The organism is Lacticaseibacillus zeae DSM 20178 = KCTC 3804 (assembly GCF_000260435.1).
Taxonomy (GTDB): domain Bacteria; phylum Bacillota; class Bacilli; order Lactobacillales; family Lactobacillaceae; genus Lacticaseibacillus; species Lacticaseibacillus zeae.
In genome coordinates this window covers 57672-115342 of the sequence record NZ_BACQ01000036.1, presented here as the reverse complement: position 1 = coordinate 115342, position 57671 = coordinate 57672, and the positions used below count along the sequence as shown (strand labels likewise).

Below are 57671 nucleotides of genomic sequence, written 5' to 3'. Positions count from 1 at the left end.
TTGAGTCGCTTGACCGGCTTCACGACTTCCTGATCAATTGACCAGATTGTCATGCGGGCAGAGTTACTACCAAGGTCAATTACTGCGAAGTGATGCGTCATGCATCATCATCCTCCTTTGGTGCCGTCATGGGAATAAACGTGTGGGTCGCGTGCAAATCCTCTGGTGCCTGATCGATTTCTTCACGGCGCAACGCTTCACCCATGGCGACTGCGTGTTTAATGAAATAAGCCTGTGCATTGAGCTTGGTCACGCCGCGCAATTGCACGCGGGTCCAGGTACTATCTGGCTGGAGAACGCGGGTTTTAACATTATCATCCCACATAATCCCGAAGATTTTGATGATGCGTTCGCGAATATCGTCTTGCAGAATCGGGAAAAGCAGCTCCACGCGGCGACTTAGATTGCGATTCATCAAATCTGCCGAGGAGAGATAGACGTTTTCCTGACCATCAGCATAAAAGTAATAAATTCGGCTGTGTTCCAGCAACTGGCCAACAATCGAATGAACCGTGATGTTATCCGAAACGCCGGGTATCCCGACCTTCAAGTTGCAAATCCCGCGAACCAGCAGATGAATCTCGACGCCAGCATGTGAGGCTTCATACAGCTTCTCGATCATGGCAGTGTCGGATAGCGAATTCATTTTCATCTGAATTAAGGCTTTGCGACCGGCCTTGGCAGCGGTAATTTCCTCATCGATCCGATCCATCAAATAGTCGCGAATGCCCAGTGGCGCGATCACCAGCTTGTGGAAATACGGTGGCTCCGAAAAGCCGGACAGCATGTTGAAAATGTTCGAAGCATCTTCACCGATTTCGTTGTTGCAGGTGAACAATCCCATATCGGTGTAAAGTCGGGCGGTGACATCATTATAATTCCCGGTCGCCATGTGCATGTAACGTTTGATGCCTTCTTCTTCACGCCGCACAACCAAGGCCAATTTACAGTGGGTCTTGAGGCCAACCAAACCATAAATGACGTGGCAGCCGGCGTGTTCGAGTTCTTGCGCCCAGTGCACGTTATTTTCTTCATCAAACCTGGCCTTCAATTCGACCAAGACGGTGACTTGCTTACCATTTTCGGCAGCTTGCTTGAGGTAACGAATAATCGGCGATTTGCTCGACACGCGATACAAGGTCATTTTCACCGCTAAGACTTGCGGATCCTGGGCAGCTTCGCGGATAAAATCAATGACTGGCTGGAAGCTGTCATAAGGATGCTGCATGAACACATCGCGTTCCTTGATGACGTCAAAAATTGATTCGCGCTCAAATGCCGGATCCATATACGGCGTGAATGGCTTGAACAAAAGCTCTTTATGGCCGTGAACCTGCTTCACAAGCTTGCTGAGAAAATTCAGATCGATCGGCCCATGAATTTCGTAAATGTCTTCGTCTTTGACATTCATTGCCTTGGTCAGCCGCTTCCGCAAATGCTTGCCCATGCCTGCCTCAATTTCCAGGCGCATTACCTTGCCGCGCTGACGCTTTTTAAGTTGTGACTGAATCTCTTTCATCAAGTCGGAAGCATCTTCTTCAGCCACATCCATATCCATATCGCGGGTCACGCGGAACGTCGCGGTTTCCTTGATATCGGCGCCGACGAACAACTCACCGACGAACATTCGGATAACTTCCTCTAGCAGAATAAACACGTTGTCGCCGCCGGGCAGCCGCAAAACGCGCGGGAACACATCCGGCACCTGAACCATGGCAAACGAACGTGACTTATCATCTTCGCTATCTTCTGGCCGAACCAGGCGAATCGCCAAGTTCAGGCTGTTGTTACCCAAGAACGGGAACGGCCGAGTCGGATCGACTCCCATCGGCGTTAGAACCGGATAAAGTTCATAGTGAAAATAATCCGACACAAAATCCCGCTGCTTCTGATTCAAATCACTAGGATGCAGTAACTGAATATCTACTGCCGCTAATTTTGGGGTCAACGATCGCACCAACGTATTGTATTGCTTTTCAACCATCGCGTGCGCCGTTTTGGAAATCGCATCGAGTTGTTCCTGCGGCTTCATGCCGGCTGCGTCAGGTTTATCATAATTGACTGTCACCATTTTCTTTAATGAAGCAACCCGAATGTTGAAGAACTCGTCCAGATTACTTTGGGTGATGCCCAGAAAGCGGACGCGTTCCAGAAGCGGATTATTTTTATCCCGAGCTTCTTCTAACACTCGATCGTTAAACGCAAGCCAACTTAGCTCGCGGTTATTAAAATAGCGTGGTTTGGAAAAATCGAGCTTTTTCATAGCGTGTTTCGTCCTTTCAACTCAAGCCCTACTCCGAAAACTTCTGAGAAAAATTTGCCTTTTCGTGCCAATGTCCAGCGTTCCAACTCAATGTCATCGTTTACTTTAGCCGACAACAAGACTTTGTTTGGCTTCACTGAGACGCGCAGTTGTTGAATTTTCTGCTGGCGGGAGGCATCGAGGCTGTCGGCCACGCGTAAAATGGCGGATAGCTTGGCGACAACTAAGCGGTTTTCGGTTGACATCATCGGAAAATTCTTTAAGTCTGACTGTGGCGTCACCGAGCTGTGGAAGCGGGTAATCGTTGCCACCATCGTCACTTCTAACTCGTTTAAGCCCATAATTTCCGAAGCCATAATAATATAGTTCGAGTGGGCATAATGCTTGTGGGTTTCAATGTAACTGCCAATATCGCTCACGGTCGCCGCTACTTCCAGCAACAGGCGTTCGCGTTTGCCCATCCCATGCAGTTTCTTGAGCCGATCAAAAAGCTGCAACGCAAACGTGCGCGTTGCCTCCATGTGTTTATCATCGACCTGATAGCGTTTGGCTAAATTATTTGCGCTGATCACAATTTCTTCGTCAGGATCGAAGCCGAGTTTTTTAAACCCGCCAGCATGCGCCGCGTGAACTTCGAGCCCATCAATCGCTTTGAGATCCGAAATCCAGATTGATTGGCTATTCAGTGTTTCGATCAGACGATACACAAGCAAAACCGTTGGCAACACCAATGATGTTTGATTTGAGGTCAGATCATAAGTATCGGCTAGGTACTGGTCGGACGCTTTCGTCACTTCATCGTAAAGCATGTCAAAGCCTGGACGATCAGTTTCGACCTGCCGTTTGCCTTCTGGAATCAAATTTTGAAAAATCGACAAACTGCTGCCCATCAAAATCATGTTGGTATACTCAACCCCTTGCGGCAGCAACCGCATGAAATCAAGTAGCCGACTGTCGATATAATCACGCATGACTTCGACATAATTCGTCACTGAGCGTTGAACATCGCTCATAATCTCGTACACTCGTAACGGCCCTAGAGACAAGTTACGGGAAAAACCAAACGTCCCCTGGCAAAAGGCCGTCAGCTCCACCGAGCCGGAACTGATATCAATCAACACCGTTCCTTTTTGGGTGATCGAGGCAAACTGGGGAAATTTAACCATAATGGCCTGCGTACGGAAAAAAGCCTCTTCCGACAATGAAGTCGTCCGAATCAGCCAGCCGGTGCGCGTGTAAAGTTGGTCCCGGACGAATTCGGCATTATCCGCTTCAGCCCAGCTGGTACTGGCATAAACATTAACCGTCGTCACGCCATAGTCCTTGAAAATCTGATTAATAGCATCAAACGCCTGCACAATGGTATCAACGGTTTCAGGGAGAATTTCGTGTTCGGCATAAAAATCATCCCCGATGGCAACTGGATATTTACCACGTTCAATTGTTTTAAGTGTCCTTAAATTCGTGATGCTAAAAACGATGGATTGTGCACCGATCATCGCGAATCCCTGTATATTATTTGCCATGTCCGTTCCGTCCATTCTTTTTAAATTCACCAAAACCGAACCGTTCATCCTAATGCCATCATAGCACGGCATATTTTGGTTGCATGAGTTTTTAGTCAAGCCTTATTTATCTGCTCAGCCACTCCAATTTAAGTTTACCAAATATTTAGCCGATACTTCGCCGAATTTGGCGTAGATTCACAACTTCTTCCAATTATTTCGCTATCATATGGAAGCTAGGCCAATGCGACCCAGCATGACCACGGTTTATATAAAAATATGCGATTGCCGCCATCTTTTTGCGCAATCGCCAATATTTTTGTGATAATCTTAGACCATCATGAAACGACGCTGAAGGAAGTCTCACTTTTGACGCTGATCAACCTTCGCCACTCGGGAAAAGGCAATATCGGCCGTACTTTTTCCTTATAAAAAGGGACTGACTGCATCGTCCACATTTAACTTTACATAAAGGGAGTCTCTCATGAAGAATCACCTTGATGACATCACCAAACTTATGGCGCTTGGACCTACCGCTGATAGTTATGCCGTTCAACGTCGCCAAACTGCTCATCGCATTGCCATTGCCGACGCGTGGCAAGTTCAAGCCGGTGAAAATATTCTGGAAATCGGTTGCGGCCAAGGCGACTTGAGTGCGGTTTTGGCTGATCGTGTTGGTTCCAGCGGCCACGTTACCGGTGTCGATATTGCCTCCCGCGATTATGGGGCCCCGTTGACATTGGGACAGGCTTGGGATCACTTGTTGAATGGTCCGCTCGCCAGTCGGTTAACGGTGCATTTTAATACGGATCTTACGAACAGTCTCGGCACGCTGGCGGATCAGCATTTTGACCGGATCGTTATGGCTCATAGCCTTTGGTATTTTGAATCGGACAATGCTTTGGCGCTGCTGTTAAACAATTTGCGTGCGATTGGTGATTTTGTGGATGTTGCTGAATGGTCGCTTCAGCCCACGGTGCTCAATCAAATCGGTCACTTGCAGGCGGCGATGATTCAGGGATTGCTGTATGCGATCGCGCCCAGTGATGTCGCCAATATTCGCACGTTGATCACGCCGGACACCCTGACCCAAATAGCTCACGATCATACTTGGACGTACACCCCCGGGCAACTCATTGAGGATCCGGATTTGGATGATGCCCGCTGGGAAATTGCAACTACCAATGCCTTGCTGACAGAGCTGAAGTTGAGTACCAATTTGCGTGATCGCGTCAAGCCGCAGCTGGAGGCGATGCACCACAATGGGACCGCTACTCTGCCAACTTTTACCGGCCGCATCACGTTTTAACTGCCAAGAAAGTCGATGATGAACGATGATCGAATTTAAACCGGCAACTGCCACCGACTTGCCGAAAATAGTCGCCGTTTATAACGAAACCATTCCGACGCATCGTGCAACCGCGGATTTACAGCCACAAACCGTCGCCCAAAAATCCGCGTGGTTCGCCGCGCACAATGCCCATTTTCCGGCGTGGGTGATTCAAAACCACCATCAAACCGTCGGCTGGCTGACGCTCTCGGCCTATAGCGATCGTGCGGCGTATGACCAGACAGCTGAAATCAGCTTGTACCTTGACCAAGCCGCCCGCGGCCATCACGTCGGCACCGCCGCGTTGGCTTTCGTTGATCACGAAGCCCCTGCCCACGGCCTGACCACCGTTATTGCCCGCATCTTCGGCCACAACCAAGCAAGCCGCCACTTATTTCAAAAATTTGGCTACGACCACTGGGGCCACTTACCGGCGATCGCAACCTTGCCAGAAGGCCACGCGGATCTGGAAGTTTATGGTAAGCATTTTGGGATATAGGCCAGTAAATAGAAACAGACAAATGAGTTTCCGCCGCAGTATTTGCGAAACTCATTTGTCTGTTTTTTTGTAACCTTGAATAGCGGCAACTCACTCTTGCTCACCGGCAAGGGTATCTTCCTGTTGCCTAATACGCCGCATGGTGCGGACGTATGAGCTGACCAGCACTAACACGCTGCCGAACCAGGCCAGCGGATTGGCGGCGGACGCACCGGCAAAACCGAATGGGACGACTAGGAAAATTGCCGCAAACGCCCGCATGCCGAGTTCAAAGAATCCGGCAACGGTCGGTACCAGTGTCTGGCCTAATCCTTGCAGCAAATTGCGAATCGTGAACAGGATCGCCAACAACCAATACATGCTGGCATTGTAATGGAAATACGTCTGGGCCAAAGCCGTGACGGCTGGTTGATTTGGGCCTAGAAACAAGTTAACAAGCGGCTTGCTGAAGACAATAATCAAGGCACCTAGAACCAGTGACAAACCGACATTGACAATCAGCGTTTGATAAACGCCACGGCGGATGCGGCCATAGGCTTTTGCCCCCAGATTCTGGGCTGCAAACGTGGCCATGGCCACTCCGAAAGAAGCAGAAGGCAACGTCGCCAGCTGGTCAATCCGCCCGGCTGCCGTGTATGCCGCAACCGCGTTGGTTCCAAGCGTATTGAGCATGACCTGTAAGATCACCGCCCCGATAGCAATAATGGACATTTGAAAGCCCATTGGCAGGCCCACTTTTAGATGGCGCAAAATATCCTGCCAATCGATTCGCAAGTCCCGACGTCGGATCACCAGCAACGGGATCCGCATGCGGATATATACCCAGCACAGCAATGCCGCAATGACTTGAGCGCTGACAGTTGCGTAGCCGGCACCCGCGACCCCTGAATGAAAACCAAGGATGAACCAGAAATCCAACGCAATATTGATGATGGTCGCAATAATCAGGAAGATCAGCGGTGTGCGCGAATCACCTAATGCCCGTAACATATTACTCAGCAAATTAAACAGCATTGACGCAATAATGCCAAAGTAAATGACGCGCACGAAGGCAATCGAATCATCCATGATATCCGGCGGTGTCTGCATCACCGCAAGTAACGGCCGGGTCATAGTGACCGCGCCAACGGTCAGAATCAAGGAAATACCAAGCGTAATCCAGACACTCGTCCCAAAACTCCGCCGCACCCGCCGATAATCATGGGCGCCATAGGCTTGCGCCGTTAAGATCGACAATCCTGCCGTTGTTCCTTGGGCAAAGCCGATAATTAAAAAAACAATACTAGATGTTGCACCGACAGCTGCCAAAGCATCTTTGCCAATCGTCCGGCCAACAATCAGCGCATCCATAAAACTGTAGAGTTGTTGAAAAAGATTCCCGATTAACAGTGGGATCGTAAACAACACGATGAGTTTTAATGGTTTGCCAATTGTTAAATTGCGCATATCTAACCTCCAAAATTTGTAATGTTTGTGTGATTGCGGGTGGGGAAGGCAAAGCTTCTTTCTTACTCCTAAACGCGCCAGCTCACGCTCAACTTTCCATAACGCGCTCACCGGCGCAGAAGCCTGCACATAAGGACCTCGAGCCTAAATGGCCAAAGACCAGCCATTTAGGCTCGAGGCCGCTTATGCTCCGGCTTCTAACCGCGCCGGTTCGCGCTCAACAATTCCACCACCATAGCACAAAAAACCAGGCAGCTGAATAACTGTCTGGTAAATGAAACATATTTGCAATCAAACGTCGGCGCCACCGCCACCGGAGCTGCCGCCGCCCCAGCTTGAGCCGCCTCCGGATCCGCCGCCAAAGCCACCGCCGAAACCGCCTCCGCCGCCTCTTCGGCCTGCGGAAAGCAAGGCATCAATGATCAGCCATAGCCAGAAACCGCTATCGCCATCACGGCGGCGACCACCGCGGCCACCACCGCCACGGCCACCGAAGATGACTGCAACGACGACAACCGCCAGGAAAATTAAAATAATTTTTCCTAATAAGCTGCCACCTTGGCTGTGGCCTGTGCTGCGATACTGATTCATGGTTTCATCAGGCACCGTGTTCTGGTCCTTAGGAAACTTATATTTCTTATCAATCACGGTCGCAACGGCATTAAACACCTTGCGCAACGCTCGGTTTAAATCCGCCTTGTTGTGTGACTTAATCGATTTCAGATTGCTGTCTAGAATCTGTCCGGCCAAGGCATCCGGCAAATCGCCTTCAAGACCATAACCCACTTCGATTCGCAGATTTTGCTTACCATTATTGTCGGCATACAGAATCAGGACGCCATTATCGGTGCCTTTTTTACCAATGCCCCACTTTTGAAATAAGTCCGGGGCATAATCTGACAGCGGATCGCCATGGGTGGATTTCAAAGCAGCGACTGCAATTTGCGGCTGCTGCTTGGTTTCCTGATAGTAGCGATTCTTTTGGTCGACCAACTGCTTAGTCGCATTGTCAAGATACTGATCCTGATCCAGGTAGTAATGGTCAGTCGGTCGTGCCGGCAGATCCTCAGCCGCCGCCACCGGATGGGCTGCACCGGCAAACAGCAGCAAGCCCGTCAGCGCGGCGAATAACCACGCTAAATGCCTGCGCATGGCGCCACCTACTTCCCGGAGCTGGAGCTATTACTTGAAAAATCAACGCTTGGTACTGTCTGGGCTGACGGGGTGGCTTTAAAGGTATCCTTCTTGCCCAAGCCCATCATGCTGGCAAAAATGTTTTTCGGGAACGTCACAACGCTTTGATTGTAATCACGCACTTGGTCAATATAGCGCTTGCGTTCAACCGCAATCCGATTTTCGCTACCTTCAAGCTGCGTCATCAATGTGTTCACCTGATTGCTGCTTTGCAAACTCGGATAGTTTTCCTTGATGACGTTAATCAAGGTACCCACACTCTTATTCAACTGATCATCGGCTTTAGCCTTGCCAGTCGTTGTGTTCGCGTTCGCATAAGACTTGCGGGCTTCGGCAATTTCACCAAAAACCTTTTGTTCCTGACCCATCTGGCCTTTAACGGCATTGACCAAGTTAGGTACCAAATCAGCCCGGCGCTGCATGACGTTTTCAACTTGGCTCCATTGCGCTTCGACTGCCTGATTCTGCTTCGCTAATGAGTTATAGGTGCCAATGCCAAAAATCAGGCAGATCGCCACAATCACGCCGAGCACAATGCTTGTAACTGCAACTGGACTTAGTCGTTTCGTTTTCATCATCAATTCTCCTCTGGGACGCACCTCGGCAGCAAAAATCGTTGCTAGGCCAATTCGCGTCCGTAATCAAGTTTTTCACTTCTTTTTTATTTTACCATGCCGGTACCAATCAGCATCCGGCTAAAGACGGATCTGATTATTTGAAGTAGTTGAACCCGATGGCATCGCGAACTTCCTGCAGGGTTTGATTGGCGACCACATTGGCCTTGGCCGAACCCTGTTTGAGCATTTCCGCAACCGCCCCCATATCTTCCGCGTAATGGGCCCGCCGTGTGCGAATCGGTTCAAGCACAGCCTCCATAACATCGATCAGGTAGCGTTTGATTTTGACATCCCCTAAGCCGCCGTGTTGATACTGCTCCTTCAGCTTAGCCACCTGGGCTTTATCCGGGTCAAAAATATCCAGATAAGTAAACACGACATTCCCTTCAACCTTACCCGGATCTTCCACATGAATGTGGTTAGGGTCGGTATACATCGACATGATCTTCTTCTTAACGGTATCGGCATCATCCGCCAAATAAATGCCGTTGTTGAGGCTCTTACTCATTTTGGCATTGCCGTCAATGCCGGGAAGGCGCCCCAAACCTTTTGGCGGGAAATAGCCTTCTGGTTCGACTAACACATCTTTGTGATAAGTGCGGTTAAACATACGCACAATTTCACGGGTTTGTTCCAGCATCGGTTCCTGGTCATCCCCGACTGGCACGGTTGTCGCCTTGAACGCCGTGATATCGGCTGCCTGACTGACCGGATAAATGAAGAAGCCGGCCGGAACACTGTCACCAAACGCCTTTTGCTTAATTTCTGCTTTCACCGTCGGATTGCGTTCCAAGCGATTGACGGTCACCAAGTCAAGATAGTAAGCGGTCAACTCAAACAGTGCCGGAATCTGGCTCTGGACCAGAATCGTTGTTTTGTCAGGATCAATCCCGACCGCCAGATAATCCAACGCCACTTCCAGCAGTGAATTCCGGATCTTCTCTGGATCATTCGCGTTGTCGGTCAATGCCTGTGTATCCGCAATCATCACAAAAGTCTCGTAATCGCCTGAATTCTGCAATTCAACCCGATTCTTCAATGAGCCAATGTAATGACCAATATGCAACCGTCCTGTTGGCCGATCACCGGTTAAAATTATTTTTTTTGCCATGCTTATTTCCCTCCTAATTAAAAAAGCGCCCTATGTCATTGCAACATAGGACGCCTGTGCGCGGTACCACCTAATTTGTCCGACTTGCGGACCACTCTTGGCTTAAGGCGCACCCACCGAACATAACCCAAACGACCCAACTTCACCTATCCCGGCCACCGGCTTCACAGCACCACCGGCTCTCTTGCGACCACTTGGATAGACTACTCATCGCTTGGGTGAATATGAGTTTAGGTTAGCTAACTAACGAAGTGATGTCAACCTTCAGCGCGCAATCCAACTTGCTAACCTTCACTCAGTTTAAAACAAATACTGCAAATCACTCTGCGCACTCGGATACGCATAGATTTGATTAAGCTCAGCTGGCTTTTTACCTGCATCAATGGCCGCGGCAAAAGTATTGATCAGATCTTCGGCTAGGCTGGCAAGGACGACCGCACCGGCGAGCTGGCCGGTTGTTTTATCGACAATTGTCCACACTTGAGCGTCCGGATCCTGTAGGCGGTGATAGGTGTACCATTCGGTGGTATCGTTATGGACCACCTTGTAGCGATCAGGCGCAGCTTCTGCGTCTTCCAGTGCCACGCCGACTTTGGCAAGTTCGGTCGGTCCAAAGACAATCGTGGGAATCGCCGGATAATGAATCGGCTCCTGATCGCCCAGAATCTGACTGGCCACATAGCGCCCTTCAAATCCGGCAACCGGTGTTAGTTTCGGTTGCGGCTTCAAGTTCACGTCACCCAGCGCATAGATATTAGGAACGACCGTGCGCAAATGATCATCCACCGGAATCCCGCGGGTGTCCGCCTTAATCCCGGCATTAGCGAGACCGAGGTCGGCGACATTGGCAATGCGACCCATAGCCGTAATCGCCATATCGACATTTATGTCAAAATCATCTGCATGCAGATGCGTCATCGTACCGAGCGGACTGATTTTCGTGAGTTCAACATTAGGGTGAAAATGAATGCCAGACTTGATCAACAACTGCTTCAGTGCTTCGGTGGCGACTTTTGGGAAAGCCCGCAACAAGCGATCAGAGTGCCCAATAATATGCACTTCCGCACCGGCAGCAGCCGCAATATTGGCGAGCTCAACGCTGACATAACCGGCACCGATAAACGCAATACTGGTCGGCAGCTCATCTAAATCCAGAAAGTCACGACTCGTTTTCAACAAATTGGCGCCGGGGATATCCGGAAAGCGCGGTGTATGACCCGTCGCGATGACAATATGTTCACCTGTGACATTTTGCGAACCGACTTTAACCGCGTGTTCGCCGAGCAACTGTGCCCGGCCGTATAACGTTTTAATACCAGTGCGGGTTAAACCGTTCAAGGTCCCCGCCGGAATGCCGCTGGTGTAACCACGTTTAAATGCCATCAAGGACGGCCAATCGATTTTAGCCGTTCCGCTAATGCCAAAACCATTCATTCGCAAGGCGGCGTTTTTCACTTCGACACCGCGATACAGCATTTTTTTCGGATCACAGCCGTAGTTGGGACAGGTGCCGCCCCACAGATCGCCTTCAATGACCAATACCTTCTGTTGCGCCGCGAGACCATAAGCAGCAGCTAAGCCACCGGGGCCGCCACCGATCACAATCGTGTCATAATCATATGCCATCACGATCACTCCGTTTCTGTATTTTGATCAACAAATGCGCTTGCCAGATAAGCAACCACACTATGAGTATTAACCACAAACGTGCCATGGTCACTATTCACCTGCAACGTTTCATGTGCGTCTAACAGCGGCAATGCTTCCGCCAGCGTCAGGTTGCCGCCCACTGCATGCCGCGCTGACTCGGCAACCGCAAACGGGGCCAGCTGGCTTAAGGTCACCTGCAACCCTTGATTGGCCTGTGCGCCCTTGAAAAGATCGGCCACAAAATCATTCGCCGGCTGAGTCGCAATCGCTTCCGGTGTGTCGACCTGCAAAAGCTTCCCACTGTGCATCACGCCGATCCGATCGCCTAGCTTCATTGCCTCCGCCATGTCATGCGTGACAAAAATCACGGTTGTTTTCATAGCACGATGCAGTTGCAGCAACATATCCTGCAGTTGGGTTCGCGAAATCGGATCAAGGGCGGAAAAAGGCTCATCCATCAGCACGACTTTAGGCCGTGATGCCAACGCGCGTAAAATGCCGATCCGCTGCTGCTGGCCGCCAGAAAGTTCGCTGGGCATGCGATCACGGTATTCAGCCGGCGGCAAATCAACCATTGTCAACAGCTTATCAGTTGCCTGACGGATTTTTTGCCGCGACCAGCCTTTCATTTCCGGAATCACGGCAATGTTTTGGGCAACGGTCATGATTGGAAACAACGCGATTTGTTGCAAAACGTAGCCGAGATTCCACCGCAAATCACGAACTCGGTAACTGGTGAGCGGCTTACCGGCAAATTTAATTGTGCCACTAGTCGGTTCAACCAAGCGATTAATCATTTTCAGCGTCGTGGTTTTGCCGCTGCCGGAGGTTCCGACCAAAACAAACAATTCGCCTTGCTCCACATTCAGGCTCAAATCATCAACCACTGGCTTGCCATCATAGGCTTTGGTCACATTTTCCAAGCTAATCAGTGCCATCAGCGCGCCTCCTTTAGCAGACCATGCCGGACAAGGTAACGATGCGCCACCGTTGCGGCTTTTTCGCGGCGGACACTGACCGCATAGTTCATATCCTGCATCTGCTTTTCGGTGATGTGGTTCGCCAACTTATTTAACGCCGTGACCAAATGCGGATGGTGTTTGGCAAAACTGTTGCGCATGAGTGGCGCGCCGCGATAAATCGGGAACAAGCCTTTGTCATCCTTCAAAGCGACAAGGTGATACTGCCGCAGTTGCGCGTCTGTCGTATAGCCGTCAGTCAGGTTAATCTGTCCCCGATCCAATGCTTGATACCGCAGCGACGGATCCATTGAGTCGACCTTGAACTGCAAGCCATATTTCTGCTTGATGCCTTTATACCCATCCTGACGATCAATGAATTCCAAATCGAAACCGGCGCGAATCGACGGGGCAATTTTGGCCAAATCACTAATTGTCTTCAACTGGTAGCGCTTGGCGAAACTGGCTTTGACAACCAGCGCGTAAGTATTGTTGTACGCCATGGGTTTCAAATAACGCAGTCCTTGCTTCGCCAGTAGTTGCTGGGCCAGCGGATAGTTGTTTTTGCCTGCCGCCACTTGTTTCTGTTGGGCGGCAGTCGGTTTCGTCAAGCTTTCCAGCACGGTTCCGGAAAACTCAGGGTATATGTTGATCTTATCGGTTCGCAGCGCATTGTACAAGAAGCTCGTCTGGCCAAAATTCGGTTTCAGCGTCACCTTCACATCAGGGTCGGCTTTTTGGATTAATTCCTTATACATGCTAATTAAAATGTCCGGCTCACTGCCTAATTTGCCGGCAATCGTGATCGTTTCTTTAGGTGCGGTCGCCCAGTTGTAAACCTGGGTGCCAGCAAAGCCCAGTAATACAATACCAACCACGCTGACACTCAGCTTCCAATTGACTTTTTGCAGTAAATTCAACAGCCACGAAAAGACAATCGCCAACAACGCAGCCGCCAGCGCACCCATCAAGGTCAATGAAGCATCGTTGCGATCAATGCCTAGCAGGATAAACGTCCCCAGTCCGCCGGCGCCAATCAACGCTGCCAAAGTGGCGGTCCCGATAATCAAAACCATCGCGGTGCGCACACCGGATAAAATGACCGGCAACGCAATCGGCAATTCGACTTTGAACAATTTGCGCAGTCGGCTCATGCCAAATGCATCGGCGGCTTCTTCATACGACGGATCGATATCCTGCAGTCCGATATAAGTATTTTGAAAAATCGGCAGCAGTGCGTAAACAACCAACGCAATGATCGCCGGCACCGTGCCGATACCGACGAATGGAATCAACAACCCTAACAAGGCTAATGAAGGAATTGTTTGCAAAACGCCGGTTACCTGAAGTAAAACTGCCGCTACTTTGGGATGCGTCTGTACCCAAACAGCAAGCGGAATGGCAATGATGACTGCCAAAACAAGCGCAATCAGCGATATTTCGATATGTTGTCCTAAGGCATTGAGCAATTCAACGTGGCGCTCGGAAACCGTCCGCCATAAATCAGCCATGTCAAACCTCCATTTACTTTAATTATTCATAAGTGTACCACTTTGATTTCCGATGCAACAACAAGCGTTATGTCGCATTGCTTTACTTTTCAGGCCGCTGGGCTTAAGATTGTTGACACTATTTTAAACACGAGAGGAGCGCCGCTATTATGGAGAATGCAACTAAAGCAGAAGAACAAGCACGCGTCACGGCGGTTATCGAGAAGCTGAAGGCAAGGTTAGCGGCTATTCATGAGCAAATCGAAGCGGCGCACCGCGAAACCAGCCGCATTGAACGGGCTTACGGTGAAAACACGAAAGTCAACGTCACCGAAGTCGATGACCAAATGGAAACCAACGCCGCTGTTCAGCAGCAAAAAGTCATGGTCGCGCGGGCCGTTGAAAACGAAACGATCCTCAAACACGAAGGTGATCGCCTGACGCTACTGGCGGACAATCCTTATTTTGGCCGTATTGACATCGATGAAGATGGTGAGCCAGATACCCTTTATATCGGGACAGCGACGTTCATTGATGAGAACGGTGATTTTCTAGTGTATGACTGGCGCGCGCCGATTAGTTCCATCTACTACAATGGCACCCTCGGTGATGTCACCTATGAAACGCCTGCTGGAGAACAACACGCGGTTTTGAAAAACAAGCGCCAATTTCAAATTGAACATGGCCATATCAAAACCATGTTTGATACCAACGAAACTGTGGGCGATGAAATTCTGCAGTCGGTTCTTGGCGATCAATCCGACGAATACATGAAAAACATCGTCGCAACGATTCAGCGAGAACAAAATGACATTATCCGTGACACTTCCAGTGATTTGCTGGTGGTGCAAGGGGTCGCCGGTTCCGGTAAAACTAGCGCCGTGCTGCAACGTGTTGCTTACCTGCTGTACCACAGCCGCAGCGATCTAGACGCCGATCAGATGGTGCTCTTTTCGCCAAATAGACTTTTCGCCAATTACATTTCCCAAGTGTTGCCAAGTCTTGGTGAAAAGAACATGCGGCAGGCCACGTTATTTGAATTTTTAGCCAACCGCTTCACTGGCCTCCACGTAGAAACCCTGTTCGAACGCTATGAACACGACGCGGCGGGCTTGCCAAAAGCTGCCGAAACCATTCGCCGATTCAAAGAAGCCCCAAGTTACTTGGAAGCCATCTATGACTTTGCCAAAAACCCGGACCGCACGCCGCATTTTATTGATGTCGAGTTTAACGGTGAAACCTTCTTTCCCGCCGCTAATATTGCCAAGATTTACCAGTCGCAACCAGCGCTGATGCAGCCAGTCGACAAGTTTACGGCCACTAAAAACGCCTTGATCAAACGCTTGAATGCTCGCATTCATATGGAAGCCAAACAGGACTGGGCGCAATTGCAGGTTTCAGATTTATCGCAAAGTGAATTAGAAACCTTAACCGCCGATCATGAATTTGCTACCGGTGAAGACGAGCAGCAATTCGTCTCAGAGGCCATTGTCTCCAAGGCGTTTGCCCCGATTTACGACGCGCTTTACAATGATCACTTCTATGATGTGTTCCAAGATTACCAGCACTTCATGGCCCAGGTTGATGCACCGGTCAGTGAATCGATTTGGCAGACCATGATCACCGCCTTTTCCGATGGGATTGAATCGCATCACTTGCGTCTTGAGGATGCCGCGCCACTGCTATATCTACGCGACCTGAGCACGGGCAGCGGGCAAAACAGCCTGATTCAGTACGTCTTTGTCGATGAAATGCAGGATTTCAGCATGGCGCAATTGTTGTACCTGAAGCACGCGTTCCCTAAAGCCAAGTTAACCTTGCTCGGGGATGCCAAGCAGGACGTCTTTACCAGCAACTATCAGCCTAGTGACTTCATTCATGAAATCAAAGACGTCTTTGCGGGGTACAAAATTCGGCTCATTACGTTAAACAAGAGCTATCGTTCGACGCAGCCAATTACGAATTTTGCCAAAGCCCTGTTGCCTGAACACGACCATATCCAAGCCTTCAATCGCGCTGGCGACAAGCCGGAAGTTTTAACGGTTCCGCGCGCGGATGCGGCCGCGGCCCTGTCCAAGCTGGTCACACGGCTGTTGACGGCCGATGGCACGGTGGCGATTTTAACCAAAGACGCCCAGACTGCGGATCAGCTTTACGCGACGCTCAAGCTCGACACCCCGGTCACGTTATTGTCTGCGAACGATCACAGTCTCAAAAGCGGTTGTGTCATTCTGCCGGTTTACCTGGCCAAGGGACTTGAATTCGATGCGGTCGTGGGTTGGGATGTCTCTGCGTCAACCTATCAAAATGAAGCCGATCGCGATATTCTCTATACCCTGTGTTCCCGCGCATTGCACCATTTGAATCTGGTCGCACTGGACGAGCCTAGTCCGCTGATCACGGCGTTGCCGACTGATCTCTATCGGCACGCTGGCGATGCTTCGGAGGCAAGGGTTTAGTTGCTTCGACTGCAATTAGTCCCATGTCGCGCCAAACTCCGCAATCTCCGGCGGGGGCAAGGGCTGGCGACCGCGAAGCTAGAGTGGTGGGCACGACTTAGAGCCTCTGCAAAACCAGCAGAGTCTCTAAGCTCGGCCTTGTACTACGCCGGGAAGATCGCCCGGCTAGTACAATCTCACCACTGAGCCCGCCCCCGCCTCCGATTGCTCCGCTTTGGCACTAATATTTTGTCCCATCAATTCTGTAATATACTCACAAAAATCGGCACTAACGATGACTGATCCTGATCGTTAGCGCCGATTTGATTTTGCAACTAATATTATGTTAGCTTATCAATGAAAGCCTTTTAATCAACGTTCTAAATAAAAGACACCGGAGGCAACGTCTTGTTCAATCTGCTTCGAACCTTCATGGCGGTTTATGAAACCCGCAGCTTTTCCTTGGCCGCCGAGCAGCTGTTTTCCAGTCAGCCGACTGTTTCGCATCACATTCACCAACTGGAACATGAGCTGAATGTTTCCCTTTTTGAGCGGAACAAACGCAGTGCCACTATTCCAACAGCAGCGGCTGATATTCTCTATGAGTTTAGCACCAACATGCTTGCTGACTGGGATAAAACCAAACAGGCGATGCAAAACACCGCTGCAGCTGCATCGGTCGAATTGAATATCGGCATTTCGCAAAGTATTGCCGTTGTCCTATTCCCGAGTTTGGCACGCGGATTGAAGGCAGCCTTTCCTTTTCTGGAATTCAATGTTGCCGTTTTGAATTCGCTCCAGGTGGTGAAGCAGATGGAGGCGCGGCGGCTTGATCTAGGATTCATCGAACAACCGTTAACGCTAAAAGGTGCTGTTAGAACCACGCTTTGCGCCGATCAACTGGTGGTGGCAGGCTGGCCTACCGGTACCTGGCTCACGCGCGAGGAAGGCTCCGGCATGCGCTACTACACAACTGCCTATCTACAAGAAGCCGGCATCACACCCGATCATCTCATGACCGTTAACAACAACAGCATGCTCCGAGCGCTGGTGCAAAACAAGGTCGGTCAGGCGTTGCTTTCAGATCGAATCGTCCCCCAAGAAGTGCCACAGCAAACCATCGGCGCAAAGTTTCGTCGGCATTTTTACCTGTTGCAAAATCCCGATGTTCACTGGCCGCACAAGCAAGCCATGGTGGACACGATCCAGCATTTAGCCAACAAAGCCGACTAAATCATCAACATCATCATCAGCTAATTAATCAGCCGTATCACTCGGCGCTTGCTGGGTCTGCCAACTGGCGCGAACATTCAGATGCAAAAAGCGCAGGTAATGACCCGTGACGAATATCAACATCAACGTGGCAACCAACCATTCGCTCCACTGCACCACGCTTAACAGGTTATGGGCAACACCGGTTTTGGCAAAAATGCCGATAAAGCGCGTTAACGCCGTTGCGGAGATGACCAGCGGAAACGTAAACGCCGCAAAGCTTGGATAAAACGACAACCGCGTGTACTGGCGAATGCTGAAGAGCGTACCAAAATATAAGCCTTGGGCGAAGATCAACATGCCAAGTGCAAACCAGAAATTAGGCCGATTGAAGCTGGCGAGATAACCGGTTAAGCACAGCGAGGCCGGTGCTGCCATAATGGTTAACAGTGGCTGGGTAGCCTCTGGTAATGGTACCACCCGCACGCGATGCACGACCACGGGAAACAACGCGGCATACAAGACAAATGCGATCCAGAAAAGCGGCTGCCCCAAAGCAGGCACAAACTGGGCACTGGTCACTGGAATAACGCCTAATCCGACAAACGTGACGAACCAACTCGGGTAAATCATGTGCCAGGCTTTTTGCTGCGTGAGCAAGTGCCGGGACAGGAAGAATGCCATCAGACCAAAGTGAATGAGTACCGCCATCACCCACACAACAGTCGCCACTTGTCCCGGCATCCCCCAAGCCGTGAAGTAGGTGCACAAAATCATCAGCGTCATCGAAAATGTCGGCGACACCGACGCGATGATCGGATCCTGTAAACTTTTGGCAGCATGAAGTGGCGTCAGGCAAAGTTTCAGTAAAATCACCGCAAACAGCAAAAGCGCCACAATGCCGGTGACATCCCCCGCCAGTTGCCATCCGGCTAATTTATATAAGTTCCCTAACGATGCCAGACCCAGTGTCAAGCCGGCCATTGGTAACGGTACTTTTTTCAAAAATGTTGTCATGTCAGCCTCCTTCGCATGCCATTGAGTCTAACAAGAATGATTGGCAATAGCTAAATGAATGTATTGCATCGATAATATTCAGAAATTGAATGAGACTTAAAAAACATTGACAGTCAGCCGCAAAGCCGACCGTCAACGTTTTTCAGTCCGCACACGATTTAAACTAACAGGATCGTGGCATTGTTAAGCATGTGCAACCCAATCGAATAGCGCATGTCGCGGGTTCGCAGATAGGTCCAGGCCAAGACGCCACCAAGCGCGGCGTAAATGAAGAGGTTGTAGTCAATCCGTGACCCGACAACGTGGGCAAAGCCGAACGTAAAAGCACTGACTAAAATGCTGACCCACTGCCACTTGCGCTGTCGTAATGAGCCGAAACTGTTCATCAACAAGCCGCGAAAAAGGTACTCTTCAACAATCGGACCTCCGACCACGGCCAGTAACTTAATGCCCCAAGGATAAGTTTTCACCAGATGAAGTAAATTGCTCCGATTCGCTGCTTGCGGGGTATGTAACAAATGCATCAGTAACGAATTGGTTAACTGAATGACGAAAAGCAAGCCGATTCCCTGCCAAATAACGGCTGCCGGATGCTTCACCGTCAAGGGACCTTGCTGCCGATACAACCGGCGATAGACCAGCATTAACAGCCCGATCAATACCCCAAACGAAATGACAAACGCGCCAATCGCGCCATAAGCACCCCAAGCCACTTCCCCACGAACCAGTGCCAACTCAGCAAACGAGTATAAGATAAACCCAATGCCGACACCTAATACCTGTAAAAAAGAATGGAATATTTTCAAAGTTAACGTCCTTTCAAGGGAGAGTCGTTACTGTTTCATCATACCAATAATTTCTCGAGCACCAAAATCTTGGGCTTTCGTTGCTCACGCAGATCGTTATAAGGCTCGCTCGCGTTCCACCCGTTTAAATGCAGAAAAAAAGCCCAACAGATCAACTGACCTGTCAGGCAACGTCATTTGCAGCCGTCTATCGGGCTTGAACCGACGACCTCATCCTTACCATGGATGCGCTCTACCGACTGAGCTAAGACGGCAAATGTTTCGGTTGTTTAAAAACAACTGCCTAATTAATGTACACTAAATCTTCAGCACTCGCAAGCCTTTTTTGGAAAAAGTCGTCTGGATGTCGACTAAGAACGGGCTGATTGCACTAATGGATCCTGAAAGAAATATCAATGAGAATGGAAAGTCTGATACTAGTACCTAAAAGCAGGAAAGCGCTTTTGTTGCAGTCGGGAATCAGGTAATCTCCATATTGAAAATAAACAAACGGAGGTCCACCGATATGGAGAGAAAAATTGTTGCTGTGACGGCTTGCGCAGCGGGAATCGCCCATACTTATATGGCTGCGGAGTCGCTTGAACAAGCAGCTAGGAAAATGGGATATGAGATCAAGGTCGAGACGAATGGAGCGATTGGTGCCGAAAACGTCTTGACCACTAAGGATATTGAACAGGCCGATGTGGTCATTGTCGCATCGGATATCAAGATTGACCCAATCCGATTTACCGGCAAGTGGCTTCTGGTCACAAAGTCGAAACAGGCAATCGAGGATTCGGAAGGATTAATCAATCAGGCGTTTTCAGAGGCAAAGGTTTTTGGAAAGAAAGGTGCGAAAATTGGCCGGATCCAAGTAGGTAGCGATAAAGAGAAAGTCAATTTTTTTACCCACATTATGAGCGGCATTTCTTACATGGTACCCATGGTTATCGCCGCGGGGTTGATTTTGACAATTGCCAATTTATACGCCTTTCAAAAAGATGACTTAGGTCGAATCGTCAAGTGGGGTTTTGATAATAAAACTCAGATGGGCTTCCTAATGGAGAAGCTGTTCTACGTGGGTCAAGTTGGCTTTAAGTTGATGATCCCGTTGTTTGCGGGCTTTGTTGCGAACTCGATTGCAGACAAACCCGCGATTGCGCCGGCCATGATCGGAGCTTATCTCGTTAATGACCCCGAGTTTCTTAACACCAAAGCAGGTGGCGGTTTTATCGGTGCGATCATTGTCGCCTTTATCGTTGGTTACATGGTTAAGGGCTTGAAGAAAATCAAATGGCCAAAATTGCTTGTTCCAATTGTGCCAATCATGATCATTCCATTCATTGCAACGGCAGTGATTACATTGATTGTCCTTTACATCATTGGTAGTCCGATCGCCATTGGCATGGATGAGATGTATAAAGGCTTGACGAACCTGAATAACAACTATGCAGGCGCTCCGATTTTGATTGGTGCCATTTGCGGCGCAATGATCGGTTTTGATCTGGGTGGTCCGATCAATAAAACGGCCTTGGTTTTTGGTACCGCAATTTTTACAGACACATTAACCAAATACGGTATTGATGGTGCAAACTTTGTGCCCGGAACAGCGACTCAGGCCGCCATTTCCGTTGCGCCATTGGGAGTTTGGTTAGCAACCATCCTCTTCAAAAATAAATTCTCTAAAGATGAGAAAGTGGCTGCCAGTGCCGCTTTTGGCATGGGAATTGTCGGCGTTACGGAAGGTGCCATTCCATTCGTTGCGGCGGACCCGGTCAGAATGATTTTCTCTAACGTGGTCGGATCAGCTGTTGCTGGCGGTTTAGTAGCGGCAACCGGGTGCAAGTTTTACGGGGGAATCGGTTCGCCCTTAGGAACATTTATTGGTTATATTGAACAACCACTACCTTTTATTACATGGATTTTATGTGTCAGTGCGGGCATCTTGACCGCAGCGCTATTGATCGGTTTTACTCGCAAACAAACCGGACAAGTGATCGTTGTTGATCAGAACAAGCAAGACTAATCGGATGAGCTCATTAAACGAAAAGGCAGGTAGAGATTATGAATCGAGAAGTATTTAATCGCAGCCATATTTTATTTGACGAATCGGCAGCGACGCAAGAACAGGCTTTCAAAAGCCTTGCAAAGTTTGCCTATGCTTCAGGCTTTGTATCCGATGAGGCTGCCTATTTTGAATGCTTGAAAGCACGGGAGCAGGAAGCAACAACCGGGTTTAAGGACCATATCGCGATCCCCCATTGCAAAAGCAGCGTCAATAAGAAGCCCGGCTTATTTCTGATAAAGTTTAAGCAAGCAATTCCCTGGCAGGCATTGGATCAGAAACCAGTTAAAGTCGCGCTTGGTTTGACCATTCCGGAAGATGGGGCCACCGAACACTTGAAATTGTTGAGTTTGATTGCCAGAAAAATGATCGACCAAAACTTTAGAACAGGACTTTTACAACAAGACGATCCGGAACAGTTGACGGCGATCATTGATCAAATCGAATTTAGGGGTTAATTCAAAAAGTGAAAAGAAAAGTTCATGTCATCCATCATACACATTGGGATTTTGAATGGTATTTCACCACCAACGAATCCTTTGTTCAACTGGCTTATCATCTGGATGAAGTCATGCGGGCACTGGAGAATCGGCAAATTGATTACTATCTGCTAGATGGGCAGATGAGCATCTTGGACGATTATTTAACCAGTTTTCCAACCCAAAAAGCGCGTTTAATGGCATTAGTCAAAAGCGGAAAACTCGCGATTGGCCCTTGGTATACACAAACCGATGAATTGATCGTTCGCGGTGAATCAATTGTCAGAAACCTGAATCTAGGTATGACTTTAGCGGAATCGTTGGGAGGTTATATGAATATCGGCTATTTGCCTGATTCTTTTGGGCAAAGTAAGGATATGCCGAAAATTTATAACGGCGTTGGTATTCAGCAAGCAGTTTTCTGGCGTGGGGTGCCCAGCGATGTCACGACAAAACGTGAATTTCACTGGCAAGCGGAAGATGGCTCGTCTGTTTTAGCGGCAAATATCAAAGACGGTTATTTTGTTGGAGTTGGCTTAATTTACTCAGACGATGCACCTGCACTCATAGACACGATTGCTAATGGTGCCACTGGAGATGATCTGGTTTTGCCCGTGGGCGGTGATCAACGATATGTTGACTTTAATCTACGTGAACGAATTAGTTTATACCAGCAAGCACTTCCGGATACAGAACTGGAAGAAAGTCATTATGCAGCTTTTTTCGAGGCGATTAAAGACAATAAATTGCCAACGGTCTCAGGTGAATTTACCGCTAGCACGGTTTCTAAAATCCATCGCTCGATTTACTCTTCCCGTTATGATCATAAGTATTTGAATGACAAAGTGGAGCGTCGCATGATTTACCAAGCGGAACCCTTAATGGTGATGGCAGAAAAATGCGGGATCCCTTATAAAAAAGGCTTGCTAGATCGAATCTGGAAACTGTTGAATAAAAACCATGCCCACGATTCTGCTGGCGGATGCAATAGCGACAAAACGAATCAAATCATTACAGAACGCTTTAACGAGGCGGATCAGCTCTCCTATTCGTTAGTTGATTACCTGACTAGGAAGATTTCCGAATCGCGCTTGCAGGTAGTCGATGGTGAACTGGTAATTTTCAACACATTACCATGGAAAACCAAAAAAGTAATAAAATGCGCTATTTCGACACCGTTTGCGGCGATTTCGATTGAAAAAGACGGCGTCACAATTCCTTTTGAGCCCAGCCATACGCGAAAGGAATCCAATGATTCGATTCGCCGAGAAACAAAGACTGATAGTCCCGCCAGTGTTTATTTTGTCCATGAAGGCTTAGTCGAGGTGGAACTACCACCGCTGAGTTTCGCGACGTATCAGGTCGTTGAGCGACACCAAGCGTCATCAGTAGCATCGCCAACCGAAGCTGTCTGTGCTTCAATTGCGAACGACGACTATCAAGTGACACTTGAAGCCGGCGAGTTGACTTTGATGGATCGCAAGGAAAAAACAAGCTATAAGCACTTTCTGGCATTTGAAGACAGCGGAGATGAAGGCGACACCTACGATTATTCGCCGCCGTACGCAGATCATCGGTATCGTTTGAATTTATCCGATGCAACTTGTAAGACAACCAAGAATCAGTTAGTGGAAAAGTTCATTTTTACCGGTACATGGCAGGTTGCGAAAGATCCTCAGGAACGTGAAGCCCAAAAAAGAACCCAAAAGTTGCCATATCAATTAACGATTGAGCTACTGAAAGGAAGCCATCAAATCCAATTTCATTTGGAAGTCGATAATCGTGCCTGTGACCATCGCCTGAGGGTGCTAATCAAGACGCCAAATCAGAATGCGGTTTCTTATGCAGACACCCCTTTCGGTACGATCGAGCGTCCGGTGGAGGATCCCCATATCAATGATTGGCAAGCGCAAGGATGGCGGGAAGAGCCAACCGCGATCTTTCCGATGCTGACGTATGTTAACAGTCATGGTCCGGGCTCTAGCTGGACAGTATTCAGTAAAGGGATGAAAGAGTATCAATTGATCGGCAATAAGTTTCAAACGATTGCATTGACGTTATTTCGTTCGGTGGGTTATCTCGGACGCCCGGATTTGCTGAGACGCCCGGGCGTCGCCTCAGGGAATGAATTCAAAGCCATCCCCACGCCAGATAGCCAGTTACAGAAAAGAATGCATTTCAAATTTGCACTTCAGTTAGACCATGACTTTAAGCCGGCGCAGTTAGCCAAAGATTACCTCGATTATGCGATTAGCAACCCCTATTATCAGATCCAAGAAATGAATCGCTTTACGACTACACTTAAATACTTTGTGTCGAATCCTTTACCCCACAAAGTGACCGTCCCAGAAAGCGTTACCCTTGACAGTGATACTCTTGTTTTCAGTGCATTAGTCAAAAGCACGGATGAACCGGGTTTTGATATTCGAGTCTATAATCCGGACTGCCACCAAGAAGTTAATGGCGGAAATATTAAGGGTGTCTGTGGACTGCGTTATACCTTTGTTGATTTAAGAGGTCATCCTGTCTCCGTAACAAGGGAAAATGATACGATTCCTTTAGGAACCTTTAAACCGGGTGAAATAAAGACGATTCATATCGTTGATTGAGGGGAAAACGAATGCAAGAAGATATCTTTATTTTAATAGAGTCCTGTCGGTTGAATTTTACCTCTGTTGAGCAGGTGATAGCAGACTACCATTTAAGTAAGCAGCCGACGATGACTATTGATAAGTTATCTGAGCATCTAGCCGTATCAAAATCTTCGATCACAAGATTTTGCAAGAAAATCGGCCTGGCAAATTACAAAGAACTGGTTTTTCTATACAAGCTTTCTTTAAACAATGACAGCACTAATTTGTCGGTATCATCAAAGATAACGGCAGCTTACCATTCACTTGCAACCCGCAGTGATAGCAATTACTCGCAAGCGGTCATTGATGCTTTCTGTGAACGACTCCATCAGCATAAAATTATTCACTTTTTTGGCAAAGGCTTCAATTCTTATGCGGCTGCTGATTTTCAGTTTAAGTTTTCCCGAGTCGGCAAGTATGTCCGTGTGATCGCTGATGAGAACTCGATTCTGATGTCGGCAAACTTCGCCAACGAAGATGAATTAATTGTCGTTGCCAGCTTACGAGGTGATGACGAGGATTTGCTGGAAGCGATGAAGATTGCTAAACAAAAGAACATTCCGGTTTTACTGATCACGTCTAATCGATATTCGCATCTGATACCGCATTCAGATGTAACGTTGCTCGCTGCCAGCCTTACCAAAGAGGAAGCCTTAGGCAATATCTCACCCCAAATTCCGATCCTCATTCAGCTGGATATGGTTTACGAAAGATATATTCACTTATATGCTGATTCCCTTTCACAGTGGCTGGTATCGGAACAAATCTTGCACAAGTAAGCGGAGGAAACATGAAGAATTTTCCAGATAACTTTTTGTGGGGTGCTGCAATGTCGGCACCGCAAACAGAAGGTCAAAGTTCAAATTTCGGCAAAACTGCCACGATCTGGGACCACTGGTTTCAAACAGCACCGGAAAAATTTTACCACCATCAAGGGCCTGAAATTACATCTGATGTGTATGACCATTACTTAGAAGACTGTGAGAACATGCAAGCGATTGGCCTAAACTCACTTAGAACATCTATTTCCTGGGCGCGTCTATTGCCGGATGGGAAGACCGTCAATCCAGAAGCCGTGGCCTTTTATCGGCGATACTTTTCAGCGATGCGCGATCATGGGGTTGAACCAATCATCAATCTTTTCCATTTTGACACCCCAATGTGGTTGATGGCCCGCGGCGGATGGGAAAACCGAGAATCCATTGACGCCTTTGCGTTTTATGCACGGACGGCATTTGAATTGTTCGACGATCTTGTCAATAAATGGACAACATTCAATGAGCCGCTTGTCCATGTTGAGTGTGGATATCTTTATCAATATCATTATCCGGCTGTTGTTGATTTCAAGCGAGCCGTTCAAGTTGGTTATCATACTTTGCTAGCACATAAAGCTGCGGTCAAAGCGTTTAAAGAAGTGACCCAGACAGGTGAAATCGGGATTATTTTGAACATCTCGCCCACGTATTCTAAAAGCGACACGGAAGCAGACGTATTGGCTGCTCAGCGCTCGGATCTATTAAATACTCGCAGCTTTTTAGATCCTGCTGTCTTAGGCACCATTCCTGATGAGTTGCTGATACTATTAAAAGAAAACGAACTCATGCCGGCGACAAAGTCTGAAGACCACGCGCTGATTAAGGGCAATATTGTGGACTTCATCGGCTTAAATTATTACCAACCGCGTCGAGTTCAAGCTCAGGAAAAGCCCAAAACGCCTGCGCAAATGCCGGACGATTTCTATCAGCCATATGATTGGCCCGATAAAAGGATCAATCCTCACCGCGGTTGGGAAATCTATCCAGAAGCTCTTTATGATGTCGCGATGATGATGAAAAACGACTACCACAACAAACCTTGGTATGTCAGTGAAAATGGAATGGGCGTGGCAGCGGAAGAAACTTTCATGAATGCCAATGGCGAGATCGAAGACGATTATCGCATCGCTTTTATGAAAGAACATCTGAGTTATCTACATCAGGGTATCCGCGAAGGCAGCAATTGTTTTGGCTATCATGCTTGGACGTTTGTTGACTGCTGGTCGTGGTTGAATGGTTACAAAAATCGTTATGGTTTTTATCGACTGGACTTGGCAACACGTAAACGGTCAGTAAAGAAGAGTGGCCGATGGATGAAGCAGGTCAGTGAAAACAATGGATTTTAGGTGATGAAAAATGAGTCTTGCCGTATTTGATATTGGCGGAACAACCGTAAAGTATGGCACTTGGGAGCAACAACAGTTAAGCGCGGTTGCCGCTTTTCCAACACCAACCACATTTGACGAATTATTAGATAATATGGCGACTATCATGGATGATGCCAAGCGCGAGTTCACAGGAATTGCCATCAGTGCACCGGGAGCAGTTGACCAAGACCGGCGCAAGATACTCGGCATCAGTGCCGTACCGTACATCCATCAACGACCGATCTTTGACGAAATCGAACAACACTTTAACTTGCCCGTGACGATCGAAAACGACGCTAACTGTGCCGGGATTGCTGAAGTAGAACTAGGCGTTGGCAAAGCAGCGCAAAATATTGCCTTCGTGGTCTTAGGCACAGGCGTAGGCGGTGCCCTCTTTGTTAATCGTGAATTATACAAAGGAAGCCATCTATTTGGCGGCGAACTCGGTCTGTTGAAAAGTCAAAGCGCACAAATCTTCAGTCAAAAAGGTACCTTAGTCAAAACCGCAAATGCTTATTCCAAGCAAACCAATGATTGTATTGACGGGAAAGCACTTTACGCGTTAGCAGCAAATGGTGATAAACTCGCAACCGTGCTGCTAGACGAAATGTATCAGATCATGGCAAAGAATCTATACAATGTTCAAGTCATGTTTGATCCGGAATTGATCGTTTTAGGCGGTGGCATTTCCCAGCGTCCAGCGTTAGCAAATGAGCTTTCAAAACGATTATTTGAGCAATTAAAAAAAGAAGGCGTTGAAGAGATCATGCCTTCTGTCAAATGTTGCTATTTTCATAATGATGCCAACCTAATTGGAGCTGCATTGAATTTCCAGAAAAGTCGTCATGTTCAGTTCGAAGCTGAGCAGGCTAGGGAGATCTAATTGCCCTAAGTCATCCGAACTACATTGAGGCCATCGGGACACATCCCTGTGGCCTCTTTTCGGCCTCTCGCTTCCACACAGAATATTAACGAAGCATCAATGAACCAACACTCTAAATCATCTGCCAAGGCCACTGAATTCCAACGTGTTTCTAAGTGTAGCCATCGACTCGTGCTCACCACAATGGGCAACAGACAGACCTCAATTTTCGCCCCGACAAAATCGCCTCAAACCGTGATCACGCGGTCAAGTTGATCTTTAATTTCACGACGCAGATTATGAGTCACCATAATCAATGTTGTTTTCGGCAGTGATACCAGCAGCTTTTCAATGGAAAGCCCAGCTTTGGCGTCCAGTGCTGCGGTGCCTTCATCGCTGATGATGAGCCGGCTTTGTCTGATCAGTCCCCGTGCCAAGGCAATGCGCTGTTTCTGCCCACCTGACAAATCACCGCCATTGTGTTCCAGCACCGTATCTAACCCTTGCGCTTGGTGCTTCATAAATTCAGTCAATTGCGCACCTTTGATGGCCTGTTGTAACACGCTGTCATCCACTTGTCGTCCCAGGGTTAAATTAAACCGCAGCGTGTCGTTAAAAATGTACGGAGCCTGTTCGATGTAAGTAATCTGATCCCGTAAAGAACGCGGATCAAGCTGCCGGTAATTGTGACCATCCCAGGTGATCTCACCGCGATAATCGGCCAGCACATCGCTAATAAGTCGCAACAAGGTCGTTTTCCCCCGCCCGGATGGCCCGACAAGCGCCACTTTTTGATTAGCCTGCAGCGTCATGTTCAGATCATTAATGACCGGTTCTTTTTTATGCGGGTATGTAAAGGTCACATTTTGCAGCTTAATAGCTTCAGTCAGCGGAGTCACAGGCTTTTTCGCCTCTTGCTGAGCCGGAACCGCCTTGGCAAACTTATCGAAAATCAGGGCAACTGACTTGACAGTGGTCAGCGCGAAGCTCATTAGCGTCAAGCCGCTAAATGTCGTTCCTGCGACAGAATGAATCGTCACTACCGCGCCAACTGGAATGATGTGATTGTAAGCAAGTAACCCGGCCTGAATCAGTAAAAATAGCTGGCTCCCCAAGTTAACCAAATTGATCAAAAACTGAGTGGCCATATTGAACTGAATGTAACCGACCTGCGCATGGCCCGCGTCATCCGAAGCCTGCTGCACCCGCTCCACCATGACGTGACGCCGATTAGCCATGAAGAGCGTATTGAACCCTTCGAGGATGTCGGTCAATCGATTGGTTAACTTCTCGTTTTCCTGACTCCATGTTGCCGCGGCGGCGCTTAGCTTTTTGCGATAAATCATCGGTACCGTGATTAAGAGCACGGCGCAAACCAGTGTCGTGATAAACAGCGAAGCATCATACGTCAACAAAACGAAAATACTGAGAACCACCTGCCAACTTGCCTGAATAAGACACGCGACATTGCGTAGCCCCTGGGTATTAATGGTGTTGACATCATTGGTCATCCACGAAGTATAAACCGCATCTGACCGGGAATGGTACTGTTCAAACGGCATCTTCGCAATGCTCTTGGTGATCTCCGTGCGAATATCATTGTTCAACCGGCGTTGGAGCGAGATCTGATAAATGTTGACCAACGTCTGCACGATCAATTGCAAAATCGTCGCTACGACCATCACGATTGCCGCAGTCACGAACGCATTAACCTTAAATTGCGTCAATGCCGTGATCATGTTCCCGGTAAAAACCGATACCGCAGTCAGTGCAGCAATCATGACGCCATACATTAAAATAAACAAACCAAACCGCCATTTTAGTCGGAAAAGATACTGTCGAAAAGTCACTGAAAAGGCCTCTTTTCACAAGAAACACGATCCGTCTATGCCGGAAATGCAAACTGACACGCCGAGCAATGTCACAATCAACGCATTGGAATATTAGAATAAGCAAATAATAGCATCGAATTCTCATAATAACAATCGTTGCTCATTATTTTCGTGTGCTATTGTGTTTTTTGCGCATTTGCCTGACGTTGGGCGTTAGAACGATGGACCAATTTTAAAAGGTGTTGAGTTTTTAGGTGAATATCATGCTGCATCTGTTGTAGATTTGACGTGGACATAAACATTTCTTCGTATATTTTGGGTCGGCTCAACTATGCGCCGCGGTTCAGTTTGTGTTTGTTTTGATACTAAAGGATCCCAATGTATGGGGATTTTAGCGGATATTCAACTTTAACGTTTTAGTTTAGATGTAGAAATCCTGCCTTGACCTATACCTGCATGAGGTACATAATGCCATTATTGTCGGTAAGCAACGATCGTTATAAGGTATAAGGGCACTTTTATCAGTCACTAGCAATCAATTAGGTAACCTCATCACGGTTCTAAGTTTAAGTCTGCCCCCTTACATAAAATGAGTCCCATCTTATAAGACTAATCGTTGCAATTACCACGAAAACTGTGCCGTTTATTGTGACATTCAGATGCTGTTACCAAAGGAGGAATATTTGTTGATAAAATATCGAGTCACCGGCTTTATCATTTTAGTGATGACCATACTTTTTCTTGGATTGGATCTACTTAACAGCAGTAATAAGCTACTTGCTCTGTTATCTGCCCTTTTTTCTCTGCTAACCGTTGTCTGGTTCATTTATTACAACAAGAAAGTCAGAAAGTTCAGTAATAACTAGGTGTATTGCCATGTTTTCTCGTAAAAAGACCGTTCAATACTCGTTCGGAACGTTGAGTCTTTTGGCCGAAATGGGAAAGAAATAAGAACTGAAAAGCAAAGATATTCCTCCAAATATGATTTTTCATTATATCTTGGGGGAATTTTTATATGCTGTGGTCAGGAAGTAGGTCTTCTTAGTCCTCTGCCACGTTCTATTTCTTGCTAACCTACTATTTGGTTACTTGTTCACACTACATTCCTCTGCTCATCGCTCGCCACGCCACTCAGCCTTAAATTCCGCCAAAAAATCTTCCATCACCCGCTGCCGATGTTCAGCAAGTTGCTTGGCTGCCGGCGTATTCAGTTGATCTTTTAGCTTCAGCAATTTCTCATAGAAATGATTAATGACAGTGCTTTCTTTCGTGCGATAATTGCTTGGCGTTAACGCTGTTCGCGGTGCCAGTTCCGGATCATACATGCGACCACCATGTGCGCCACCGTACATAAAGGCGCGGCCGATGCCGATTGCCCCAATAGCGTCCAATCGGTCCGCGTCCTGCACCAGCTGGCCTTCCAGGGACAACGGCTGACGCTTCCCTAAATTGGCTTTAAAGGACATGTGGTCAATAATTGCAATAACTGCTTGAATCTGTTCGTCCGTCAAACCGGCTGCAGCCATCGCATGACGCGCCGCTGATTTTGCCGCAGCGACATCGTTAACCAATTTGTCGTCATAAGTGTCATGCATCGTGGCTGCTGCGACAACGACGGCCGAATCAACGCCTGGAGTTTCGGCGGCCAGCCGCTTGGCCATCGCGATCACCCGTTCAATATGGTCGAAGCCATGACCGCTGTGATCCTGTGCGGAGACGGAGCGCGCATAGGCTGTCAACGCTTGCCAATCAATCATGTAGCGCACCTTCCAATCTTTCAAATGTGATTACCTGAACTAATTAACCGATAAGCTACCCTATTTGTTGCATGGCTTAACCTCGAGAGTTCATACTTAAAGTATAAAGAGGTTATGTAAAAGGGGGAACTTTAAAATGAAAAAGCATTGTTTGTCGGCGAGTCAATCGGTTAACCAATTCCACCGACTTTTCTCACCAGTGTCATCTTCGGACATCCCATTGAATCAGCAAAATCTGCTATTCTGGATGGCCACGGACCTGACACCAAAAACGCCGACGAGTCTTGCCAAGGAGATGCATGTCACCAAAGCTGCCATCACCAAAGCCAGCGGGCCGTTGCTTGACCGCGGGTTGCTTGACAAGCAGCCTGACCCGGACGACTACCGCAGCTTCAAACTCGTCCTCAGCGAAGCGGGACAAGACGCTGTCGAGGATCTGGGGCCCGAATACATGGGGAACCTCGAGCGCCTGTACAACGAATTGGGTGAAAAGAAATACCTCAAACTCATCAAACTGCTCAGCCAGGCCACCGGTGTCGCAGTCGAAGAATAAGCCAATCGGTCACGTTTGGCAATCCCGCCTTACGCAGTGCTTGCGTGAGGCTTTTTAAATTGAAATTAGAGCTGGCAGATAAAGTGACAAAAAGCGATCCCCTGTTAAGAAGACCGCTAACAAGGAGCTTAGCACCCCATCAAAATTATTTGAATATGGGACTCCATTGACATGTGTCGCCAATTACAACAAAGTCATGATTGCCAAAATTAGGAATATTAAAAAAACAGAAATTCCTAAAATCGGTAATTTTAAAACTATCCAGGCCCAAACAATCGCGCCAAAAATGATCGCTAACGACTGGAGAGGCTTTTCCCTGATTTTTTTGATCTTCTTTTTCATCGCTATTTTCTCTCGTTGTGACAGAGTATCAACAAATAGGAATACGGGTGGCGCCGACACGGTTAACATACCTATTTAGCATTTTGTTTCGCAGATTTTCCTTCCACGTGAACCATTATTCCCTGTGAGACAGGTGTTTTTACACTGACGATTATATTCGGATATTCTTGGCGATTTCCATTCTTAAGCTCGGTTTCCTTTTCTCTCTCAGACTATGCAAATTTGCCCCTATCTGCCTCTGCGTTACAATAAACCCATAGTGACATATCACTCAACCTTAAACAGTTTACTAATTCCGGCAAAGGAGTCTGATCCGATGGTAATTCCAGATCATATCAGTGTTCGCGGTGCTTATGTCAACAACTTGAAACACCTTAACGTAGATATTCCTTTAAACAAACTCGTGGCGATTACCGGTCGTTCAGGCTCCGGTAAAAGTTCGCTGGCGATGGGCGTTTTGTACGCGGAAGGCATGCGGCGGTATATGAGCGCTTTGTCGACTTATACGCGCCGGCGATTAGGGCAGACAAGTCCGGCGGCGGCTGATTCGGTCAAGCATATTCCCAGTGCGATCGCCCTCAGACAGCGGCCGGTTGTGCCTGGCATTCGCTCAACCGTTGGCACCGCCACGGAAGCCTTAAATGTGATTCGCCTGATGTTTTCGCGTCTCGGCTCACCGGTTTGTCCAAATGGTCACCGCGTTCCGCCGACACTTGATATTGCCAAGGCCATGGATCTGCCAAATGATGGCGAAAGCGGGATGGGTATGATCACCTGTCCGACTTGCGGGGTTCACTTTATGGCCTTTGCGGCAGAGGATTTTGCCTTCAATTCGACTGGCGCATGCCCAACTTGTGGCGGCACGGGTCAAGCGCGGACGCTGGCGGCCAATCGCCTCATCCCCGACCAAACGCTGACCATTCGCCAAGGCGCCGTTGCCTCATGGCGGCTGCCCGGACGCAACTTCATGCCATACGTCGCCCAGGCAATCGGCATTGACATCGATACCCCTTTTCAGGATCTGCCTAAAGACCAACAGGAACAGGTTTGGCATGGTCAACGGAAAAAATACGCCATCAACATCCCCAGCAAAACAGGCAGAGTTTTCCATATGGATCACGCCCAATACGAAAATGCCTTCAATGCGGTCGAAGACTCTTTAGCCACCACCAAGAATGAACGCGCGATCCAGCGTCTGAATCGGTTCTATGAGTTCGGCGTTTGCCCGACCTGTCATGGCAGCCGGTTCGCACCAAAACTGTTGTCACAACTTTTGGTTGATCAAAACATCGCGCAAGTCAGCGACATGACCCTGACGCAGCTTTCTGCCTTTATCCCGAAAATCTACCAGTGGTTGCCGGAAAATATGCAGGCATTGGCGCACGACATCATTAAAGAATTGACGCAGCTGCTTAAGCCGATCATGGATTTGGGCCTGAGTTACCTGACGTTAAGCCGGGCTGCTGCATCGTTGTCCACCGGTGAATTGCAGCGCATCCAGCTCAGTCGAACACTACGCACCGAAACAACCGGCGTCCTGTACGTCCTCGACGAACCTTCTATCGGGTTACATGCCGCCAATGTTGCCGGTTTATTGGAAGTGATGCACGGCTTGGTTGATCAAGGCAACTCACTGGTGGTCGTGGATCACAACACGGCGATCATCAACGCAGCGGATCAAATTGTCGAAATCGGCCCGGGTGCCGGCGTTGACGGGGGTCGCATTCTCGATCAGGGGGATCCCGCCACCATTAGCCGTAATCCGCATTCGTTAATTGCCCCATTTTTAACCGGCAAAACCCAACTCATCGTCCGCCCGCAAGCTGGTGCCGAAGCAGTTGCCAAGGCCAAGCAATTGCAGCTAACCGTGACGGATCGCTTCAACCTGCACAATTTGCATGTCGCCTTCCCGATTAATTGCTTCTCCGTCGTATCCGGCTTCTCTGGCGCTGGCAAGTCGACGCTCATTTTCGATGCATTAGTCCCGGCACTGTCGGCAACGAAAGATCAACCCGGACCGACTTTTGTCCGTGACCTCAAAAGCGGTGGCATTCGGCACGTGGTCGCCATTGATGCCACGCCGGTTGGCAAAAATGTGCGTTCAACCGTTGCCACTTACACTGATATTCTAGATCACCTGCGCCATCTGTTCGCCGCTTTGCCAGACGCCAAAGCCAAGCACTATACCAGCAGTCACTTCTCCTATAACGTCAAGGCGGGTGCTTGCCCGACCTGTGGTGGTACTGGCGTCATTAATCTGGATATTCAGTATTTGCCGGATATGCAGCAAACCTGTCCCACCTGCCATGGTCGCCGCTACAATCCCGAAGTCTTAAAAATCAAATGGCACGACCGCAGCATTGCCGACCTGCTGGATCTCGACGTCGATACCGCACTCAAGGTGTTCAAAGAGGAACCGGCAATCGCCCATACCTTGCAGACACTCCACGACATGGGACTGGGTTATCTGCATTTAGGCGAAAGCACACCGACGCTATCCGGCGGCGAGGCCCAACGACTTAAGCTGGTCGCACACATGGGCCGTTCCCAAAAAGATACGCTATTCGTCTTCGATGAACCTTCCGTTGGGCTGCATCCCCTTGATGTTCAAACATTAGTCGCAGTTTTCCAGCGCCTTTTAAAAACCGGCGCAACCGTCATTGCCATTGAACACGATCTAGATGTTATTGCCAATGCCGATTACGTCTTGGACTTAGGACCAAAAGGCGGGGCTGAAGGCGGCCAAGTCATGGCAGCCGGCACGCCACAAGCCATCGCCCGTCAAGGCCAAGGCGAAACCGCCAAATACTTAGCGGCACATCTGGCGGCTTTTCACGTTAAATAAGAACAAACAAAATCGGCTCCGGAGATCATCTCTAGAGCCGATTTTTTATATCCAGCGCGAAACGATTGCGCCTTATGCGTTCAAAATATCATCAATTTGCTGAACCTCTTCGGCCGTGAACGTCAGATGTTCTGTCGCCTTGAGGTTATCTTCCAGATGCTCAACCGAGGTCGTACCAATAATTACACTCGTCACGACCGGATCACGCAAAAGCCATGCCAACGCCATCTGAGACAACTTCTGGCCACGTCCTTGGGCAATCTTGTTCAAGTCATTGAGCTTCTTAACCACGGCATCCTTACCTTTTGCAAAAGTGCCTTTGTTGGTACGGTGGATCTGGAAGCTATCCGGAATGCCGTTAAGATACCGATCAGACAATAATCCTTCTGATAATGGGCCATACGCAATCAACCCAGCGCCATTCGCCTTCAGGGCATCCGTCAGGCCGGAAGTTTCTGCCTCGCGATTGAACATGTTGTAACTAAACTGGTTCAAGACAAACGGGGTATGCAGGTCTTTAAACATCGCAATGGCCTCTTTGGTCTGCTCCGTATCATAATTGGAAATCCCGATATACAAAGCCTTGCCATCCCGCACGGTTTGATCAAGCGCATTGACGGTCTCTTCCAACGCCACCGTGTCATCGAAACGATGTGCATAATAAATGTCGACATAATCCAGACGCAACCGTTTGAGGGAGTCATTCAGCCCTTGAATGACGGCTTTGCGTGAAGTGCCGATGCCATATGGGCCTGGGTGGATTTCATAGCCGACCTTCGTGCTAATCACCAGTTCATCACGATAATCCTTCAAATCAGTTGCCAGAATCTGTCCCAACAGCGTTTCGCTCGAACCGTATCCCGGATCAACATCGCCGTTACCATAATGATTGGCAACATCAAAATGAAAAACACCATGATCAAACGCATCCAGAATCACCGAACGCCGCGAATCAAACGGATCCAGATTGCCATAATGCTGCCACAATCCTAAAGAAATTGCCGGCAACATCAACCCTGTCTTACCGGCATGACGAACCGGCATCTTCGCATAACGATCAGTCGCTGCATGATACATGAACAAAGCCCCCCTAGTTGTTAGTGAGCGTGCGCCGGCTCCTGCGCCGACGAACGCGTTAATGATAGACAGTTACAAAATAAAAACGTTTGCCACTATCTCTATCGTGGCAAACGTTCAACAAACAAGCAACTGGAAACCCTGTTTTCTCCATAAAAATTTATTTTTCAAAAAATTCCGTCAAAAAATGCGCCACGCCGTCATCGACATTGGTATCGGTCACATATCGGGCAACGCGCTTGACTTCGGGCACGGCATTGCCCATGGCCACACTCACCCCAGCGGCTTGCAACATCCCTAAATCATTAAGGCCGTCGCCAAAAGCAATCGTATGGTCCGGTGCAATGCCGGTCTTTTCCTGTAATTCGCGCACAGCATTGGCCTTATCGACATGCTTGGGAATTAGCTCCAGATTCGTATGTTCTGAGGCCGAGACATGCAAAACATCACGCGCCTCCAGGGCTGTTTTGCCAGCATCCAAAGCGCTCGTATTACCGGGGCCAAAAATAATGCCATTCGTAATCACCGCGGCGTGGGTCAATAGTTCCTTTATCGATGGCACACCGACCACCTTAATTTCAACCGATTTAGGCGCAAACTTGCGGGCGGCTGCTTCAATGGCGGGCGGCAGTGTTCCGGTGAAATAAACGGTATCATCGCTAAAGTACAAGGCGTTAAGATTCAAATCGGCACTGACTTCTTCAACTGCCGTCAATGCGTCTTCGCCAAGTGTGTGATGCACCCGTTCACCGGAAAAGTCATACACGGCGCCATTAGAAGCGATAATGCTGGCGTCGGGCTGAAACTGTTTGGCGACAACTTCCGCCAGCGCATGCATGCGCCCGGTCGCAACATAAAAAGCCGCGCCCGCCGCCACCGCATTTTCCAATGCCTGAGCTGTGTTTGCTGTGACATCATGATGATTGGCCGTTAACGTCCCGTCAATATCACTTACGATTAAGTATTTGGCCATGGGTACTTCCTCTCTTTTGGCTGAGCGTGAGCTGGCGCGCTTAGGAGCCGGAGTATAAGCGGCCTTGGGCGTGATGGCCCGGGTTTGGCCATTGCGACCAAGGTCCTTATACGCAGGCTCCTGCGCCAGCGAACGCGTTATAGTGAGCGTGAGCCGGCGCGGTTAGGGGTCGGAGTGTAAGCGGCCTTGGGCGTGATGGCCCGGGCTTAGGCCATTGCGACCAAGGTCCTTACACGCAGACCCCTGCGCCGACGAACGCGTTATCGTGAACGAACCTTTACATGAAATCGGCCATAGAAACATCACAAGTTTCTATGACCGATTCTCTTTAACACTCATCTATCAATCATTTCAAATACGTTTCCAATAAACGCTTAAACCAAACGCTTATCGCAATCATCGCTTAAAGTCCCTGCGGCAGCTTATCAATCTGCGCAGCATACCATTCTTGCCATGGTGTTTCCGGAGCGCCTTGTGCATTGTACTTAACCTTAACCTGCTTCAGAAGATCCAGCAGATTACCTGACCGATGCGTCAACAAGCCGCTCGTCAATTCCTCCCGCGTCAAAGTACGGTTGTCGAGGAGATAATGGTTAATATCGGCCAAATCACCTTGCTTATCAAGCTGGGAGAAAACGTCTAACCCCGCTCCAAAGAACCGGTTAAGGTAAAATTTTGCAAAAGTTTCCAGTGCGGTTTGTTGTGCCGCCTCATTCAGTTGATCGATCGTTGTGTTGCTAGCTGCCATGACTAATTTCGTCCTTTCTATTTTATTCCATTATAACCACTTTTAGGCCGTTTTTGAAAAGCCCTCTGCTGGCGGCGCGGTCATTTTCAAAAAATCAAGAAATATTTTTAGGATTTTGAAACTTTCCGCCTCTAGTACCTTGCTATTGGAGAACGAATGTTATAATATGCCACTTATGTTGGGAATTTTTGAAAGGCTGGAGGCATTATGGAAAAAGAAAAATTACATCTCGGAGACGCTGTTGTTTGTCAGGTTAAGGAAGACATGGAAGCGCCTTTCACCGGGAAAATCGAAAAAGTTTACGAAAACTCTGCGCTACTGACCATTACTGACTATGCAGAGCAAGACCGACAGAATGCTTCGGAGCTGAATTTTAAAATTGTTACAAATTTCCACGCCATGACTAAAAACCTTGGTGGTGGCACTGTCCTGGCATTCCCACCAGAATCCGCCGAGGACCATAAAAAATAATCATCCGATAATGATCAACCAAGCATGGCTCTCTAACACTGTGGTCATGCCGGTTGTTATTATTTACTTAGTCGCATCCCAATAGAACAAACTACCCCCGGCAGCCAGCAAACTCGGCTAGCCGGGGTTTTTAGTGGCGTAAACCCAACATGTCTGATTTAAGAAACACCTGCAATTCTCACCAATAGCTAGGCCAACGAGGCATTTTCGTTGTCAAGATGGCGAATTTGGGTACAATAAGTTGCGCGGTTCACACATTATCATTAAAAGGCGGCAATCCATATGCAAACCAAAGATCAGCCTATCCATGAAAGTCTATTAATCGGCACGTTGCTTACCGGCGCTGCTGGCAGTTTTGATGCGTTTACCTATTTGCTGCATGGCGAAGTTTTTGCTGGCTTGCAGACCGGGAATGTCATTCTATTAGGTGTGCATCTTAGTCAGGCACAATGGTATACGGCGATTCGCTATGTCGTACCGATCCTGGCCTTCATGTTCGGCACGATGGCGGCACGGGCCATTCAGCTGCAAGCCGATAAACGTCAGCATCCCTTGAGCGAACAACGTTGGATCGTTCGTTACGAAATCGGATTAATTTTGCTCGTCAGTCTGCTAGGCCGCTGGTTGCCTGACTTGGTCGCCAGCGCCATGGTCTCGCTCATTGCTGCCGCTCAACTTCAGGAGTTCCGCCGGTTACGCGGGGGTCCGTTTACTTCATTAATGATGACCGGCAATCTCCGGACAGCTGCTCAGAATCTCTATGATGGCTTCATTCGCGGCCAGCAAAAAAGCCGCGAATCCGCAGCTGTGATCGGTACCATTATCCTGAGTTTTGCGGCTGGAGCTGGCATTACCAGCATCCTGACTCACTATATCGGCACTTATGCTTTGGCCGGCGCGGCACTATGCCTAATCGCCATTGACGGCATTTTCTGGCAAGACCAGATTAAACTGCATTAAGCGCTGGCTTCCCCAGCCACTTTCTGGCCCTGATGCAGGAAGCCTAAGTCATTAAAATCGGTGACCCGAAAACGCTCATTAGTCCACGACAGTTTGGTAACACTGGCATTGTCGAGCATTTCCCGGCCATCAATGTTGTAATGGATGTAGTTCAACCACATCAACGCAGCAGTTCCGTGGGTCACCACCAAAACTCGCTGCCAATCTTTTGTCTCGGCTTCCACGGCAATTGCGCGCAAAGTCCGATTGAGCCGTTCCTGAACCATGCGATTCGTCTCGGCAGTATTCGGATGTTGATCCATATTAGCCGCAAACGCCGCATCAGCCGTTTGCGCCAAGGTAATTTCGCGATTGGCCAAGGCTTTGTGAAAATTGGCAACGCCCATGGTCGCTAACGAAAAATCATTCGCCAGCTGTCCTTCAAACTTGCCATAATTTTCTTCACGTAAGCCCATCAGCGTTGTGACCGGCAACGGTTCGCCTAGCCCGCTTAAAATAAAATGCGCCGTGTCGATCGCGCGGGTCAAATCACTCGCAAATGCCGCATCAAATCGAACACCTGCTGTCTTAAACCCCAATCCCAATGCTTTGGCATCTGCAATGCCTTTGGGAGTTAAGGCAGAATCAGCCATTCCCTGAACCCGTTTTTGAACATTAAATTCGGTTTGCCCGTGACGGACAAGATAAAGCGTTGTCATGATTACAATCCCCTATTTTCTGTGAGCGTGAGTCAGCCCGGTTAGAAACCGGAGTGTAAGTGGCCTTGGGCGTGATGGTCGGGCTTTGACCATTGCGACCAAGGTCCTTACACGCAGGTTTCTGGGCTGGCGAACGCGTTATCGTGAGCGTGAGCCGGCGCGTTCAGGAGCCGGAGTATAAGTGGCCTTGGGCGTGATGATCGGACTTTGACCATTGCGACCAAGGTCCTTATACGTAGGCTCCTGCGCCGGCGAACGCGTTATTTTCATCGTTGACTTGTCCCTAAGCCAGTTTCAGGTAATCCGCTAAATAATCCGCAACGCCATCGTGCTCGTTATCGCTTGGCGTATGCGCGTCGGCTGCTGCAAGAATGGCCGGACGCGCATTTTTCATGGCCACCCCATGACCGGCAAATTGCAGCATATCCAAATCGTTCATATCATCACCAAATGCAATGATATGCGACTGATCAATGCCGTAACATCCTGCCACATAAGCCAGTGCTCGGGATTTACTCGTATTGCGGCTGGTGACTTCCAGCGCCGTGTATTCCCCGCTCCAGGCACCCCAGGTTTTAGCGGCCAGATGCGGATACAGCGCCGCGACCTGCCTAGCAACCGGCTTGAAGATCTTGGCTTCCATAAACATGGTGACCGAAATCGGTGCCTGCCGCAGCCCCTGCTCATCTAACAACGCATCGGGGTGTAAGCGATCCGGCAAAAACGGAATGTTGGCGTACGGCCGATCCGCCACCAACAAGCGCTTGCCTTCTGCCACCATCACTTTAAACGCAAACGCCTGCTTCAACTGGCGCAAGGATAAGGCCACCGGAATCGGAATCGTGACTTCCTTTTCATATTGCCAGTGGCGGTGCGGCATGTGAATCAAGGCACCGTTAAAATTGATCATCGGCCCTTGTAGCTTTAAAGCATCATAAAATTGTTCTGAAATAGCATCCGGACGGCCGGTTGCAATGACCACCAAATGGCCTGCTGCCTGCGCCGCCTGCAAAACAGCGATCGTGCCAGCGCTCAACTGGCCATCAGCGTTCAAGGTCGTACCATCCAGATCCAATGCGATAAGATAACGATTCATGCAGCAGCCTCTTTTCAATCATTTTTCGAAAGCGATCAAGGATAGCCATCTGCAACCCGTTCCCCTACAATAGGTAGTTAGAAAGCGAGGACAAGATGGCTGAATCAATTGTACTTTATACAGACGGCGGCAATCGCAACACCGGCAATCACGCTGGCGGCTCAGTCCGGCCCACCGATAAAAGCGCGTGGGCCGCGTTACTGATCTACGGGGAGTATGAGAAAATGCTCTCTGAAGGCGATTACGGCCGAACCAATAATTATATGGAAATTATGGCGGTGATTCAAGGATTAAAAGCGATCAAGCGCACGGACATTCCGGTCGACGTTTACTCCGATTCTGCATACGTGATCAACACTATGCAACAACGCTGGTGGGTCAAGTGGCAGCAAAACGGCTGGCGCAACCACGGCAAGCCGGTTAAAAACGCCGAGTTATGGCAGGCGCTGCTGCATCAAGTTAACCGCTTCGATCACGTGACGTTTCATAAAGTGAAAGGCCATGCCACCAATCATAACAACAATCGCGTCGATGAGGCGTTGAACCAAACCATGGATCGGCTCGATGATCGCTCCTGATTATTTTACCCTTGATGGCCTAAAAAAGCTTCTCCATAGGTCTCAGCCAAGAACCCATTAATCACCTGCTGCATCTTTTGGACAGAAGGTGATTTTTTAATGGTCGGATTAATCACCAAACATAGCGTCCGGGAAAATGGTTCAGAAAACGGATAAACATTAACATCACCCACCAGCTTCTGCAAGGCCAGTTTCGGTAAAATGCCAAGCCCTAGGCCCGACTCGACCATCGACAAAATGCTTTGGTCGTCAATTGAGTAATTAATGGTGTTCGTCGACACATGATAGCGATCCAAAGCGCGCTTGGTATCGCGGTCGTAGTCGATTTGTTGAAGAATAAAGTTCCGCTTTTCGACATCCGCCTGCGTCACTGTTTTACCATTCTTGGGCTTGAAGCTTTTCGGCGTGATACAGTAAATTGGATCCTTCAACAACGGCTCCACAACCACGCCCGGGCCAACCGGCAGTGAAGAGAACCCTAAATCAGCCGTTCCCAATCGCACAGCGTCCACAATGCGATTGAAAGTCCCTTGAACCACGCTGATTTCAATGTGCGGATATCGCTTCTTAAACCGTTGAATAATCGTGGGCAGCCAGTTCGTCGACACCGATGAAAACGCGCCGATACGAATGCGTCCGGTATTGACGCCATTGATGTTATCGGCCACTTGTGACAGTTGCTCCTCAAGATTTTGAATACTCTGAATAATCGGCAACACCTGAGCACCGTCTTCGGTCAAGGTCACGCCGGTACGATTGCGAATCAGTAGTGGAAAGCCCAGCTCGCTTTCTAGTTGGCTGATGCTATGACTGACCGCACTCGGTGTGACATTCAATTCTGCCGCTGCTTGCGCTAGTGTCCCGCGTTCGACAACCTTGCTAAAAACTTCATACGAAAAATTACCCATGATATTTTTTCTTCCTTTTCACCGCGAAGCTGAAGTGACAGCGCTTGTCACTTCAGCAAGACAAATCCCGTCACATCAGTCTCTAAGTGTGTTCGTTCTTTTTAACATGAACAGTATTCAACTTAACCTGAAATAGTTGAGCTTTACTCAATCATACGAGCCGTTTTACACTAGTGTCAATAAGAAAGCGTTGATCAGATTTTTGAACCAGCGCGACGAAGGTATCGCGCCGCTTCTTGCATCGATACCAAAGGGGGATTTTCATCATGAAATTCGCAAAACGTACACAAAAAACCGGTAAATCAGGCTTAGAGGATCTGTTCGCGGCTTCCGGCCCGAATGTCATTTCCTTTGCCGGCGGTTATCCGGATCGCAGCCTGTTCCCGACACAGCAGCTCAACCGCGCTTTTAAGCACAGCTTCACCAGTGGCGATACCGAGTTGCTGCAATACGCCAGCACGCAAGGTTACCTGCCACTCCGGGAAAAGATTGCGGCGCGGCTGCGAGCCACCGGTATGCCGACACGTGCGGCCGATATCATGATGACGCAAGGTGCCCAGCAAGGCATCGATCTGGTTGCGCGGTTAATGCTTGACCCTGGCGACGGCCTGGTGGTTGAAGCGCCAACTTACTTAGGCGCCTTGGCTGCATTTAATGCTTATCAGCCAACTTACTACGAAGTGCCGATGCAGGACGACGGTATTGACATCAACGCTCTGCAACGGGTCTTGATGAGCCGCTCCGTCAAATTCATCTACACGGTTCCGGATTTTCAAAATCCAACCGGCATCGTGATGTCGCTCGCCAAACGGAAAGCCCTGATTCGCTTGGCCAATCAATACGATGTGATGATTCTTGAAGACAATCCTTACCGCGATCTTCGCTACGACGGCAAGCCGTTGCCAACCATTAAATCCTTAGATACAGAAGGTCGGGTCATCTATCTTGGCAGCTTCAGCAAGATCCTCTCACCTAGTTTGCGAATGGGCTGGTTAGTTGCTGCGCCGGATCTTTTGAAAGAGCTAATCGCGTTAAAAGGCGGCAGTGACCTGGAATCCAGCAACCTGACCATGCACGGTATCAATGATTACATGGAGGAAAACGATCTGGATGCGCACATTAAGCAGATTCAGGATCGTTATCGTGAAAAGAAAGACGCCATGGTCGACGCCATGACTCGCTACATGCCGCCCGAAGCCCACTTCAACAATCCTGACGGCGGCTTCTTCCTTTGGCTCACGATGCCGGACGATTTTGACATGGGTGCCTTCATGAAGCAGCATCTATTGCCGGAAAACAACATCTCCTATGTGCCATCGGCCAATCTATATGCGACCTCCGCACAGGTCAACGGCGCCCGGCTCAACTTCACCGGCCCGACCTTGGAACAGATCGATACCGGTATCAAGGCATTAGGCGATGCCTTAAAAATGGCATTGCACCAACCTACCTTGGTTGCCGAGCAAGCTTAGTCACCTGACGAACCGTATTGCTTAGATGGTAAACTTTACAAAATGACAAAGTAACCATCACATTTTCGTCAAACTTTGCCAGTAGTATTGGCACCATAGAAATGAGCCACCCACTCATTCCTAAACCCCAACCTAATTTTCATTTTTCTCCTCCAAAGAAAAAGATGATTGGCCCCCATCCGATCATCACCCCAAAAAAGGCCCGCTGCGTTTGGCAGCGAGCCTTTTGTTGTGGACTTATAAACTATTGAAAACTAATGTCGGCGCTGCTTAAACTAAGCGGTCAACGCCAAAGCTTGACGGATCGTCTTTCTTGTCATCCTGCTTTTCATCGGCCTCAGCTGGCTTTTCAGTCTTGGCTTCGTCGGTTGACTTGACGTCTTTTTTAGCATCCTTCTTGTCGTCGTCCGTTTCTTCAGGCTTCTTAGGTGCAGCCTGTTCGCGGATTTTGGCTTCAATTTCCTTAGAGATTTCCGGATGTTCATCCAGATAATGGGAGGCGTTCACAAGCCCTTGGCCCAACCGCTCTTTGCCATAGTTGTACCAAGATCCCGACTTGGTGATGACATCAAACTTACTGTCTTTTTCCGTCACTAAGTTGATCATGTCGGTGTTGTGCTCGATCCCATGACCAAATGACATCGTGGTTTCAACCGTCTTAAATGGTGGCGCAACCTTATTCTTGGTAACCTTCAGTTTGCTGGCAAAACCGATTACGTCCTTACCATCTTTGACTTGCTGGCCTTTTTTGACCTCAATACGAACCGAGGCATAAAACTTCAAGGCGCGTCCACCCGGCGTAACTTCCGGATTACCAAACATCACGCCGACTTTTTCCCGCAACTGATTGATAAAGATGACCAATGTATTGGTATTGTTAATCGACCCGGCCATTTTACGCAGCGCTTGCGACATTAGCCGCGCCTGCAAACCGACATGACTGTCACCAATGGCGCCTTCGATTTCAGCCTTGGGAACCAAAGCGGCAACGGAATCAATCACGACAATATCAACGGCGGCGGATTCGATCAGCATTTCGGCAATTTCCAATCCCTGTTCACCCGAGTTTGGCTGGGATAACAGAAGGTCGTCAATGTTAACCCCCAATTCAGCCGCATATTTTGGATCCATCGCGTTTTCGGCATCAATATAAGCTGCCTTGCCGCCGGATTTTTGCAACTCGGCGATCGTCTGTAACGCAATTGTGGTTTTCCCGGTACTTTCAGGACCATAGATTTCCACAATCCGGCCGCGTGGCAACCCGCCGACACCAAGCGCCAGGTCCAGTGAAAGAATGCCGGTCGAAACAACATCAACCTTCAGCTCCGGCCGATCACCCATCTTCATCACGGCGCCTTCACCAAACGCCTTCTTGATTTTCTGCAGCGCCTTTTCTAATTCGGTTTCGCGATCTGTGGTATCAGATTTTGTATTCGTATTCTTTGTGGTCGTTTTCTTCGCCATAATTGTCTCCTTAATTACGCGCACACAGCGCTTAAAATACACTAGTTACATTATCGAACATGCGTTTGTTTTTTGCAAGCTTTTCGTTCAACAAAACGGATTTTTCTGCGTGCCAAATTGGTTTCCCTTCTATTTTACCTGAAGCAACCGGGCGATTGGGAAAAACCTGCTGTTATTGATGGGCTGAAAACGCGGTCGCTGGGCAAGAAACCTGCGTGCAAGGGCCTCTAGACAAAAGTTCTCTGCTGCGTCTCTGAAACGCGCTCGCAGGCCCAGAAACCTACGCATAAGGACCTCGAACCTAAATGGCCAAAGCCCAGCCATTTAGGTTCGAGGCCACTTATGCTCCGGTTTCTAACCGGGCCTGCTCACGCTCTTTTGAAAACATGCTATGATGGTTCGGTCAGTGATAGCAATCATACACACAAGGTGGAGAAAAACAATGATGTTCATGGGTTCCATTGTCAACGGCTTAACCATTATCGGCGGCGGTCTGCTCGGGCTGGTTTTGCACAATATTAGCGACAACGCCAAGGACACGATTACCAAAAGTCTGGGACTTGGCACGTTTGCACTTGGCATTCAGATGGCGTTGCAGACCAAAAGCTTCGTTGTCATCATCATTAGCCTGTGTCTTGGCGGCTTGTTGGGTGAGTGGCTGCATATCGAAGACGGCATGAATCATCTCGGCCTCAAACTGCAGGAGCGCTTTGCAAAAGGCAACAGCCACTTCGCGGAAGGGTTTGTCACCGCTACTTTAATCGCCGTCATCGGTGCCATGAGCATTCTGGGCGCGATCCAGGCCGGCGTGTCCGGTGATAACGCCACACTTTACACGAAAGCAGTCATGGATGGCTTCATGGCCATCATGATGACCGCCTCACTTGGCGTCGGCGTTATGTTCTCTGCCATTCCCGTGGTCTTGTATCAAGGTACCATCACGTTGTTAGCCAGTTTTTTAGTCCAATTCATCCCCAAAACCTTACTGGCGACCTCCTTGCGCGAAATCGGCGCAATTGGCGGCTTGATGATTCTGGGCATCGGCTTGAATCTCATGGATATCACCAAAATTCGGATCTCCAATCTCTTGCCAGGGTTGCTCGTTCTCCTGGCGATTCTGACTGGTCAGTATTTTCTATAAATTAGGCATCTAAAAAGCAGGCCGCCTTGACCTGCTTTTCAATCGTTTCTTACCTATTTTGCGCTCCAATCAGAAATTAGGAATCAATCCTTGCCGGCCGCTTTGAAAACGCCGATAAACCACTTTACAATGCCAATCACGGATTTTGGTCAAAATGCGCGAATTCGCATCGTGATACCAATAGCGCAGATCGTCTTTAATGTAGAGACGATTCAGCCATGCATGATCATGCCGCAGAAACGTGAAGCTCTCAAGTAAATCCTGCTCGCGCCAAACATCCGGCAACAGAAACTGGCTTCGCGTAAAGCGTTTTAACTGCCGTCCTGAATAATAAACCCGTTCAATCCGACCGATGAAAAACGCGGTATGCCCTTTGCCGACATATGGTGCCATTGGTGCGACAATCAGTCCACCGCGCAGACGCTCAAACCAGTCAGTTTGCGGACTTACCTTAATTGCATGCGTAACATCTTTTGGTAACCGGAAGTCCAAAACCAACCCATCCGGACGGCGAACCCGTACAACGATATGTTGCTTCTTCATGTTACCACCCCACTTACCTTGGCCCTTAAGGCGACTTGTACTGCTGAAAAAAGTTTAACACGAAATGTTCGGATTTGCATAAAGAACGTTTGTTTCGTTAATTAACCCTCCGTCAAACTAACCAACCTCGGCGACGCAAGCAGTGAATTCAAATGTGAACACAATCACCACAAAGATATAATAGAATATTGCATTTGCCTTCACATTTCATTCACACCCTGTCTGTAGTATAAGAAACATAGAAATGAGCTACCCACTCATTCCTAAAACCCCAACCCAACTTTTTCATTTTTACTCCTCCAAAGTAGAAATCGTCGATCGTCCCCCAAACGATCAGACACCCCCAAAAGGCCGCCCACCCAGCGGCCTTTTTTGGTGTGAGCGTGAGCTGGCGCGGTTAGAAGCCGGAGTGTAAGTGGCCTCGAAACCAAATGGCTGGGCTTTGGCCATTTGGTTTCGAGGTCCTTACATGTAGGCTTCTGCGCCAGCGAACGCGTTATAGAACACGAAAGCCCGCCCCTCACATTTGCCTCAAATAGAACATCCTCTAACGCAAAAAAAAGCCCCCCACCGGGAGACTTCTCACGCCTACAAACATACCTAACGTTTAAACAACGCATACAAAGCATCCGGCGTCCGTGCCGCCTGAAACGCCTTGACAAAATCTTCATGCGTCAGCAACTTCGCCGTATTCGACAAATACTTCAAATGACCACCGCTATCATGTTCCGGAATCAAAAACGAAATTACGGCTGTCACCGGCTTGCCATCAAAGGTCTTCCAGTCAACCGGCTGCGCCAAGTGCAACACCAGCATTGCCGACTGCTTAATTGTGGCATCCTGTGCATGCGGAATGGCGATGCCTTTTTCCATCCCAGTTGAACCTTCCTCTTCCCGCGCAACATACTTTTTGAAAATCGCATCGGCATCTGTGGCAAGGCCGTTCTTAACCGCCATGTCCGCCAAATAGTGTAAAACATCGTCACGCGTTTTAGCGGGCACATCAACTTCAATATTTTCCTTACTCAAAATATCGCTCGGATCAAAAGTCTGATCAGCCTGATCATCGACCGGCGCCGGCTGGTTGCGTGCCGGATCAACCTTCACCGGTGCCGCAGTTGCATCGTCTGCAGCGCCTTCTGTTGCTAAAGCCGCTTCAACCACGCCGGTTTTCACGCCGCGTTTTCTAGCAGAACGGCCGGCAATCATGGCCAAAAGAACGCCTGATGCAGCCGCACCAACCAGAATCCAGGCGACCCAGAGAAACGGTTTGTTCACCAGTGGCAAAACGATGAACCCGCCGTGGGGTGCCGGCACCTGAATGCGCGACATGTACGTCAACACTGCCGCGATCGCCGAGCCAACCATAAAGGCAGGAATGTTCATCAGTGGATTTTTGGCAGCGAACGGAATTGCGCCTTCGGTAATATGCGTTGACCCTAGCAAAGCATTGACGTAACCGGCACTGCGTTCGTCTCGATTATAGGCTTTAGGATTCAGCAAAACCGAAATCGTGGTTGCCAGTGGCGGTGCGATGCAGGCAGCTGACACACCCGCCATGAAAAAGTAATTGCCTTGTGCGAGCAGTGCGGTTCCTGTCAGATACGCAGCTTTGTTAATCGGGCCGCCAAAATCGGCAGCACACATGACGCCGACCACAACGCCTAAAATAATCGGGCTGGAACTTTCAAGTCCTTTTAACCACGCCATCAAGCCGAGATTCATCGCCTTCATTGGCGTGTTGATGAGATACATAATCGAGCCAGCAATGAAGACCCCTAATACTGGATAAAGGAAAATCGCTTTTAGGCCGCGAAATTCCTTGTCAGGCATGAACGCAAACACTTTTTGTAACATTAGAATAACCAGTCCGGCCATGTAGCCGCCGACAATTGCGCCTAGGAATCCGGACCCGTTGCCGCCGTTGTAGGCAATCATACCGACTGCCATGCCGACAATTAAGCCGGACCGCTTCGCCACAGCTTCTCCGATGTATGCCGCTAAGACCGGCACCATCAAGCCCATCGCTGCACTGCCGACCGCATTGAGCATGGCCGCGAATTGGTTGTATTCGGCATTCTTCGGGTCAGCCGAGTAAATCCCCCAGAAAAATGAAACGGCGATCAACACCCCACCGGCTACCACCAGCGGCAGCATATGCGAAACCCCGTTCATTAAGCTAGTATAAATCTTATTGCCGATGCCGGCAGTACTGGTTTCAACGTTTTCATCGGTGCCGGCCTTGGCTGTCCCACCTTTTGGCATGTAAACCGGCGTGCTGTTGCTCAAAGCTTCCTTGATGAGTTTGTCCGGTTCGCGAATACCGGCTGCTACCGGAACATTCACCAACGGCTTGCCGGCAAAGCGATCGGCATCCACATCAATGTCCGAAGCGATAACCACCCCTTTGGCTCCTGAGATTTCATCCTGGGTCAACGGATCGTCCACACCGGTCTGCCCATGTGTTTCCACTTTGATGGTTAAGCCCATCTTTTTAGCAGCTTGTTCCAACGCTTCTTGCGCCATATAAGTGTGCGCAATGCCAGTCGCACAGCCGGTTGCCGCAATCAAATCATATTTTGCCATTCTCTATCCCTCCAGTTGCTTGATTTCAATTTGCGTCAATAATTCATCTGTCTGGGTAAAATCCGTAATCCACGCGCGCCGGGCCGTGTCGCTGCCGGCCGCAATCGCTAATTTCAAAGTGGCGGCTAAATCCTGCTTTTGATACAACCCGGCTAAAAAGGTGCCGAGCATGGTGTCACCAGCGCCTGCCGTATTGAGCACGTCAATTTTAGGGGCGTTACCGACCAGCGTAACTTCATGATTCATGAACAAAGCTCCGGCGGCACCCAATGAAACCAGAATATTCTGCGTTCTGGCATCCAGTGCGCGATGACCCAAAGCCACCATAGTCGCCAGATCAGCCGCGCCAGATTGATCAAACCAGCTCATCAACTCCGCATCATTCGGCTTCACTAATAGTGGCCGGTACGCCAAAGCTTTGACGGCTTCAGGATAGGCACTATCGATGATCAGCTGAAAACCTCGCTCCTGACTCAAGGCACCCAGCTTCAGCAAAAAGCTCGGTTCAATGCCCTGCGCAAAACTGCCCGAGACGCAGAGCCAATCTTCGCCGCCAAGCGTGGTCAGTTGTTGATATAATTGTTTTAATGTTGTCGGGCTAATTTCGGGACCGGGATTGACCAGTTTGTATTCGGTGTTGTCACTCACAACCCGCGTAAACACATTAATCCGGGTAAATCCCGCATCTTTATAAAAATGATTGCGAATGCCCTGCTGCGTCAAAAAATCGGCGATATAATCCAGCGTAAAACCACCACCCACGCCGAGCGCGACGTTATCTACACCGCGCCGCTTCAAGATACAGCTGACATTGACGCCTTTCCCATTCGCCTGAATATCATAGCTATCTGTCCGATTCACCGTATTGGGCGCCATTGTCTGGGTTTTAATAAAAAGATCAATGGCCGGATTTAACGTCAGGGTATAAATCAAATTAACCGCTCCTTCATGTCATTCGTTTTTGCTTATCTCCATGTTAACCGCTTTCATTTGAAAAGAGTTTTCTGCTTTCAGCGATTTTGTCACCTGATCGAAAATGTTTTTCAGGAGGTTGTTTATGGCTACACTCAGTCCAACAGAAGCGTATCTTTGGGATTACATCGAAAACCACCAGCAGACAGTCGTCAACGCCTCAATCACGCAGTTAAGCGCCGCTGCCAACGTGTCGCCTGCCACCATTGTCCGCACGATGAAGAAAAAAGGCTTCAATGGCTACACCGAATTTCGGCATGACTTGTTGAAACGCATTGGGGACGCTGAACCTTTTGGCATTCTGGATCAGGTGGATGATCAAATTAAAAAAGTGATCATGCAAAATCAAATCGAGGTGCACAACACCCTCGATAATTTAAAAGTTTCCGTGATTGAAGACTCGGTGCAATTGCTCGCAAAAGCCGAGATCGTCCTGGTACTCGCCCGCGGCTTGTCAGAATCGATTGCCTCTGAGGTCACGCTAAAACTTCAGCTGCTTGGCAAGTACGCCGAATTTTTCAGCGATCCCAACATTATTCAAACCATTGCCGGCCAAATCAGTCCGAAAGCAGTCGCACTCACAATCACGTTGAATGGCGAAACACCTGAACTCGTTGCCGCTGCTAAAACACTGGCAGCACGCGACATTCCGCAAATTATTTTGACAACCAACGCCGAAGCGCCCATTGTCCAATACGCTGATGAATTATTTGTGGGCTATAAATCCAAAGCCGCCTATTTCGACAAATATGAGGTGGCTTCGCGTCTGCCATTGCAGGTGATGAGTCGGATTTTGCTGGATAGTTATGTGGTACGGAAGCGCAAGGAAGCACGTTAATCACGCCCTCCCCTTTTTACGACTGCACATTTAACAAACTGAAAATTCAATTGGACTACTTTTTATACTAACCATACCAGCCATTTTAAAATAACATAAGTTTGTTAATTAACAATCCTCAACCAATTGCAAAATTTGTCTTGTTCACCTGATAATATATGCTATGCTAATTTCTAAATCAGGTTGTAACGCGAAAATGTGGCAGACCTAAATACCATTCAGGAGAAGAAAAGTTGGACTCGAAAGTACATTACAAACGCTACAAAAGCGGTAAGTTCTGGATAACCGCACTGATCTCAGTCTCGTTTGGCATCATCGGCAGCTTAGCCGTTCCGCAGCTTTGCGAAGCCGTTCCCGTTTACGCAACTTCAATAACAGATGTTTCAATTAAGGTTGGACCCAATGAGTTTGCCCAGTATTTTAAACTCAGTGGTTCAGCCTCTTTTTATCCCAAAGATTCAAAGACCCAAGTGCAACTCACGCCTAATTTCAACGACAAAGCTGGGGCGGTTGCATTAAATACTAAAATCGATATGAGTCAGAGCTTCACACTTAAAGGGCGCCTTTACCTGGGAGACAACCCCGATGGTGCCGATGGGGTTGCTTTTGGATTTGCCGATACAAACCCCGGCGTTCTTGGTCGTGTCGGTAACGCTTTTGGCCTTGGCGGACTTAAAAATGCATTCGGGGTCAAATTTGACGTGTATTATAACGGCGAACGCAGAGATGGTGCCTTGCCGGATGCTTATCGCGCCAACCAAATGAATGTCATTTACACAGATCCTAACCAAGGTGATGAAGTAACCAGTGTCGAAGGCGGTGAAGGTGTCACACACGCCAAGATACAGGGTGCAAATGGTCAATATTCCGAGCTGATTGTCAGCTATGATGGCGACAACCAGATCATGACGGTGACAGGAAGCGGTGCAACCATTAAATTCAATGCATCCCGCTATATCAAGAATGATCAACTGTCGATGTTTATCTCTGGTTCGACTGGGGGCAAAACCAATCAGCATCTATTTGATTTTGAGTCATTCACCTTTACCCCGGGACTAGACACAGTCAAAGAAAACCTAACAAATGATCTAACAACCACAATCACTGCGCCCAAAAATGCCATTAATCAGGACCCCACATTAACGACTGCGCAACGCCAGCAATTATGCGACGCGATTGATCAGGCGCTTCAGGACGGTAAGTTCCAGATTGATCAAACGACTAAAACCGGCGATGCCATCGCGGCGTTTGATACGGCAAAAGCCAAAATTAACGATATTCACAAGCCCGGTCCGTCACTGGCCGATCAAAAGGCAACCCAAAAGCAGGCGTTAAAAGCCAAACGCGATCAGATTGCCGATGTGAGTTATAAAGATTATGCGTTAACGATGGCTGAAACGAAGCAACAAACACTCGCTGCTGATCAGGCCTTGGCAGACGCAACAGCGGCGGTTGATGCGGCCAGCGATGCAAACGGCATTAGTCGGGCTGCGGAAAACGGTTTGAAAAAAATTGCTGCGGCCTATCAACCAGGCGTGCCTTTAGTTGACCAGAAAACTGCCCAAAAGAAAGCACTCGCAAATGCAGCAGCTAGCGCTAAGCAAACCATTCAAAATGACCCGACTTTGACAACTACACAGAGGAAAAAGCAATTCGGCCTAGTTGACAATGCTGTGACTGATGGTGAAACCGCCATTGATGCCGCCAATACTGCCGACAAAATCAACAAAGCCCTTGCTGTCGGAAAAACCAGCGTCAATCAAGTGCATCAATCCGGCGTACCCCTAGCCGACCAAAAAGCCGCTCAGAAGCAAACATTGAAAACCAAGCGCGATGAAATCGCCAAGGCTAGCACTAAAGATCTGACGTTAACGATTCAAGAAACAAACGATCAAATTGCCCAAGCCGACAAAGCACTATCAGCGGCTAATACTGCCATTGATGCCGCGACCGAAGCAGATGTCGTCAATCAAGCGGCCGCAGATGGGCTGCAACAGATTACCGCTGCTTATCAACCGGGAGCTCCTTTAGCTGACCAAAAGGCGGCGCAGAAAAAAGCGCTAAAAACCGAACGCGACCGAATTGCGGATGTGAGTTATAACGATTATGCACTAACGCTTGCGGAAACGAAGCAACAAACCAGTGTTGCCGATCAAGCATTAGCCGATGCCAGTGCGGCCGTTGATGCAGCAGCAAGCGCAGATGCGATCAACAAAGCGGCGGCAAGTGGGTTGAAGCAAATCGCTGCTGCCTATCAACCTGGCGTTCCCTTAGCAGACCAAAGAGTCAGGAAAAAGCAAGCATTGGCAGACACAGCTACCAAAGCCAAGCAATTCATTCAAAGTGATCGAACTTTGACAACTGCCGAAAAGAAGACCCAACTTGCTGGCGTTGATACCAAGTTGGCAGATGGCGAAGCTGCCATCGACGCAGCCAATACTGCTGATAAAATCAACAAAGCCGAAGCAACCAGTGCGTCTGCTATTTTAAATGTTCATCAACGCGGAACCGACCTCGCCGACCAAAAAACCGCCCGAAAACAGGCATTGAAAACCGAGCGTGATAAGATTGCGGACATCAGCTTTAAAGACTTGACGTTAACGATGGCCGAAACCACCCGCCAAACGGATACGGCTGATCAGGCATTGGCAACTGCCGAAACGGCTATTGATGCTGCCAATGATGCGGATGGTATCGCACAAGCAGCCGATGACGGCTTACAAAAAATCACAGCGGCCTACCAACCTGGCATCCCGTTAGCCGATCAAAGAGCCGCACAGAAAAAAATGCTGGCAACCGAAGCCGCCAACGCGAAGCAAACGATTCAAGCCGATCCGACTTTGACAACCGCAGAAAAACAAACCCAACTTGCGAACGTCGATACCACTCTGGCAGACGGTGAAGCGAGCATTGATGCAGTCGGTAATGCCGACAAGATCAACAAAGCTTCGGCAGCTGCCAAAGCTAAGATCAACAAAGTCCCTCAATCCGGGATTGCCGTTGCCGATCAAAAAACGGCGCAGAAACAGGCATTGCAAGCCAAGCGCGATAAAATCACTGATGTCATCAATCAGGATCTAACGCTAACAAGTGACGCCATGAAGCACCAGATTAGCCAAGCTGATCAGGCTTTTTCTGATGCCACTGCGGCCATTGATACAGCTGCCGATGCGGATACCATCAATCAAGCCGCCGAGAATGGCTTAAAGACGATTGCCGCAGCCTATCAACCAGGCGCGCCTTTAGCTGACCAAAAAACTACGCAGAAACAGGCGCTAAAAGCTGAACGCGATCGGATCGCCGATGTCAGCAACAAAGACCTCACATTAACTATGACCGAAACGAATCACCAAATCAGTATCGCCGATCAAGCATTGACAGATGCCAGCACAATCGTTGATGCTGCGGCGAGTGCTGACGCAATCAATCAAGCAACTGCAGACGGCCTCCAAAAAATTGCCGCGGCCTATCAACCCGGCGTTCCGTTGGCCGACCAAAAAACTGCGCAAAAAAAGGCATTGGCAAACGCCGCCGTCAATATTAAGCAAGCTATTCAAAACGACCCAACGTTGACAACCGCGCAAAAGGCCCAGCAAGCCACCAACGTTGACACCGCCTTGGCTGATAGTGAAACCGCGGTTGATGCAGCGAAAACAGCCGATGCCATCAACAAGGCCGTGGCCGCTGGCAAAACGACGATCAGCAATGCACACCAATCCGGCACTGCCATCACCGATCAAAAAGCGGCGCAGAAGCAGGCGCTGACCGTTAAACATGCTGAAATTACTGATGTTATCAACAAAGATCGCACGTTAACGAACAAAGAAATGAAGCGCCAACTAAGCCACGCTGATCAGATGCTAACGGATGCCACAGCAGCAATTGATGCTGCTGTCGATGCAGATGCCATTAACCAAGTGACTGATAGTGGACGCAAAAAGATTACTTTCGCTCATCAACCGGGCACGCCACTGGCTGATCAAAAAGCGGCGCAAAAGAAGATGCTGGTCAATGCAACCGATAAAACCAAACAAAGTCTTCAAAATGACCCGACCTTGACCGCAACGCAAAAACAACAACAGCTTACTAACCTCGACGCTGCCCTAGCTACTGGCGAAGCCAACATTGACGCTGCAACCAGCGCTGATACTATCAACACAGCTGCAGCGGCGGGTCAGGCCAACATCGCCAATGCCCACCAATCTGGAGCTGCCATTGCTGCTCAGCAAGCACACCAAAAACAAGCCTTACGAACCAAACAAGCGGACGTGATCGATCGCATCATCCACGATCCAACATTGACAGCCACGGAAAAGAAAACTCAGACCGCGCTCGTTGATCAGGCTCTTTTAACTGGCAAGCATGCCATTGACGCGGCGGTGACCGCTGATGCAATCCAGCAAGCCGCCACCGTCAGTCAGGATAACATCGACAAAGCCCATCAATCCGGGGCGGCAATCGATGATCAGAAAGCGGCGCAAAAGACCCAGCTTACTACCCATGCCAAGCAAATTGAACAAGCCATCAAAGATGCGCCTACTTTGACCACTGCCGAAAAGTCTACCCAACTTGACGCAGTTGCCAAAGCCTTAACGAGCGGACTGAGCACCATCGATGCTGCCATCACCGCCGACCAGATCAACGCTGCGACCGCGACTGGCAAGAACAACATCGCAGCAGCGTATCAAGTCGGCCTCCCTTTGAATACTCAAAAAGACGACAAAAAGAAGCAGCTCAACGACACCGTCACCCAAGCGGGACAAACCATCCAGGCTGACGTGACGTTGACGTCTGCTGAAAAGCAGCACCAACTCGACAAGGTTGCCCGTGCCGCCAAAACGGTTGGCGATGCAATCGATAGCGCTAAAACCGCGGATGCTATCAACGCCGCTTTTGACACTGGCAAAGTTAATATTGAAAAGATCCACCAATCCGGCACGCCGTTAGCTGATCAAAAAAATGCCCAAAAACAGGCACTTGCTAATGAACTCGCCAAGGTTAAGCAAGCCATTCAAGCCGATCCAACCTTAACCACTGCCGATAAACAGCAGCAAAGCGATCATGCAGAAGCAGCTAAAACGACAGCTGCAACTGCCATTAACAATGCCAAGTCCGCCGACACGATCAACGCCGCGTTTGACGCCGGCAAAGCCAACCTAGTCACCACTCACCAACCCGGCGCCGCAATTGCCGATCAGCAGGCAGCCAAAAAGCAGGCACTGGATCGTGAGCTCGCCAAAATCAAGCAAGCCATTCAGCATGACCCGACCCTAACTGCTGCCGAAAAACAGCAGCAAACCGCCGCAGCTGATAACGCCGGCAAAATCGCGACAACAAGCCTCAATGCTGCCACAACAGCCGACACAATCAGCGCTGCGTTTAACGGTGGCCAAGCTGCCATTAAAAAGACACATCAACCGGGCAAAGCCATGGACGATCAAAAAGCGGCGCAAAAGCAAGCGCTAGATAACGCAGCTGCTAAAGTCATCCAAGCGATCCAAGGCGACGCCACGTTAACGGCTGCCCAAAAGCAGCAACAAACCAATGCCGCGTCCAAGGCCGCACAAACAACGGCAGCTACCATTGACGCGGCAAAATCCGCTGATGATATCAAGGCAGCGTTCGTTGCAGGCCAAGCCACCGTCACCAAGGTTCATCAATCTGGCAGCCCGATCGCCGCGCAACAAGCCACCCATAAGCAAACATTAGATCATGAAGCGACCAACACGCGTCAAGCCATTCAGCATGATGCCACATTAACGGCTGCTGAAAAAAAGCAGCAAGCCGCGGCAGTTACCACGGCCAATAAAGCTGCCCAAGCTAACATTGATGCCGCCAAAACCGCTGATGATATTAACAACACGTTTACCACCGGCAAGACGGCCATTGCCCAAGCCCATCAACCCGGTAAACCCGTAGCTGACCAAAAAACAGCCAGCAAGCACTCACTAGCCAGTGAGGTTCTTAAAATTACCCAAATCATTCAAAACGACCCAACCTTGACGGCTACCGAGAAAAGCCAGCAAGCCAACGCCGCTGCCAAAGCCGGAGAAACGGCCAAAACGACCATTGAGGCGGCC

At 49.0% G+C, this 57671-nt stretch carries 43 protein-coding genes and 1 tRNA gene (2 of these 44 cut by a window edge); 19 read left to right on the top strand and 25 right to left on the bottom strand.

Annotation, left to right across the window (positions count from 1 at the left end; translation table 11 throughout):
• The 3 genes in view from ppx to GSO_RS08120 are tightly spaced (each overlapping or abutting the next) and all read right to left on the bottom strand, a layout consistent with a single transcriptional unit that may run on beyond the window.
• Positions 1 to 101, bottom strand: partial view of an exopolyphosphatase gene (ppx, locus tag GSO_RS08130; RefSeq protein WP_010490921.1) — the beginning only. 841 nt of this gene lie to the left of the window's left edge; the window shows 101 of its 942 coding nt (coding positions 1-101); its start codon is at positions 99 to 101; its stop codon lies off the left edge, out of view.
• A complete protein-coding gene (locus GSO_RS08125; RefSeq protein WP_010490920.1) occupies positions 98 to 2263 on the bottom strand; it encodes an RNA degradosome polyphosphate kinase in 2166 nt (721 codons plus the stop codon). Before GSO_RS08125 ends, ppx begins: the two co-directional genes overlap by 4 nt.
• The gene (locus GSO_RS08120) at positions 2260 to 3789 is read right to left on the bottom strand and encodes a Ppx/GppA phosphatase family protein (protein ID WP_010490919.1); all 1530 of its coding nucleotides are present in this window, start codon (positions 3787 to 3789) and stop codon (positions 2260 to 2262) included. Before GSO_RS08120 ends, GSO_RS08125 begins: the two co-directional genes overlap by 4 nt.
• A gap of 463 nt (positions 3790 to 4252) precedes the next feature.
• On the opposite strand from GSO_RS08120, the gene GSO_RS08115 reads away from it, so the two are divergent.
• Together GSO_RS08115 and GSO_RS08110 are read left to right on the top strand one after the other, a co-directional pair.
• On the top strand, positions 4253 to 5077 hold the full coding sequence (locus tag GSO_RS08115; protein WP_010490918.1) for a class I SAM-dependent methyltransferase: 825 nt from the start codon (positions 4253 to 4255) through the stop codon (positions 5075 to 5077).
• A gap of 25 nt (positions 5078 to 5102) precedes the next feature.
• Positions 5103 to 5597, top strand: a complete 495-nt coding sequence (locus GSO_RS08110; RefSeq protein WP_010490917.1) for a GNAT family N-acetyltransferase — start codon at positions 5103 to 5105, stop codon at positions 5595 to 5597.
• 90 nt (positions 5598 to 5687) lie between these two features.
• On the opposite strand, the gene GSO_RS08105 is transcribed toward GSO_RS08110, so the two are convergent.
• From GSO_RS08105 to GSO_RS08075, 7 genes are all read right to left on the bottom strand, one after another.
• Entirely contained in the window at positions 5688 to 7043 is a 1356-nt protein-coding gene (locus GSO_RS08105; protein WP_010490916.1) for an MATE family efflux transporter, read from the bottom strand.
• A gap of 291 nt (positions 7044 to 7334) precedes the next feature.
• The gene (locus tag GSO_RS08100; RefSeq protein ID WP_010490915.1) at positions 7335 to 8195 is read right to left on the bottom strand and encodes a TPM domain-containing protein; all 861 of its coding nucleotides are present in this window, start codon (positions 8193 to 8195) and stop codon (positions 7335 to 7337) included.
• 8 nt (positions 8196 to 8203) lie between these two features.
• The gene (locus GSO_RS08095) at positions 8204 to 8812 is read right to left on the bottom strand and encodes a LemA family protein (RefSeq protein WP_010490914.1); all 609 of its coding nucleotides are present in this window, start codon (positions 8810 to 8812) and stop codon (positions 8204 to 8206) included.
• Between the two features lie 136 nt (positions 8813 to 8948).
• Positions 8949 to 9965 (bottom strand): tryptophan--tRNA ligase, encoded by a 1017-nt coding sequence (gene trpS, locus GSO_RS08090; protein ID WP_010490913.1) that lies wholly within the window; start codon positions 9963 to 9965, stop codon positions 8949 to 8951.
• 300 nt (positions 9966 to 10265) lie between these two features.
• On the bottom strand, positions 10266 to 11591 hold the full coding sequence (locus GSO_RS08085; RefSeq protein WP_010490912.1) for a dihydrolipoyl dehydrogenase family protein: 1326 nt from the start codon (positions 11589 to 11591) through the stop codon (positions 10266 to 10268).
• A 5-nt stretch (positions 11592 to 11596) separates the two neighbouring features.
• Complete coding sequence (locus GSO_RS08080; RefSeq protein WP_010490911.1) at positions 11597 to 12553, bottom strand: ABC transporter ATP-binding protein; 957 nt, start codon at positions 12551 to 12553, stop codon at positions 11597 to 11599.
• Positions 12553 to 14085, bottom strand: coding sequence for an ABC transporter permease/substrate-binding protein (locus tag GSO_RS08075; protein WP_010490910.1), 1533 nt, complete (start codon positions 14083 to 14085; stop codon positions 12553 to 12555). Before GSO_RS08075 ends, GSO_RS08080 begins: the two co-directional genes overlap by 1 nt.
• Before the next feature lie 149 nt (positions 14086 to 14234).
• Between GSO_RS08075 and helD the strand changes: the two genes are divergently transcribed.
• The gene (helD, locus tag GSO_RS08070; protein ID WP_010490909.1) at positions 14235 to 16523 is read left to right on the top strand and encodes an RNA polymerase recycling motor HelD; all 2289 of its coding nucleotides are present in this window, start codon (positions 14235 to 14237) and stop codon (positions 16521 to 16523) included.
• A gap of 387 nt (positions 16524 to 16910) precedes the next feature.
• Positions 16911 to 17735 carry a LysR family transcriptional regulator gene (locus GSO_RS08065; protein WP_010490908.1) on the top strand — a complete coding sequence of 275 codons (825 nt, stop codon included), beginning with the start codon at positions 16911 to 16913 and terminating at the stop codon, positions 17733 to 17735.
• 24 nt (positions 17736 to 17759) lie between these two features.
• Here GSO_RS08065 and GSO_RS08060 read toward each other — a convergent pair whose 3' ends face one another.
• From GSO_RS08060 to GSO_RS08050, 3 genes are all read right to left on the bottom strand, one after another.
• Positions 17760 to 18731: a TDT family transporter gene (locus GSO_RS08060; protein ID WP_010490907.1), complete on the bottom strand. Its 972-nt coding sequence runs from the start codon at positions 18729 to 18731 to the stop codon at positions 17760 to 17762.
• A 158-nt stretch (positions 18732 to 18889) separates the two neighbouring features.
• Positions 18890 to 19537: a CPBP family intramembrane glutamic endopeptidase gene (locus tag GSO_RS08055; protein ID WP_010490906.1), complete on the bottom strand. Its 648-nt coding sequence runs from the start codon at positions 19535 to 19537 to the stop codon at positions 18890 to 18892.
• Between the two features lie 181 nt (positions 19538 to 19718).
• Positions 19719 to 19791, bottom strand: a tRNA-Thr gene (locus tag GSO_RS08050).
• A 251-nt stretch (positions 19792 to 20042) separates the two neighbouring features.
• Here GSO_RS08050 and GSO_RS08045 point away from each other — a divergent pair.
• The 6 genes from GSO_RS08045 to GSO_RS08020 are packed head-to-tail and all read left to right on the top strand — an operon-like array spanning position 20043 to position 27758.
• Positions 20043 to 21542 (top strand): PTS fructose transporter subunit IIC, encoded by a 1500-nt coding sequence (locus tag GSO_RS08045; RefSeq protein ID WP_010490904.1) that lies wholly within the window; start codon positions 20043 to 20045, stop codon positions 21540 to 21542.
• A 38-nt stretch (positions 21543 to 21580) separates the two neighbouring features.
• On the top strand, positions 21581 to 22039 hold the full coding sequence (locus GSO_RS08040; protein WP_010490902.1) for a PTS sugar transporter subunit IIA: 459 nt from the start codon (positions 21581 to 21583) through the stop codon (positions 22037 to 22039).
• Positions 22040 to 22047: 8 nt separating this feature from the next.
• The gene (locus GSO_RS08035) at positions 22048 to 24669 is read left to right on the top strand and encodes a glycoside hydrolase family 38 N-terminal domain-containing protein (protein ID WP_010490900.1); all 2622 of its coding nucleotides are present in this window, start codon (positions 22048 to 22050) and stop codon (positions 24667 to 24669) included.
• An 11-nt stretch (positions 24670 to 24680) separates the two neighbouring features.
• Positions 24681 to 25472, top strand: coding sequence for a MurR/RpiR family transcriptional regulator (locus GSO_RS08030; RefSeq protein ID WP_010490898.1), 792 nt, complete (start codon positions 24681 to 24683; stop codon positions 25470 to 25472).
• An 11-nt stretch (positions 25473 to 25483) separates the two neighbouring features.
• Positions 25484 to 26854, top strand: a complete 1371-nt coding sequence (locus GSO_RS08025) for a glycoside hydrolase family 1 protein (protein ID WP_010490896.1) — start codon at positions 25484 to 25486, stop codon at positions 26852 to 26854.
• Positions 26855 to 26864: 10 nt separating this feature from the next.
• Positions 26865 to 27758 (top strand): ROK family protein, encoded by an 894-nt coding sequence (locus tag GSO_RS08020; RefSeq protein ID WP_010490894.1) that lies wholly within the window; start codon positions 26865 to 26867, stop codon positions 27756 to 27758.
• A gap of 227 nt (positions 27759 to 27985) precedes the next feature.
• Here the strand turns inward: GSO_RS08020 and GSO_RS08015 are convergent, their stop codons facing one another.
• Together GSO_RS08015 and GSO_RS08005 are read right to left on the bottom strand one after the other, a co-directional pair.
• On the bottom strand, positions 27986 to 29587 hold the full coding sequence (locus GSO_RS08015; RefSeq protein WP_010490892.1) for an ABC transporter ATP-binding protein: 1602 nt from the start codon (positions 29585 to 29587) through the stop codon (positions 27986 to 27988).
• Positions 29588 to 30681: 1094 nt separating this feature from the next.
• On the bottom strand, positions 30682 to 31326 hold the full coding sequence (locus GSO_RS08005; RefSeq protein ID WP_010490891.1) for an HD domain-containing protein: 645 nt from the start codon (positions 31324 to 31326) through the stop codon (positions 30682 to 30684).
• 136 nt (positions 31327 to 31462) lie between these two features.
• On the opposite strand from GSO_RS08005, the gene GSO_RS08000 reads away from it, so the two are divergent.
• On the top strand, positions 31463 to 31879 hold the full coding sequence (locus GSO_RS08000) for a MarR family transcriptional regulator (RefSeq protein ID WP_010490890.1): 417 nt from the start codon (positions 31463 to 31465) through the stop codon (positions 31877 to 31879).
• Between the two features lie 658 nt (positions 31880 to 32537).
• Positions 32538 to 35066 (top strand): excinuclease ABC subunit UvrA, encoded by a 2529-nt coding sequence (locus GSO_RS07990; protein ID WP_010490889.1) that lies wholly within the window; start codon positions 32538 to 32540, stop codon positions 35064 to 35066.
• A 72-nt stretch (positions 35067 to 35138) separates the two neighbouring features.
• On the opposite strand, the gene GSO_RS07985 is transcribed toward GSO_RS07990, so the two are convergent.
• The 3 genes from GSO_RS07985 to GSO_RS07975 form a co-directional block, all read right to left on the bottom strand.
• Positions 35139 to 36143: an aldo/keto reductase gene (locus tag GSO_RS07985; RefSeq protein WP_010490888.1), complete on the bottom strand. Its 1005-nt coding sequence runs from the start codon at positions 36141 to 36143 to the stop codon at positions 35139 to 35141.
• Between the two features lie 160 nt (positions 36144 to 36303).
• A complete protein-coding gene (locus tag GSO_RS07980; protein ID WP_010490887.1) occupies positions 36304 to 37116 on the bottom strand; it encodes a Cof-type HAD-IIB family hydrolase in 813 nt (270 codons plus the stop codon).
• 403 nt (positions 37117 to 37519) lie between these two features.
• Complete coding sequence (locus GSO_RS07975) at positions 37520 to 37864, bottom strand: hypothetical protein (protein WP_010490885.1); 345 nt, start codon at positions 37862 to 37864, stop codon at positions 37520 to 37522.
• 207 nt (positions 37865 to 38071) lie between these two features.
• Here GSO_RS07975 and GSO_RS07970 point away from each other — a divergent pair, with 207 nt between their 5' ends.
• Positions 38072 to 38335, top strand: coding sequence for a hypothetical protein (locus tag GSO_RS07970; protein ID WP_010490883.1), 264 nt, complete (start codon positions 38072 to 38074; stop codon positions 38333 to 38335).
• 282 nt (positions 38336 to 38617) lie between these two features.
• A complete protein-coding gene (locus tag GSO_RS07965; RefSeq protein WP_010490882.1) occupies positions 38618 to 39295 on the top strand; it encodes a YoaK family protein in 678 nt (225 codons plus the stop codon).
• On the opposite strand, the gene GSO_RS07960 is transcribed toward GSO_RS07965, so the two are convergent.
• Together GSO_RS07960 and GSO_RS07950 are read right to left on the bottom strand one after the other, a co-directional pair.
• Complete coding sequence (locus GSO_RS07960; protein WP_010490881.1) at positions 39292 to 39993, bottom strand: histidine phosphatase family protein; 702 nt, start codon at positions 39991 to 39993, stop codon at positions 39292 to 39294. The genes GSO_RS07965 and GSO_RS07960 overlap by 4 nt on opposite strands.
• Positions 39994 to 40276: 283 nt before the next feature.
• Positions 40277 to 41089 carry a Cof-type HAD-IIB family hydrolase gene (locus GSO_RS07950; RefSeq protein WP_010490880.1) on the bottom strand — a complete coding sequence of 271 codons (813 nt, stop codon included), beginning with the start codon at positions 41087 to 41089 and terminating at the stop codon, positions 40277 to 40279.
• 95 nt (positions 41090 to 41184) lie between these two features.
• On the opposite strand from GSO_RS07950, the gene GSO_RS07945 reads away from it, so the two are divergent.
• The gene (locus GSO_RS07945; RefSeq protein ID WP_010490879.1) at positions 41185 to 41667 is read left to right on the top strand and encodes a ribonuclease H family protein; all 483 of its coding nucleotides are present in this window, start codon (positions 41185 to 41187) and stop codon (positions 41665 to 41667) included.
• A gap of 5 nt (positions 41668 to 41672) precedes the next feature.
• On the opposite strand, the gene GSO_RS07940 is transcribed toward GSO_RS07945, so the two are convergent.
• On the bottom strand, positions 41673 to 42575 hold the full coding sequence (locus GSO_RS07940; RefSeq protein WP_010490878.1) for a LysR family transcriptional regulator: 903 nt from the start codon (positions 42573 to 42575) through the stop codon (positions 41673 to 41675).
• Positions 42576 to 42841: 266 nt separating this feature from the next.
• On the opposite strand from GSO_RS07940, the gene GSO_RS07935 reads away from it, so the two are divergent.
• Positions 42842 to 44047 (top strand): aminotransferase-like domain-containing protein, encoded by a 1206-nt coding sequence (locus GSO_RS07935; protein WP_010490877.1) that lies wholly within the window; start codon positions 42842 to 42844, stop codon positions 44045 to 44047.
• Positions 44048 to 44317: 270 nt separating this feature from the next.
• Here the strand turns inward: GSO_RS07935 and recA are convergent, their stop codons facing one another.
• Positions 44318 to 45511: a recombinase RecA gene (recA, locus tag GSO_RS07930; RefSeq protein WP_010490875.1), complete on the bottom strand. Its 1194-nt coding sequence runs from the start codon at positions 45509 to 45511 to the stop codon at positions 44318 to 44320.
• 442 nt (positions 45512 to 45953) lie between these two features.
• Here recA and GSO_RS07925 point away from each other — a divergent pair, with 442 nt between their 5' ends.
• Positions 45954 to 46652: a DUF554 domain-containing protein gene (locus GSO_RS07925; RefSeq protein ID WP_010490874.1), complete on the top strand. Its 699-nt coding sequence runs from the start codon at positions 45954 to 45956 to the stop codon at positions 46650 to 46652.
• 69 nt (positions 46653 to 46721) lie between these two features.
• On the opposite strand, the gene GSO_RS07920 is transcribed toward GSO_RS07925, so the two are convergent.
• From GSO_RS07920 to pfkB, 3 genes are all read right to left on the bottom strand, one after another.
• A complete protein-coding gene (locus GSO_RS07920) occupies positions 46722 to 47195 on the bottom strand; it encodes a DUF7679 family protein (RefSeq protein ID WP_010490873.1) in 474 nt (157 codons plus the stop codon).
• Positions 47196 to 47795: 600 nt separating this feature from the next.
• Complete coding sequence (locus GSO_RS07915; RefSeq protein ID WP_010490872.1) at positions 47796 to 49781, bottom strand: fructose-specific PTS transporter subunit EIIC; 1986 nt, start codon at positions 49779 to 49781, stop codon at positions 47796 to 47798.
• A gap of 3 nt (positions 49782 to 49784) precedes the next feature.
• Positions 49785 to 50714 (bottom strand): 1-phosphofructokinase, encoded by a 930-nt coding sequence (pfkB, locus tag GSO_RS07910; RefSeq protein ID WP_010490871.1) that lies wholly within the window; start codon positions 50712 to 50714, stop codon positions 49785 to 49787.
• 124 nt (positions 50715 to 50838) lie between these two features.
• On the opposite strand from pfkB, the gene GSO_RS07905 reads away from it, so the two are divergent.
• Together GSO_RS07905 and GSO_RS17775 are read left to right on the top strand one after the other, a co-directional pair.
• Positions 50839 to 51591, top strand: coding sequence for a MurR/RpiR family transcriptional regulator (locus GSO_RS07905; protein ID WP_010490870.1), 753 nt, complete (start codon positions 50839 to 50841; stop codon positions 51589 to 51591).
• 233 nt (positions 51592 to 51824) lie between these two features.
• Positions 51825 to 57671, top strand: the 5' portion of a protein-coding gene (locus tag GSO_RS17775) for a DUF1542 domain-containing protein (protein ID WP_010490869.1). Its footprint extends 2331 nt past the window's final position; 5847 of the gene's 8178 nt are visible here — the first part of the coding sequence; its start codon is at positions 51825 to 51827; its stop codon lies off the right edge, out of view.

Excerpts from the sequence above, each read along its gene's own strand:
- GSO_RS08025 (WP_010490896.1), top strand. The coding sequence starts at position 25,484 with ATGAAGAATTTTCCAGATAACTTTTTGTGGGGTGCTGCAATGTCGGCA.
- GSO_RS08095 (WP_010490914.1), bottom strand. The coding sequence starts at position 8,812 with ATGAAAACGAAACGACTAAGTCCAGTTGCAGTTACAAGCATTGTGCTC.
- GSO_RS07915 (WP_010490872.1), bottom strand. The coding sequence starts at position 49,781 with ATGGCAAAATATGATTTGATTGCGGCAACCGGCTGTGCGACTGGCATT.
- GSO_RS08085 (WP_010490912.1), bottom strand. The coding sequence starts at position 11,591 with ATGGCATATGATTATGACACGATTGTGATCGGTGGCGGCCCCGGTGGC.
- GSO_RS08045 (WP_010490904.1), top strand. The coding sequence starts at position 20,043 with ATGGAGAGAAAAATTGTTGCTGTGACGGCTTGCGCAGCGGGAATCGCC.
- GSO_RS07985 (WP_010490888.1), bottom strand. The coding sequence starts at position 36,143 with ATGTATCATGCAGCGACTGATCGTTATGCGAAGATGCCGGTTCGTCAT.
- GSO_RS07925 (WP_010490874.1), top strand. The coding sequence starts at position 45,954 with ATGATGTTCATGGGTTCCATTGTCAACGGCTTAACCATTATCGGCGGC.
- recA (WP_010490875.1), bottom strand. The coding sequence starts at position 45,511 with ATGGCGAAGAAAACGACCACAAAGAATACGAATACAAAATCTGATACC.
- GSO_RS07945 (WP_010490879.1), top strand. The coding sequence starts at position 41,185 with ATGGCTGAATCAATTGTACTTTATACAGACGGCGGCAATCGCAACACC.
- GSO_RS08060 (WP_010490907.1), bottom strand. The coding sequence starts at position 18,731 with ATGACAACATTTTTGAAAAAAGTACCGTTACCAATGGCCGGCTTGACA.
- GSO_RS07990 (WP_010490889.1), top strand. The coding sequence starts at position 32,538 with ATGGTAATTCCAGATCATATCAGTGTTCGCGGTGCTTATGTCAACAAC.
- GSO_RS08075 (WP_010490910.1), bottom strand. The coding sequence starts at position 14,085 with ATGGCTGATTTATGGCGGACGGTTTCCGAGCGCCACGTTGAATTGCTC.
- GSO_RS08020 (WP_010490894.1), top strand. The coding sequence starts at position 26,865 with ATGAGTCTTGCCGTATTTGATATTGGCGGAACAACCGTAAAGTATGGC.
- GSO_RS07960 (WP_010490881.1), bottom strand. The coding sequence starts at position 39,993 with ATGACAACGCTTTATCTTGTCCGTCACGGGCAAACCGAATTTAATGTT.
- trpS (WP_010490913.1), bottom strand. The coding sequence starts at position 9,965 with ATGGCAAAAAAAATAATTTTAACCGGTGATCGGCCAACAGGACGGTTG.
- GSO_RS07980 (WP_010490887.1), bottom strand. The coding sequence starts at position 37,116 with ATGGCCAAATACTTAATCGTAAGTGATATTGACGGGACGTTAACGGCC.
- GSO_RS08005 (WP_010490891.1), bottom strand. The coding sequence starts at position 31,326 with ATGATTGATTGGCAAGCGTTGACAGCCTATGCGCGCTCCGTCTCCGCA.
- GSO_RS08100 (WP_010490915.1), bottom strand. The coding sequence starts at position 8,195 with ATGCGCAGGCATTTAGCGTGGTTATTCGCCGCGCTGACGGGCTTGCTG.
- GSO_RS08105 (WP_010490916.1), bottom strand. The coding sequence starts at position 7,043 with ATGCGCAATTTAACAATTGGCAAACCATTAAAACTCATCGTGTTGTTT.
- GSO_RS08000 (WP_010490890.1), top strand. The coding sequence starts at position 31,463 with ATGAAAAAGCATTGTTTGTCGGCGAGTCAATCGGTTAACCAATTCCAC.
- GSO_RS07940 (WP_010490878.1), bottom strand. The coding sequence starts at position 42,575 with ATGGGTAATTTTTCGTATGAAGTTTTTAGCAAGGTTGTCGAACGCGGG.
- helD (WP_010490909.1), top strand. The coding sequence starts at position 14,235 with ATGGAGAATGCAACTAAAGCAGAAGAACAAGCACGCGTCACGGCGGTT.
- GSO_RS07970 (WP_010490883.1), top strand. The coding sequence starts at position 38,072 with ATGGAAAAAGAAAAATTACATCTCGGAGACGCTGTTGTTTGTCAGGTT.
- GSO_RS07950 (WP_010490880.1), bottom strand. The coding sequence starts at position 41,089 with ATGAATCGTTATCTTATCGCATTGGATCTGGATGGTACGACCTTGAAC.
- GSO_RS08120 (WP_010490919.1), bottom strand. The coding sequence starts at position 3,789 with ATGGCAAATAATATACAGGGATTCGCGATGATCGGTGCACAATCCATC.
- GSO_RS08080 (WP_010490911.1), bottom strand. The coding sequence starts at position 12,553 with ATGGCACTGATTAGCTTGGAAAATGTGACCAAAGCCTATGATGGCAAG.
- GSO_RS07965 (WP_010490882.1), top strand. The coding sequence starts at position 38,618 with ATGCAAACCAAAGATCAGCCTATCCATGAAAGTCTATTAATCGGCACG.
- GSO_RS08115 (WP_010490918.1), top strand. The coding sequence starts at position 4,253 with ATGAAGAATCACCTTGATGACATCACCAAACTTATGGCGCTTGGACCT.
- GSO_RS07935 (WP_010490877.1), top strand. The coding sequence starts at position 42,842 with ATGAAATTCGCAAAACGTACACAAAAAACCGGTAAATCAGGCTTAGAG.
- GSO_RS07920 (WP_010490873.1), bottom strand. The coding sequence starts at position 47,195 with ATGAAGAAGCAACATATCGTTGTACGGGTTCGCCGTCCGGATGGGTTG.
- GSO_RS08030 (WP_010490898.1), top strand. The coding sequence starts at position 24,681 with ATGCAAGAAGATATCTTTATTTTAATAGAGTCCTGTCGGTTGAATTTT.
- GSO_RS08125 (WP_010490920.1), bottom strand. The coding sequence starts at position 2,263 with ATGAAAAAGCTCGATTTTTCCAAACCACGCTATTTTAATAACCGCGAG.
- GSO_RS07975 (WP_010490885.1), bottom strand. The coding sequence starts at position 37,864 with ATGGCAGCTAGCAACACAACGATCGATCAACTGAATGAGGCGGCACAA.
- GSO_RS08110 (WP_010490917.1), top strand. The coding sequence starts at position 5,103 with ATGATCGAATTTAAACCGGCAACTGCCACCGACTTGCCGAAAATAGTC.
- GSO_RS08040 (WP_010490902.1), top strand. The coding sequence starts at position 21,581 with ATGAATCGAGAAGTATTTAATCGCAGCCATATTTTATTTGACGAATCG.
- GSO_RS07905 (WP_010490870.1), top strand. The coding sequence starts at position 50,839 with ATGGCTACACTCAGTCCAACAGAAGCGTATCTTTGGGATTACATCGAA.